The sequence below is a fragment of the Pseudomonas sp. SMV7 genome (genome assembly GCF_052041995.1).
Classification (GTDB): domain Bacteria; phylum Pseudomonadota; class Gammaproteobacteria; order Pseudomonadales; family Pseudomonadaceae; genus Aquipseudomonas.
The window spans coordinates 1-54,861 of record NZ_JBKGGT010000018.1 but is presented as its reverse complement, the minus strand read 5'-3'; the positions used below and the strand labels follow the sequence as shown (position 1 = coordinate 54,861).

Below are 54,861 nucleotides of genomic sequence, written 5' to 3'. Positions count from 1 at the left end.
GCACGGCTATTACGACCATATGGGCCTCTATCGACACGTGATCGAGTGGGCGCTCGGGCAGGGCTTCGCAGTCATCAGCTGCGACCTGCCCGGGCACGGCCTGTCCAGCGGCGAACGGGCCAGCATCAGTAATTTCGAGTTGTACCAGCAGGTGTTGCAGGCCCTGTTCGAGCAAGCGCGCATGCTGCAACTGCCACGCCCATGGCATCTGTGCGGGCAGAGCACCGGTGGCGCGATTGCCGTGGACCATCTGCTGTACCAGGGCGCGCAGAGCCCCATCGATGGCCAGGTCATCCTCTTGGCGCCGTTGGTGCGGCCCTGTGCCTGGCGCTGGTCGAAGTTGAGCTACAGCCTGCTGCGCCACTTCGTCAATGGCATCGAGCGACGCTTCAGCGAGAACACCAATGACCCGGCCTTCCTGCCGTTTCTTGAAGCCGACCCGCTGCAACCCCGTCGCCTGCCAACGGCCTGGGTCGGTGCCTTGATCGCCTGGGTCAAGCGCATCGAAGCCGCCCCGTGCAGCACGCGGCGGCCATTGATCGTGCAAGGGGAGGCGGATGGCACGGTGGACTGGCCCTACAACCTCGAAGTACTCAAGGCCAAGTTCGCCGAGCCGCAGATCTTGATGCTGCCAGGGGCTCGTCACCACCTGGCCAACGAGCTGCCGGGCATTCGCCAGCGCTACTTCGACTTCATCGACCAGCGCCTGGGCTGATCACTTCAGGTCGCTGCTGCTCTGGCCCACTGCCAGACCTGCGCGCACGGCGGCCAGGGCGGCCTGGTAATAGGCCTTGCCGTCAGGCGATTCGGCAAAGGTCGCAAACTCTTCCAGCTCGGCGTCGGACAAGTCGCGGTAGACATACAGCAGGGTATTGTTGAGGTCTTCGCCGATCTGGCTCATCAGGCGCTGGCGCTGGCCGTCGAGCAGGCCTTGGGCCTGGCCACCACCGAACAGGCCGGGAATCATCGAACTGAGGCTGTCGGCCGCCACACCAGCGATGGCCAGGCTGACTTCGGCGCCGGCCTCGCGTGCCGGCAGGGCCTGGGCCAGGTGGCCGATGATCAGCAGACGGTCGTCGCTGGCCTGGATCTTCGGCAGGCCTTTGGCATTTCTGGCCAGTTCATCCTTGCGTGTGGCCTTGAGTTCGGCCGCCACCACCTTGCGCCCCAGCGGCGACTGGAAGAACGCCAGCGCCGGTGCCGGGTTGGCCAGGGTCGCACGCAGTTTTGCCTGGGCGCGACGGTCCACGGCCTGGGCCTGGAAACGCTGGTTGCTGTTGTTGACCAGCGCCTGGTACACGGCGGGTGGCAAACTGTTGCGATAGCGTTCCTGGGCAGCGGTCAGGGCATCGTTGAAATGGGCGCGCTGGTCGGGCCAGCCAGCAGCCTTGTACAGTTGATCCAGGTTGTCTGCCCAGACAGGCACGGTGCAGATCATCAGCAGAATCAGGGAAAACAGACGGCGCATTCAGGACTCCTGTCGGCAGGCGGCTATTGTCCTTGGCCTGGCGCTGGTTTGTCGAGATATCTACGTGCTTCTCGGCCAAGTGGCGCTGTGCGGCGGCATGGCTAATGGATATGATGCGCGCCATGCACATGACCCCCGAACACCCGATGCTTGCGGCCGTCGTCGACGATCTGGCCACCCATGGCTGGTCGCAGCAGGCGCTCTTCCTGCCTGCCGACCTGGTGCGCGCGCTGGCGGCCGAATGCCGGCGTCGTGATGCCGAAGGCGAACTCAACCCTGCGGGGGTTGGGCGCGGTGTTGCCCAGGAGGTACGCGAAACCATTCGCGGCGACCAGATCCAGTGGATCGACCCCGGGCAGGCCGAGGCTTGCGACCAGTACCTGGCCGCCATGGACCAGTTGCGTCAGGCCATCAACCGGGGCCTGTTCCTCGGCCTGGAAGATTTCGAGTGCCATTTCGCCCTGTACCCGCCCGGTGCATTTTATCGCCGCCACCTGGACCGTTTCCGCGACGATGACCGGCGCATGGTGTCAGCGGTGCTGTACCTGAATGAAGGCTGGCAGCCAGAGGATGGTGGCCAGTTGCGCATGTTCCTGGCGGATGGCGTCGAGCACGATGTGCAACCGGTGGCGGGTTGCCTGGTGGTGTTCCTGTCCGGTGAGGTACCGCACGAAGTGCTGCCGGCCGGGCGCGAGCGGCTGTCGTTGACCGGCTGGTTCCGGCGCCGTGGCAATGACCCGTTCTGACCTGCCCAAAGTGCTGGTCAGCGCTTGCCTGCTGGGGCAGCCAGTGCGTTACGACGGGCGTACCAGTGGCCACCCCGACCAGCTGCAGCGTTGGCAGGCCGAAGGGCGTGTGGTGCCGTTGTGCCCAGAGGTGGCAGGCGGCCTGCCGACTCCGCGCCCGGCTGCAGAGATACCCGGCGGGCAGGGGGCAGCGGTGCTTGACGGTGATGTACAGGTGCTGACAGTGACCGGTGAGGATGTCAGCGTGCAGTTCGTTGCCGGGGCGCAGCAGGCGCTGGAACTGGTACGCCGGCATGGCATTCGCGTGGCGGTGTTGAAGGCCGGCAGCCCTTCGTGTGGCAACCGCTTGACCTATGACGGCACGTTCAGTGGCGTGAAGGTGGCCGGGGAGGGGGTAACCACGGCGCTGCTGCGGCGGGCTGGGGTGCAGGTGTTCAGCGAGCTGGAGCTGGAACTGGCGGAACAGGCGCTGGCCGGGCTTTCAGTTTAAGTCTGTACCGGCCCTTTCGCGGGCGCCTACGAAAGGGCCGGTGCAGGCGGCAAAGAAATTACTGCCCGGCGGCCGTCGCCGGTACACCTTTGAACCACTTCTGTTCAAGCTCGGCAGTCCTCCCACTGTCCTTGAGCCGCTGCAAGGCGTTGTTCACCGCACTTTCGAAAGCCGGGTTGTCCTTCTGGAACGGGATCACCAGCTGCTTCTCGCCAAATGGAAGGCTCACATCGAGCGGGCCGTCAGCCTGGGGCGACTCACTCGGCGGGGTCAGTGCGATGTCGTACTTGCCACTCTCGACACCAGGCAGGACCTCGGCCGCGGGGGCTTCGATAAATTCGGCGCGCAGGTCCAGCTCCTTGGCCAGGTCCTGGCCAAACTCCACTTCGAAGCCGGTCAGGTGGTCGTTTTCCTTGAAGGCGTATGGCGAGTTGTCTGCCTGTACGGCAATGCGCAGTTCGCCTCGGTCGGCAATTTCATCTATCAGCTCGGCCTGCGCCAATGGCGAGACCAGTACCGCCAGCAGTAGTCCAATGGTCGAACGCATGAAAGCCCCTTTTTTCTTTGGCAGGTAAATAACGCCCGCCACGGCTTTCTTCCTCGCCATGGTCGGGCGCAGCCTATGACCTTGAAGCCTCGGCGATGTTTAACCGTGACTGAAATATTTCTACCTGTCGATTTGAACATATGGCCGTTCACATCAACTAAGGTGAATCACCGCCGCCGTTGGATCGCAGGCGGGGGCCGACAAGTGAATCACAGGAGAAGTGAATGAACAGCCTATTTTCGCGTGCTGCCGTTGCAGGTCTGCTGATGGGGGCATCGGTGCTGGCCAGTGCCGCAGACGCGCTGAAGAGCCAGGAACCGCCCAAGGAGGCCAAGGTCTTCATCGTTTCCCCCGCCGACGGCGCTACGGTGGACAAGACCTTCACCGTCAAGTTCGGTATCGAGGGCATTGCCCTCAAGCCGGCCGGTGATCACACCCCGCATTCCGGCCATCACCACCTGTTGGTTGACGTGGACAAGGAGCCGGTGGCCGACATGCCGCTGCCGACCAGCCTGATGCCGGAAAACGGCGTGGCCCTGCCAGATGGGCCACAGGTGCTGCACTTCGGCAAGGCGCAGACCGAAACCACCATCACCCTGACCCCCGGCAAGCACACCCTGCAACTGATACTGGGTGACCAGTATCACGTGCCGTTCAAGCCAAGTGTCGAGTCGCAGAAGATCACTGTCGAAGTGAAATAAAAAAAGGGAGGCCAACAGGGCCTCCCTTTTTCATGCTGCCAGCAAATCAGAACAGGACGCGGGAACGGATGGTGCCCTTGACCTGTTGCAGCTTCTCCTGTGCCAGGTCCGAGTACTCGGCGTCGACGTCGATCACCACGTAGCCGACTTTCTCGTTGGTCTGCAGGAACTGGCCCGAGATGTTGATACCGTTCTCGGCGAAGACCTTGTTGATCTCGCTGAGCACGCCCGGGATGTTTTCGTGGATGTGCAGCAGGCGGTGCTTGCCCGGGTGCGCCGGCAGGGCCACTTCCGGGAAGTTGACCGAGGACACCGAGGTACCGTTATCGCTGTACTTGACCAGCTTCTCGGCGACTTCCAGGCCAATGTTGGCCTGGGCTTCGGCGGTGGAACCACCGATGTGCGGGGTCAGGATCACGTTGTCCAGGCCACGCAGCGGGCTTTCGAACTCTTCGTCGTTGGAGCGCGGCTCGACCGGGAACACGTCGATGGCGGCACCGATCAGGTGCTTGTCCTTGATCGCGGCGGCCAGGTGGTCCAGCTCGACCACGGTGCCACGGGCGGCGTTGATCAGGATCGAGCCCTTCTTCATGGCACGGATTTCCTTCTCGCCGATCATCCACTGGGTGGACGGCAGCTCAGGCACGTGCAGCGAGACGATATCGGCCAGGCCCAACAGTTCGTGCAGGCTGGTCACCTGTACCGCGTTGCCCAGCGGCAGCTTGGTCAGCGGGTCGAAGAAGTACACCTGCATGCCCAGGCTCTCGGCCAGGACCGACAGTTGGGTGCCGATCGAGCCGTAGCCGACGATGCCCAGCTTCTTGCCGCGGATCTCGAACGAGTTGGCCGCGCTCTTGATCCAGCCGCCACGGTGGCAGGAGGCGTTTTTCTCAGGGATGCCGCGCAGCAGCAGAATGGCTTCGGCCAGTACCAGCTCGGCTACCGAACGGGTGTTGGAGTACGGCGCGTTGAACACGGCGATACCGCGTTCGCGGGCAGCTTCCAGGTCGACCTGGTTGGTGCCGATGCAGAAGCAGCCAACCGCGACCAGCTTCTTGGCGCAGTCGAAGATCTCTTCGGTCAGCTGGGTACGCGAACGGATGCCGATGAAATGGGCATCGGCGATCTTTTCCTTCAGCTCGGCTTCCGGCAGCGAACCAGTGAGGTATTCGATGTTGGTGTAGCCGGCGGCCTTGAGGGTATCGACCGCGTTCTGGTGCACACCTTCAAGAAGAAGGAACCGGATCTTGCTCTTGTCGAGAGAAGTCTTGCTCATCTGCGTAAACCTGTATCCCGGAGAAAAAATGGCGAGGGGTGATGCCAGGCGCCAGGGCTGCCTTAGCATGAACAGCGGGAGGGCTATGCTAGCATACGCGACACAATCTGAGCTTATCCCGACAGGTGAAGAGTGCTCAGGGTGACTATGAATAAGTCGAGAGTTCCAGCGATGACCCATCCCGCTGTAATTGATGAACTGATGACCTTGGTCGACCCTGGCAAGGTCCTGACCGACGCGGCTTCGCTCGAAGCCTATGGCAAGGACTGGACCAAGCACTACCCGCCGGCACCCAGCGCCATCGTGTTTCCCAAGACGGTGGAGCAGGTGCAGGCGATTGTTCGCTGGGCCAATACGCACAAGGTAGCGCTGGTGCCGTCTGGCGGGCGCACCGGGCTTTCCGCGGGGGCCGTGGCGGCCAATGGCGAAGTGGTGGTCGCCTTCGACTCCATGAACCAGATTCTCGGCTTCAATGCCTTCGACCGCACCGTGGTCTGCCAGCCTGGGGTGATCACCCGGCAGTTGCAAAGCTTCGCCGAACAACAGGGCCTGTATTACCCGGTGGACTTCGCTTCCAGCGGTTCAAGCCAGATTGGCGGCAATATCGGCACCAATGCTGGCGGAATCAAGGTAATTCGCTACGGCATGACCCGCAACTGGGTCGCCGGGCTGAAGGTGGTCACCGGCAAGGGCGAATTGCTTGAGCTGAACAAGGGCCTGGTCAAGAACGCCACCGGCTACGACCTGCGCCAGCTGTTCATCGGCGCCGAAGGCACGCTGGGCTTCGTGGTCGAAGCCACCATGCGCCTCGACCGCGCACCGCGCAACCTCACTGCCATGGTTCTGGGTACCCCGGACTTCGACTCGATCATGCCGATGCTGCATGCCTTCCAGGGCAAGCTGGACCTGACCGCCTTCGAGTTCTTCTCCGACAAGGGCCTGGCCAGGATCCTGGCGCGCGGCGACGTGCCGGCACCGTTCGACACTTCTTGCCCGTTCTATGCCCTGCTGGAATTCGAGGCCAGTACCGAAGAGGTGGCCAACGAAGCCCTGGCTACCTTCGAGCACTGCGTCGAGCAAGGCTGGGTGCTGGACGGCGTGATGAGCCAGAGCGAAACCCAGCTGAAAAACCTGTGGAAGCTGCGCGAATACCTGTCGGAAACCATCTCGCACTGGACGCCATACAAGAACGACATTTCAGTAACTGTCGCGAAGGTTCCGGCTTTCCTGCGTGATATCGACGCTATCGTCACCGAACATTACCCGGATTACGAAGTGGTGTGGTACGGCCACATCGGCGACGGCAACTTGCACTTGAACATCCTCAAGCCCGAGCACATGAGCAAGGACGATTTCTTTGCCTCGTGCACCAAGGTCAACAAGTGGGTGTTCGAGATCGTCGAACGCTACAACGGCTCGATCTCCGCCGAGCATGGGGTGGGCATGACCAAGCGCGACTACCTGGGCTACAGCCGCTCAGCCGAGGAAATCGCCTGCATGAAGGCAATAAAGGCCGTGTTCGACCCTAACGGCATCATGAATCCGGGTAAGATCTTCCCACCCGAATAAAAAAGCAGTATCCAGAGGAGTCGGCCATGAGTTACCAGCACCAGTACGTAGACGGCACGCGCATTCACTTCCCGCTGGGCAAGGTGGTGTGCATCGGCCGTAACTATGCCGAGCATGCCAAGGAACTGGACAACCCCATCCCCACCGAACCGCTGTTGTTCATCAAGCCGGGCAGCTGCGTGGTACCGGCCGAAGGCGGCTTCAAGATCCCGGCCGAACGAGGTTCGGTGCACTATGAGGCTGAAATTGCAGTGTTGCTGGGCAAGCCGCTGTCGACCCATCCGACCGAAGAAGAGGTGCTGGACGCCATATCGGGCTACGCTCCCGCGCTGGACCTGACCCTGCGTGACGTGCAGGCCAGGCTAAAGGAAAAGGGCCTGCCCTGGGAGTTGGCCAAATCCTTCGACGGTGCCTGTGTGCTGCCGCCTTTCGTGTCGGCTGCCAGCTTCGAAGACCTGACCGACATTCCGTTGCGCTTGACCGTCAACGGCGAAGTACGCCAGGACGGCAACAGCAAGATGATGCTCAACCCGATCGTGCCGATGATTCAGCACATATCGGCGCACTTCTCGCTACAGGCGGGGGATGTGATCCTTACCGGTACCCCGGCGGGCGTGGGGCCGTTCAAGGTCGGTGACGAACTGGTGCTGGAGCTGCCAGGTGTGAGCCGCTTCGAAAGCCGGGTACTCTGAACCGAAACCGCATCGCTTTCTTCGCGGGTAAACCCCGCGAAGAAGCCAGCGCTGTTGACTGTTTTTTCACACCCCATCCGGATAATGCGCAGACCTACGCCCATTGCCCCAGGAACCCCGCATGCCATCACCCTCCAGCGCCTCGGCAACACCCAAGCGCCGTTTCTACCTGCGCTGGCCCTTTGGCCTGGCCGTGGCGGCCGTGATTGGCTATGGCGTGGCTGTGGCCATGCACTGGGATGACCGCGGCGCGCTGTGGGTCAAGGAAAGCTTTGAAAGCACCGCCGAGCGCAGCGAAAGCGTGTGGTTGCCGGATTACCACGTCGACATCGATGCCAAGCCGCTGCCGGGGATGGACGATGACGAAGCCTCCGATGTGGCCTTCAACCCACGTACCCGCACCCTGTTTGCGGTGATGGGCAAGAACCCGTTCCTGGTCGAGCTGAACCTGGATGGCGAGGTCCTGCGCAAGATCCCGCTCAACGGCTGGAACAACCCGGAAGGCGTCGCGGTGCTGGAGGACGGCTACCTGGCCATCACCGACGAGCGCCTGCACGACCTGACCGTGGTCAAGGTGGATGCCCAGACCACCGCCCTGAACCACGATGACTTCCAGAGCCACGACCTGGGCCAGTCGGTGAAAAGCAACAAGGGTTTCGAAGCGGTTGCCTGGGACCCGCTGCGCCAGCGCCTGGTCATCGGCGAGGAGCGCCCGCCCAAGCTGTACACCTGGAACACCGATGGCCGCAGCCCGCTCACGGGTGACAAGCAAGCGTTGCCCAGCGATGAGCTGGACCTGCGCAACCTGTCGGCGCTGAGTGTCGACCCGCGTACTGGCCACCTGTTGGTGCTATCGGCCGATTCGAACATGCTGCTGGAGCTGGACGAGCAGGGCCAGCAGGTCAGCTTCATGACCTTGCTCGGCGGTTTCAATGGCCTGCAAGGCACCATTCCGCGCGCCGAAGGGGTGGCCATGGACGACAAGGGCAACCTGTACATGGTCAGCGAGCCAGCCCTGTTCTATCGCTTCAGAAAGAACTAGCCCGAACATCCGACTTTTCGGATGCTGGCATTAAGCTTTGTTTCAGTTGTTCATGGTTAGATTCGCCACCCCTATGTCGAGTCTGTACGCATGCGCCGTTTTGTTCGCCCCTCTCTTGTCGTGGCCGTTACCGGCCTGCTTCTGCTCGGTTGGGCCGGGCAGGAGTTCCGCCTGTTCGAACGTGGCTGGTTCAACCTCAAGGCTTGGTGGCAGCCTGCGGAGCAGGGCATCGGCCTGGACCGCTACCGGGTGGTGGTCGAGGCGCAGCCGGTCGAAGGGCTGGATGATGACTTGTCGGCGCTGACCTACGACCCCGATCGCAAGACCCTGTTCACCGTCACCAACGCCCGTTCCGAACTGATCGAGCTGTCGCTGGACGGTCGTATCCTGCGCCAGGTACCGCTGACCGGTTTCGGCGACCCGGAAGCCGTCGAGTATGTCGGGCCGAACAGCTATGTCATCACCGACGAGCGCCAGCAGCGGCTGATTCGCGTGCGCCTTGACGATGACACGACGTTCCTCGATGCCGGCGATGCCGAGCAACTGACCCTGGGCATTGGCCTGAACGGCAACAAGGGCTTCGAGGGGCTGGCCTACGATTCGGCGGGCAAGCGCCTGTTCGTGGCCAAGGAGCGCGATCCGATGCTGATTTACGAAGTGCATGGTTTTCCGCATGACAACCCTGAGCAGCCTTATGCGGTACACGTGGTACAGGACAACAAGCGCGATTCACGGCTGTTCGTGCGCGACCTGTCGAGTTTGCAGTTCGATGAGCGCAGCGGGCATCTGCTGGCGCTGTCTGACGAGTCGCGGCTGGTGCTGGAGCTGGATGTGGAAGGCCGGCCGCTGAGCACCCTGTCGTTGCGCAAGGGTTTCAAGGGGTTGCAGGCGACGGTGCCGCAGGCGGAGGGGATTGCGATGGATGAAGCGGGGACCATCTACCTGGTCAGTGAGCCGAACCTGTTCTATGTGTTCAAACAGCCAGCGGAGTGAGCAGGTGGGGCTGCTTTGCAGTCCATCGAGGCACAAGGCCGCTTCTGCAGGAAATCGCGTACCCCTGCAGGAGCGGCCTTGTGTCGCGAAACGAGGGCGAAGCCCTCGCCGCAGGTTACTCGGCCTTGAGGCTTTTCACCCCTTCAGAGGTGCCCAGCAGCAGCAAATCCGCCGGCCGCGCCGCGAACAGGCCGTTGGTTACCACACCAACGATGGCGTTGATCTGTGCTTCCAGCTCCACCGGGTTGGTGATCTGCAGGTTGTGCACATCGAGGATCACGTTGCCGTTGTCGGTGACCACACCCTCGCGGTACACCGGGTCGCCGCCCAGCTTGACCAACTGGCGCGCCACGTGGCTGCGGGCCATGGGTATCACTTCGACAGGCAGCGGGAACGCGCCCAGCACGGGTACCAGCTTGCTGGCATCGGCGATGCAGATGAAGGTCTTGGCCACTGCGGCAACGATCTTCTCGCGGGTCAGGGCTGCACCACCGCCCTTGATCAGGTTCAGGTGCGCGTCGCTCTCGTCGGCACCGTCCACGTAGAACTCCAGTTCGCTGACGCTGTTGAGTTCGTAGACCGGGATACCATGGCCCTTCAGACGCTGGGCGGTGGCTTCGGAGCTGGCGACCGCACCGTCGAAGGCGGTCTTGTGCTGAGCCAGGGCGTCGATGAAGAAGTTGGCGGTCGAACCGGTACCGACGCCGACAACGCTCTTTTCATCCAGCTTGGGCAGAATGAAGTCGACAGCGGCCTGGGCGACGGCCTGTTTGAGTTGGTCCTGGGTCATGCGGGCTCCGAGAGGGGCAGGGCGGTTTTGAAAGGAGCCTAGTATAACGGCTCGCACGGCTTTGCTGTGGTCGCCCGACGTAGCGCTGGGGTAGACTCCAAGCCCTTGTCCCGCGGCCCAGTGATGCTTTCCCGATGCTCGAACAGTACGTCAAGAAGATCCTCTCCTCGCGCGTCTACGACGTTGCGGTCGAAACCCCGCTGCAGAGCGCCGGGCAGCTGAGCAAGCGCCTGGGCAACCAGATCCTGCTCAAGCGCGAAGACCTGCAGCCGGTGTTCTCGTTCAAGATCCGCGGGGCCTACAACAAGCTGGCCCAGCTGACCGCGGAAGAACTGGCCCGTGGCGTGGTCACCGCCTCGGCCGGCAACCACGCCCAGGGCCTGGCTCTGGCTGCGCGTGAAATGGGCATCAAGGCCACCATCGTGATGCCCAAGACCACCCCGGAGATCAAGATCGAAGGCGTGCGCTCGCGCGGTGGCAAGGTGGTGCTGCATGGCGACTCCTTCCCCGAGGCGCTGGCCTATTCGCTGAAGCTGGTAGATGAAAAGGGCTTCGTCTATATCCACCCCTACGATGACCCGCACACCATTGCCGGGCAGGGCACCGTGGCCATGGAGATCCTGCGCCAACACCCTGGCCAGCTGGATGCGATCTTCGTGCCCGTGGGCGGTGGCGGCCTGATCGCCGGTATTGCCGCCTACGTGAAGTACCTGCGCCCGGAAATCAAGGTGATCGGTGTCGAGCCGGACGATTCCAACTGCCTGCAGGCGGCCATGGCGGCCGGCGAGCGCGTGGTGCTGCCGCAGGTCGGGCTGTTTGCCGACGGCGTGGCGGTGGCGCAGATCGGCCAGCACACCTTCGATATCTGCCGGCACCATGTGGATGAGGTGGTGACTGTCAGCACCGACGAGATCTGTGCTGCAATCAAGGATATCTATGACGATACCCGCTCGATCACCGAACCTGCCGGTGCCCTGGGCGTGGCTGGCATCAAGAAGTACGTCGAGCTGTACGGCGTCACCGGCCAGACCCTGGTGGCCATCGATTCGGGCGCCAACGTCAACTTCGACCGCCTGCGTCATGTGGCCGAACGTGCCGAACTGGGTGAAAAGCGCGAAGCGATCATTGCCGTCACCATCCCGGAGCGCCCAGGCAGCTTCAAGGCCTTCTGCGAGGCCATCGGCAAGCGCCAGATCACTGAATTCAACTACCGCAAGCATACCTCTGACGAAGCGCACATCTTCGTTGGCGTGCAGACCCACCCGGAAAGCGACCCGCGCGCGGCCTTGGTACAGCAACTGACCGAGCAGGGTTTCCCGGTGACCGACCTGACCGACAACGAACTGGCCAAGCTGCATATTCGCCACATGGTCGGCGGGCATTCGGCGGGCGCCAGCGACGAGATGGTCCTGCGCTTCGAGTTCCCCGAACGACCGGGGGCGCTGTTCAACTTCCTCAACAAGCTGGGCGGGCGCTGGAACATCTCGATGTTCCACTACCGCAACCATGGCGCGGCTGACGGGCGCGTGGTGGCAGGGTTGCAGGTACCGGAGGACGAGCGCCACCTGGTACCGGCGGCGCTGGCCAAGATCGGCTACCCGTACTGGGACGAGACTGATAACCCGGCCTACAAGCTGTTCCTGGGCTGAGCGGCTAAGCTAAGCCAGATCTCGCCTTTTGCAGGAGCGGCCTCGTGTCGCGCTGGGCCACTCCTGCAAGAAGAAAGGCTGCTGCCAAAATGGCCTGATAAAGGACGATTCGAACATGGAACACCTGACCACCCTCAAGACCCTGCATATTGCCGCCACCGTAATCCTGTTGCTGGGTGCCCTGGGCCTGGCGATCTGGACCGTACGCGCCCGCCGCCAGGGCGATGCCGAGGCCTACGCCAAGCTGCTGCGTCGGCCGCTGGTGTTCGTCTGGCTGGTGATAGGCCTGTGCCTGGTGAGCATGCCGTTCACCGGCTGGTGGCTGGTACACCTGGTGGGCTGGCCGCTGGGGCAAGCCTGGGTGCTGGCTTCCAGCGTCGTCTATATGTTCGGCGCGTTCGCCGTGTGGTGGCTGCTGGTGCGGCTGAACCGGCTGCGCAAGGCTGAAGTGGTCGGGTTGCGTTTTACCTTGGCGCTGGCGGTGTTCAGTGGGGTTTGCTTCCTGTCCATCGCCGGGCTGATGGGCGCCAAGCCCGTCTGAAGGCCGGAGCAGGAAAACCTCAATCGCGCAACGAGATCACCGGCCACCCGCGCTTCTCGGCCTCGGCCCGCAGGTTCGGGTCCGGGTCCACCGCCACCGCATGCGTCACCCGCTGTAGCAACGGCAGGTCGTTCATCGAATCGCTATAGAAGTAGCTGTCCTCGAGATCGAAGCCGTTCTCCAGCATCCAGCGTTCCAGCCGCGTCACCTTGCCTTCACGGAAACAGGGTATATCGGTACTACGCCCGGTGTAACGGCCGTCACGCATCTCGCATTCGGTCGCCAGCAACACGCGAACCCCCAGGCGCCGGGCAATCGGCGCGGTGACGAAGCGGTTGGTGGCGGTGATGATCACCAGTTGGTCGCCCGCTTCACGGTGCTGCTCCAGCAAGGCCAGCGCCTTGGGCAGGATGATCGGCTCGATGCAAGCGTGCATGAAGTCGCGGTGCCATTCGTCGAGCTGGGCCACGGGCGTTGCCGCAAGAATCTCCATGGAGAACGCCAGGTAGGCCTGCAGGTCCAGCGTGCCGTTCAGGTAGTTCTGGTAGAAAGCATCGTTGCGTTGCTTGTAGGCAAGCGGGTCGACGATGCCGCGTTGGCACAGGTAATCACCCCAGGCATGGTCGCTGTCGCCACCGAGGAGGGTATTGTCCAGGTCGAATAAAGCCAGGCGCATTGCGGTCACTCGCATCAGCCACAAGGTAGGCCCGCAGAATACGGAGTTTTCGCACGGCTGCACATAAGCTTGGCGGGCGCGTTGCTGCGCTCGCAAGCTTTGTGGAACAATGCTGTGACATGCGTTTGCGAGGTTGCTGCCGTGATCGACCCGGATGGTTTTCGCCCCAATGTCGGGATCATTCTCACGAATGATGCCGGGCAGGTGCTATGGGCTCGACGGATCAACCAGGATGCCTGGCAATTTCCCCAGGGTGGCATCAACCCTGACGAGACGCCGGAAGACGCCCTGTACCGCGAGCTGAACGAAGAAGTTGGCCTGGAACGCGATGATGTGGAAATTCTTGCCTGCACCCGTGGCTGGTTGCGTTATCGTTTACCTCAGCGGCTGGTGCGTACGCATAGCCAGCCGTTGTGCATCGGCCAGAAGCAGAAGTGGTTCCTGCTGCGCCTGGTCAGCAACGAACAACGGGTGCGGATGGACCTGACCGGCAAGCCGGAATTCGACGGCTGGCGTTGGGTCAGCTATTGGTACCCGCTGGGCCAGGTTGTGACATTCAAGCGCGAGGTTTACCGGCGCGCCCTGAAAGAGCTAGCACCGCGTCTGCTGACGCGCGACTGACGACGGAGTTCGACCCCGAGCCATGCTCAATACGCTGCGCAAGATCGTCCAGGAAGTAAACTCCGCCAAAGATCTCAAGTCGGCGTTGGGGATCATTGTCTTGCGTGTCAAGGAGGCCATGGGCAGCCAGGTCTGCTCGGTCTACCTGCTCGACCCGGAAACCAACCGCTTCGTGCTGATGGCCACCGAAGGCTTGAACAAGCGCTCAATCGGCAAGGTCAGCATGGCCCCCAACGAAGGCCTGGTTGGCCTGGTCGGTACCCGGGAAGAGCCGCTGAACCTGGAAAACGCTGCCGATCACCCGCGTTACCGCTACTTCGCCGAAACCGGTGAAGAGAAATTCGCCTCCTTCCTCGGTGCGCCGATCATCCACCACCGCCGCGTGGTCGGGGTACTGGTCATCCAGCAAAAGGAGCGTCGCCAGTTCGACGAGGGCGAAGAAGCCTTCCTGGTCACCATGAGCGCGCAACTGGCCGGGGTTATCGCCCATGCCGAGGCGACCGGCTCGATCCGCGGCCTGGGCCGCCAGGGCAAGGGCATCCAGGAAGCGCGCTTCGTCGGTGTGCCGGGCTCGCCTGGCGCCGCCGTGGGGCGCGCGGTGGTGATGCTGCCGCCGGCCGACCTGGAAGTGGTGCCGGACAAGACCGTCGATGACATCGACGCCGAACTGAACCTGTTCCAGAACGCCCTTGAAGGCGTGCGCGACGACATGCGCAAGCTGTCCGCCAAGCTGGCCACCCAGCTGCGCCCGGAAGAACGTGCGTTGTTCGATGTGTACCTGATGATGCTCGAGGACGCGGCCCTGGGCGGTGAAGTGACCGAAGTCATCAAGACCGGCCAGTGGGCCCAGGGCGCGCTACGCCAGGTGGTGGGTGAGCACGTCAACCGCTTCGAGCTGATGGACGATGACTACCTGCGCGAGCGCGCCTCAGACGTCAAGGACCTTGGCCGACGCCTGCTGGCCTACCTGCAGGAGGCCCGCTCGCAGTCGCTGGTGTATGCCGACAACACCATCCTGGTCAGTGAAGAGCTGACCCCGGCGATGCTCGGCGAAGTGCCGGAAGGCAAGCTGGTCGGCCTGGTCTCGGTGCTGGGTTCGGGCAACTCCCACGTCGCCATCCTGGCCCGCGCCATGGGCATCCCCACGGTGATGGGCCTGGTCGATTTGCCCTATTCCAAGGTCGACGGCATCGAGATGATCGTCGACGGCTACAAGGGCGAGGTGTTCACCAACCCCAGCGAAGTGCTGCGCAAGCAGTACAGCGATGTGGTCGAAGAGGAACGCCAGCTGGCCCGCGGCCTGGATGCCTTGCGCGAACTGCCATGCGTGACCCCGGATGGCCACCGCATGCCGCTGTGGGTCAACACCGGCCTGCTCGCCGACGTGGCCCGTGCCCAGCAGCGCGGCGCCGAAGGGGTGGGCCTGTACCGCACCGAAGTGCCGTTCATGATCAACCAGCGCTTCCCCAGCGAGAAGGAGCAGCTGGCCATCTACCGCGAGCAGTTGGCGGCATTCCATCCGCTGCCGGTGACCATGCGTACCCTCGACATCGGTGGCGACAAATCGCTGTCGTACTTCCCGATCAAGGAAGAAAACCCGTTTCTCGGCTGGCGTGGCATCCGCGTCACCCTCGACCACCCGGAAATCTTCCTGGTGCAGACCCGCGCCATGCTCAAGGCCAGCGAGGGCCTGAACAACCTGCGCATCCTGCTGCCGATGATTTCCGGCATCCATGAGCTGGAAGAGGCTCTGCACCTGATCCACCGCGCCTGGGGCGAGGTGCGTGACGAAGGCACCGATGTGCCGATGCCGCCGGTGGGCGTGATGGTGGAAATTCCTGCGGCGGTGTACCAGACCAAGGAGCTGGCGCGGCAGGTCGACTTCCTCTCGGTCGGCTCCAACGACCTTACCCAGTACCTGCTGGCGGTGGACCGCAACAACCCGCGTGTGGCTGATTTGTACGATTACCTGCACCCGGCGGTGCTGCAAGCGCTCAACACGGTGGTGCGCGACGCCCACGGCGAAGGCAAGCCGGTGAGCATCTGTGGCGAAATGGCCGGTGACCCGGCGGCGGCGATCCTGTTGATGGCAATGGGCTTCGACAGCCTGTCGATGAACGCCACCAACCTGCCTAAAGTGAAATGGATGTTGCGTCAGGTGAACCTGAGCAAGGCCAAGGAGCTGTTGGTGGAGGCCTTGAGCCATGACAACCCGCAGGTTATCCACAGCTCGCTGCAGCTGGCCCTGAAGAACCTCGGGTTGGCGCGGATGATCGGGCCAGGGGCCAACAAGACCCTCTGAAGTGCTGGGGCTGCAAAGCAGCCCCATGGCCCTCAAAGCAAAAGGTCAACTTCACCAAGATGCCCGCCAAACGGGCCGAAACTGCGCTCAATCAGCCGCCTTCTGCCTTGATCATCGACCAATAGCACGGTACTCGCCCGGGTCCCATAGTTCTGGCTGGCAATGAACACGCTCGACAACAATTTCTCGGTCGCCAATCCCACTCCGGTCTCCGGCAACTCGCCCTCCGGCGCAGGTTCGGCATCGGCCAGCAAGGCCAGCAACCGCTGCGGGTCTGCGTTGGCCAGCAACCCCTCGAGCCCGCTCCGCGCTTTCACCAGCTTCGGCCACGGCGTATCCAGCCCGGCGTTGGATAACCCGTACACCCCGGCCTCAAGCAAGCGCGGTGCGGCATCCCTGGCATGCAGGTAGCCAAGCTGTCGGCCATCGCCCACCAGCAGGTTGAAACCTGAATACTGCCCGCTGCGGCTGGCTACCTGATCCAGATAGGCCTCGACCACCAGCTCACCCTGCAGGTAGGCCGCCACCAGCTCGCCGCGTGAACGTGGACCCAACGGTTGGCGTGGGTCGCGGATGTTGGTCAGCGCCGCGAAACGCCCTTGCGGACCCACCCCCAACCAGGTTCCGCCGGCTTCCAGATCACGCCCGGCATACACCCCTGGTGCGTCTTCCCAGGCTGCCAGGGCCTGGGTAGGGCGGGCATAGAACTCGTCGCGGTTGGCCGCCACCACCAGCGGCAGGGCATGCCCTGGTCGCCAGGCGAATACGATCAGGCACATCGTTCGAGCCTCTGTGTGTTTTTGCCACTGTACCCACAGCGGCGGGGCTGATCCATCCTGACACAGACTTCACTAGAGCGCCGAGCCCGGCTTCCGTTACCATGCCGGATTGTTTTTTCGGGGAAGACGAATGGAATTCGTGCTCTATCTGGTGTTGGGCGCCTGTGCCGGTGTGCTGGCCGGGTTGTTCGGTGTGGGGGGTGGCATCATCATCGTGCCGGTGCTGGTGTTCAGCTTCACCTTGCAGGGGTTTGATGCCGCGGTGCTGACTCACCTGGCGGTCGGCACATCGCTGGCGACCATCGTCTTCACCTCGATCAACGCCGTGCTCGAACACCACCGTAAAGGCGCGGTGCAATGGCCGATCTTCGCCTGGATGACACTGGGCATTCTCATCGGCGCCGGTGTCGGCGCCAAGACCGCCTCGCTGATCCAGGGGCCGCTGCTGCAAAAGATCATTGGCGTGTTCGCCCTGGTCATCGCCGCGCAGATGGCGCTCGACCTCAAGCCCAAGGCCAGCCGTGGCATCCCCGGCAAACCCGCGCTGGTCGGTGCCGGCGGGGTGATCGGCTGGGCCTCGGCGATCTTTGGCATCGGCGGTGGTTCGCTGACCGTGCCGTTCCTGACCTGGCGCAGCCTGCCCATGCAGCAGGCAGTGGCCACCTCCTCGGCCTGCGGCCTGCCGATTGCCGTAGCCAGTGCCCTGAGTTTCATGCTGCTGGGCTGGAATGAGGCGCACCTGCCGGCCCATAGCCTGGGTTACGTGTACCTGCCGGCGCTGGTCGGCATTGCCGTGACCAGCATGTTTTTCGCCCGTTTCGGCGCACGCCTGGCGCACAGGTTGTCGCCACGTTTGTTGAAGCGCCTGTTCGCAGCCTTGCTGTTCTGCGTCGGGCTCAGCTTTCTGATTTGAACCGAGAGGAAGTTCCATGCTGCCTTACCCGCAGATAGATCCCGTGGCCGTAGCCATCGGGCCGCTGAAAATCCATTGGTACGGCCTGATGTACCTGGTCGGCATAGGCGGGGCCTGGCTGCTCGCCTCGCGCCGGCTGAACCGCTTCGACCCCACCTGGACGCGCGAAAAGCTCTCCGACCTGGTGTTCTGGCTGTCGATGGGGGTGATCGTCGGTGGCCGGCTGGGCTATGTGCTGTTCTACGACCTGCACGCCTACCTGGCCAACCCGACACTGATCTTCGAGGTCTGGAAAGGTGGCATGTCGTTCCACGGCGGCTTCATTGGGGTGATGCTGGCGGCCTTGTGGTTCGGCAAGCGCAACAACAAGTCGTTCTTCGAACTGATGGACTTCGTCGCCCCGCTGGTGCCGATCGGCCTGGGCGCCGGGCGCATCGGCAATTTCATCAACGCCGAGCTGTGGGGCAAGCCGACCGATGTGCCATGGGCGATGATCTTCCCGCCGTTCAGCGACCCGGCGCAGTTGCCACGTCACCCGTCGCAGCTGTACCAGTTCGCCCTCGAGGGCGTGGCGCTGTTCGTCATCCTCTGGCTGTTCTCGCGCAAGCCGCGGCCGACGATGGCGGTATCGGGTATGTTCGCGTTGTTCTACGGCATCTTCCGCTTCATCGTCGAATTCGTCCGCGTACCGGATGCCCAGCTTGGCTATCTGGCCTGGGGCTGGCTGACCATGGGTCAGATTCTCTGCGTACCGATGATCCTGGCTGGCCTCGGCCTGATCTGGTGGGCTTATAATCGCAAGCCCACGGCGAAACCCGCCTGATTAATCCCGCGGCAGGGGCGATCCCCCTGCCGTTCTTGCTACAGGTAAGCCATGAAACAGTATCTGGACCTGGTCCGCGACGTCATCGAAAACGGCACGCTGCAGGGCAACCGCACCGGCATCCGCACCATCAGCCTGCCGGGCGCCATGCTGCGTTTCGACTTGCAGAAGGGCTTCCCGGCCATCACCACGCGCAAGTTGGCGTTCAAGTCGGCGATCGGCGAAATGGTCGGTTTCCTGCGCGGGGTGAAGAACGCCGGTGAATTCCGCGAGCTCGGCTGCAAGGTCTGGGACCAGAACGCCAACGAAAACGCCCAGTGGCTGGCCAACCCGTTCCGCCAGGGCCAGGACGACCTGGGCGAGATCTATGGCGTGCAGTGGCGCCAATGGCCGGGCTACAAGCGCATCCCGCTGAGCAACCCGGCGGCCATCGAGATGGCCGAGCAGGCAGGCTTCCGCCGCATCGCCCAGGACGAGGAGAACGGTGTCGCCTTCGTCATCCTGTACAAGGCCATCGACCAGGTGCGTCAGTGCCTGGACACCATCGCCAACGACCCGGGCAGCCGACGCATCCTGTTCCACGGCTGGAACTGCGCGCAGCTGGACGAAATGGCGCTGCCGCCATGCCACCTGCTGTACCAGTTCCACCCGAATGTTGAGACGAAGGAAATTTCCCTGACCCTGTACATCCGCTCCAACGACCTGGGCCTGGGTACGCCGTTCAACCTCACCGAAGGCGCGGCGCTGCTGTCGCTGTTCGGCCGCCTGACCGGCTACACCCCGCGTTGGTTCACCTACTTCATCGGCGATGCCCATGTGTATGAAAACCACCTGGACATGCTCAACGAGCAGCTCAAGCGCGAGCCGCTGGAAGCGCCGAAGCTGGTGATCAGCGACCGCGTGCCGGCGTTTGCCGAGACTGGCAAGTATGAGCCGGAGTGGCTGGAGAAGATCGAGCCCAGCGATTTCTGGTTGGAAGGGTATGAGCACCATGCGCCGATGACGGCGCCGATGGCGGTCTGACTGATCGCTATTGCCTGAACCGGCCTATTCGCGGGCACGCCCGCTCCCACAGGTACAGCGCAGCCTTCAGGTGCGGCGCGGTCCCTGTGGGAGCGGGCGTGCCCGCGAAGCTTTTTGGGCTCAATGGCCGTGACTACGCCCCACATGCGAATGCTCGGTATCCGGCACCGATACCGCCCCGTTCGTTTCCAGTTGCTGCAAGATCGCGCACTCAGCCCCCTGTGCATTGCAGCGCCGGCGCAATTCCACAAGCTGTTGCTGCAACGCCACCAGGCCATCGATCCGCGCCTGCACGTGCTCGATATGCTCGTCGATCAACGCATTGACGCTGCCGCAAGAACCCTCCGGGCTGTCGCGCAGGCCTAGCAGGCTGCGGATTTCGTCCAGGGTCATGTCCAGGGTGCGGCAGTTGCGGATGAAGGTCAGCCGCTCGACGTGGGCCTGGGTGTACAGCCGGTAGTTGCCCTCTGTACGCGCCGGCTCCGGCAGCAGTTGTTCGCGTTCGTAATAGCGGATGGTTTCCACGGCGCAATCGGTGGCCTTGGCCAGTTCTCCGATCTTCATCAGCAAATCTCCAGCAAGAGGCTTGACCCTATAGTGGCTACAGGGTGTTCACTTGGCAACAGGCTCATATTAAGGACGAACCCATGAACCAGCCTGTCAGCCACGAACACAAGCATCACCACCACGCCCACAGCTGCTGTGAAGCCTCCGTTGCGCCCGCCAAGGTACAGGTGAGCGGAAAAGCCAGCAGCCACGCCCAGCTCAGCCGCTTCCGCATCGAGGCCATGGACTGCCCGACCGAGCAAACGCTGATCCAGGATAAGCTGGGCAAGCTGGCGGGCATCGAGCAGCTGGAATTCAACCTCATAAACCGCGTACTCGGCGTGCGTCACACCTTGAACGGCACTGCCGAAATCGAGCAGGCGATCGACAGCCTGGGCATGAAAGCCGAGCCGCTTGGCAGTGCAGATGAAGGCAGCGCCAACGCGCCGCAATCGGCCAAGGCCCGCTGGTGGCCGCTGGCTTTGTCGGGCGTCGCCGCGCTCGCCGCGGAGATCGTGCACTTTGCCGCGCTGGCCCCGGAATGGGTCGTGGCGGCACTGGCGCTGGCGGCCATCCTTGGCTGTGGCCTGGGTACCTACAAGAAGGGCTGGATCGCGCTCAAGAACCGCAACCTCAATATCAACGCGCTGATGAGCATTGCCGTGACCGGCGCCGTGCTGATCGGCCAGTGGCCGGAAGCCGCCATGGTGATGGTGCTGTTCACCGTCGCCGAACTGATCGAAGCCCGCTCGCTGGACCGCGCGCGCAATGCGATTGGTGGCCTGATGCAGCTCGCCCCGGACCTGGCCACCGTGCGCCAGGCCGATGGCCAATGGCGTGAAGTGGAAGTGCGTGAGGTGACCATCGGTGCCTTGGTGCGGGTGCGCCCCGGCGAGCGCATTGGCCTGGACGGCGAAGTGACCAGCGGGCAATCCAGCGTCGATCAGGCGCCGATCACCGGCGAAAGCCTGCCCGTGGAGAAGGCGGTGGGTGACAAACTGTTCGCCGGCACCATCAACCAGGCGGGCGCTCTGGAGTTTCGCGTTACCGCAGCTGCCGGGCAATCGACCCTGGCGCGGATCATCAAGGCGGTCGAGGAAGCGCAAGGTGCCCGGGCGCCTACCCAGCGGTTCGTCGACCGCTTCTCGCGCATCTACACGCCGGTGGTATTTGCCATTGCATTGGCCGTGGCGGTAATACCGCCGCTGTTCATGGCCGGCGCCTGGTTCGACTGGGTCTATCGCGCCCTGGTGCTGCTGGTGGTGGCCTGCCCGTGTGCCTTGGTGATTTCGACCCCGGTAACCATCGTCAGCGGGCTGGCCGCCGCCGCGCGCAAAGGCATCCTGATCAAGGGCGGCGTGTATCTGGAGGGCGGCCGGCAGCTGGACTTCCTGGCGCTGGACAAGACCGGCACCATCACCCATGGCAAGCCCGTGCAGACCGACGCCAAGGTGCTGGAGCCGCTGTTCGAAGGCCGCGCCCAGGCCCTGGCCGCCAGCCTGGGCGAGCGTTCCGACCACCCGGTATCCCGTGCGATTGCCCAGTTCGGCAAGCAACAAGGGCTGGCCCTGGCCGAGGTCGAGGATTTCGCCGCCCTGGCCGGCCGAGGTGTGCGAGGCCGCATTGCGGGTGAACTCTACCACTTGGGCAACCACCGGATGGTCGAGGAGCTGGGCCTGTGTTCGCCGCAGCTGGAGGCCCAGCTGGATGCGCTGGAACGTCAGGGCAAGACCGTGGTGCTGCTGCTCGACCGCTCCGGCCCCTTGGCCTTGTTCGCCGTGGCGGATACGGTCAAGGACAGCAGCCGCCAGGCCATCGTCGAGCTGCATGAGTTGGGCATCAAGACCGTGATGTTGACCGGTGACAACCCGCATACCGCCCAGGCCATCGCTGCCGTGGTCGGGATCGACCGCGCCGAAGGCAACCTGCTGCCTGCCGACAAGCTGACGAGCATCGAAGCGCTGTATGCCCAGGGCCATCGGGTGGGCATGGTCGGCGACGGCATCAACGATGCCCCGGCGCTGGCCCGCGCCGAGATCGGTTTCGCCATGGCGGCGGCCGGTACCGACACCGCCATCGAAACCGCCGACGTTGCGCTGATGGACGACGACTTGCGGAAAATCCCGGCCTTCGTCAGGCTGTCGCGGCAAAGTGCGGCGATCCTCATGCAGAACATCGTTCTGGCGTTGGGTATCAAGGCGATATTCCTGGCGATCACCTTTGCCGGCATGGCCACCATGTGGATGGCGGTGTTTGCCGACATGGGCGTCAGCCTGCTGGTGGTATTCAACGGCTTGCGTCTGTTGCGCAAATAGAGGACATGCATGCTGAGTTCGGAGCTCAAAGCCTTCTACATGGTGGCCCGCCTGGGCAGCATCACCCTCGCGGCGAAGAAGCTCGGGCTCAGCCAGCCCACGGTGACCACGCAGATTCGTAACCTGGAAAGCCAGTACGCGGTAGAACTGTTCTACCGCGGCGGACGGCGCCTGGTGCTGAGCGAGGAGGGCGGGCGCCTGCTGCCGATGGTCAAGGCGCTGCTGCAGCAGGAGGCCGACATCGAGTTCGAGTTGCGCAACAGCGGCCAGGCTCAGGGCAGCTTGCGCATTGCCGCCACGGCGCCTTACTACATTCTCGACCTGGTGAAGATCTACCGTGAACGCCTGCCGCAGGTGGACGTGGCGGTGGAAATCGGCAACTCGCAGCAGGTACTGGAAATGCTCGAGGAGTACCGGGTGGATATCGCTGCCTCGTCGCAGCTGGTGGAGGACGCGCGACTGGTGCGGCGGGTGCTGGGGACCGACCCGCTGGTGGTGGCGGTGCACCGCAATCATCCGTTGGCCCACCGCCAGGCGGTGTCGATCGAGGCGGTGGCCGGGCATTGCCTGCTGCTGCGCGAACAGGGCTCGACCACGCGCAAGCTGACCGAGCAGATGATGCGGGAGGCCGGGGTGACAGCCGGAGCGTTGCTGGAAATCGGCAGCCGTGAATCGATCCGAGAGGCGGTTTTGCGCAATATCGGCATAAGCGTGATTGCCCGGCACGAGGTGCCGCACAACCCTGAGCTGCGAGTGCTGGCGCTGGACAACGCGCCAGTCATGCATGAGTACCTGTATTGCCTGAAGGAGCGGCGTCAGGCCAGGTTGCCGGCGGCGTTCCTCGGGGTGGCGCAAGAAGTGGCGGGTTCGCATTTCTGATTCGAGACCAGCACAGCCTGTAGGGGCAGCCTTGTGTCGCGGAAGGGCTGCTCCTACAAAATCTGCCTATACCACTATCAGCGGCTTTTGCCTTAAAGCCACAGAACCTTCGCACAGCCTTCCTAGCATGGCCCCCATCTCTTCGATGAGGCCCTGCCATGAACCCCACCACCCCTGGCGCACAGATGAAAGTGCGCAACATCCACAAGCGCTTCGGTGCCTTCACCGCGCTCAATGATGTCTCGCTGGACATCGCCGCCGGCGAGCTGGTGTGCCTGCTGGGCCCATCCGGCTGCGGCAAGACCACCCTGTTGCGCTGCATCGCCGGGTTGGAGCGCCAGGACAGCGGCACGCTGTACATTGGCGAGCGCGATGTCTCCAGGCTGCCACCGCAGGCCCGCGACTACGGCATCCTGTTCCAGTCCTACGCGTTGTTCCCCAACCTGACCGTCGAAGCCAACATTGCCTACGGGCTGACCGGCAGGCGCCGCGACCAGGCACGTCAACGGGTGGCTGAAATGCTGGAGCTGGTCGGCCTGGGCGGTAGCGAGAAAAAGTACCCCGGTCAGCTCTCGGGTGGCCAGCAGCAGCGTGTGGCCCTGGCCCGCGCGCTGGCGCCGTCGCCCTCCCTGCTGCTGCTCGACGAGCCGATGTCAGCGCTGGATGCCCGGGTGCGCGAGCACCTGTGCAGCGAACTGCGCCAGCTGCAGCGCCAGCTGGGCATCACCACGTTGATGGTGACCCACAACCAGGACGAAGCCATGCTGATGGCCGACCGCATTGCGGTGATGAACAACGGCCAGGTCGAGCAGTACGCCACCCCGCAGGCAATCTACGATAAGCCCGCCACGCCGTTCGTCGCCGAATTCGTCGGCCAGGGCAACTGGTTGCCGTTCCAGCGCAGCGGCGACAGCCATGCCCAGGTCGGTAGCATGAACATGCGCCTGGTGCCGGGTTCGGCCCAGGCCAGCAGTGGCCGGCTGTTCTGCCGCCCGGAGGCGATCACGGTCAACCCGACGGTGCACGAAGACAACCTGTTCCCGGCGTTGGTCCGCGAGATCACCTTTCTCGGCAACCGCTGCCGCATGAGCTTCGAGCTCAAGGCCCTGCCAGGCCATGCGCTGCTGGCCGAACTGGCCCCCGAGGCCATGCCACGACTGGGCTCGCAGGATATCTGGGTGGCCCTGCCGCCGCAGCGCCTGCAGGTGTTTGCCTGAGATGGCCGCGCCCATGTCCCTGCCATTGAACCAGGCCCAAGCCAATGACAACGCTGGCATCGCCCAGGGTGACCGGTTGTTCGTCGTCGGCGGCAAATGCCTGCTGCTGACCCTGCTGCTGGTGGCGGTGCTGATGCCGCTGCTGGCGATCTTCTGGCGCGGCTTCAGCGCCGAAGCGGGCCAGGGTGGCGGCCTAGTGGCGGCGCACGAGCTGTTTACCAGCGCCAACTTCCACTGGTTGCTGGGCAACAGCCTGGCAGTCGCCTTCACCGTCGCGGCCATCGTAGTGCCACTGGCCTATGTGTTCGCCTATGCCCTGCAACGCACATTGATCCCGGGCAAGGGCCTGTGGCGGGGAATTTCCCTGCTGCCGCTGCTGGCGCCATCGATGCTGCCAGCGATTGCCCTGGTCTACCTGTTCGGCAACCAGGGGCTGCTGCGCGGCTTGCTCGACGACAACATCTACGGCTTCTGGGGGATCGTGCTGGGCGAGGCAATCTACACCTTTCCGCATGCGCTGATGATCCTGCTGTCAGCCTTGTCGCTGGCCGATGCGCGTCTGTTCGACGCTGCCTCCAGCATGGGCGCCGGGCCGGGGCGGGCGTTCACCAGCGTTACCTGGCCGGCCACGCGCCAGGCGGTGTTCGCGGCGTTCTGCCTGGTGTTCACCCTGACCATCACCGACTTCGGTGTACCGGTCGTGGTCGGCGGCGATTATCAGGTGCTGGCGCTGGAAGCCTACAAGGCAGTGGTCGGCCAGCAACAGTTTGGCCGTGGTGCGCTGATTGGCATGGTGCTGCTGGTGCCGGCGCTGTTGAGCTTCTCTGTCGACGCCTGGCTGCGCCGACGCCAGGGCGAGGCCCTGAGTGGCCGCGCCCAGGTGTTCGTGCCGAAGCCGTCGCGCAGCCGCGATGCCTGCTTCCTGGCCATCGTGCTGCTGGTGTGCGCGGCGTTGCTGCTGGTGATCGGCATGGCGGTGTATTCGTCGCTGGTGACCTTCTGGCCTTACAACCTGTCGTTGTCGCTGCGTCACTACCTGTTCGAGGACACCGCCGGGGGCGGCTGGCTGGCCTACCGCAACAGCGTGACCATGGCCAGCGGTACTGCGCTGATCGGCAGTATCGTGATCTTCACCGGTGCCTACCTGATGGAGAAGACCCAGGGACAACGCCCGCTCAACCAGGCGCTGCGCTTGCTCAGCTTTATCCCCATGGCTGTGCCGGGCCTGGTCCTGGGCCTGGGCTACGTGTTCTTCTTCAACCTGAACGGCAACCCCCTGCACGTGTTCTATGGCGGCATGGGGCTGTTGGTGGTGTGCACCATTGCCCATTACCTGACTACCGCGCAAATGACCGCGGCCACCGCCCTGCGCCAGCTCGACGGCGAGTTCGAGGCCGCCGCGCTGTCGCTGAAGGCCCCGCTGTACCGGCACTTCCTGCGGGTGACCGTGCCGATCTGCCTGCCGGCGCTGCTGGACATCATCCGCTACCTGTTCGTCTCGGCGATGACCACGGTATCGGCGGCGATCTTCCTGTACAGCCCCGACACCATCCTGGCTGCCGTCGCCGTGCTGAACATGGACGACGCTGGCAACGTCGGCGGTGCCGCCGCCATGTCCACCCTGATCCTGCTGACCAGTGCCGGCGCTTCACTGTTGCTGGCTGCAGCCTCACGCGGCCTGCTGCGCCGCTCCCAAGCCTGGCGCCAATGCGCCGCGACCGTCTGACCTGTAAGGAACCTACCCATGCACAAGCACCTTGCACTTGCCGCTGCTGTCTCCGCCGTGTTCAGCCTGCAGGCTTCGGCCGCGGCGACCCAGCTGACGGTCTACACCGCGCTGGAAGCCGAACAGCTGAAGAGCTACAAGCAGGCCTTCGAGAAGGCCAACCCGGACATCGAGATCAAGTGGGTCCGTGACTCCACCGGCATCATCACCGCCAAGCTGCTGGCCGAGAAAGATCGCCCGCAAGCTGACGCCGTATGGGGACTGGCGGCATCGAGCCTGGCCATCCTCGACCACAACGGCATGCTCGAAGCCTATGCACCCAAGGGCCTGGACAAGATCGCCAACAACTATCGCGATGCTGCCAACCCGCCAGCCTGGGTCGGCATGGACGTGTGGGCCGCCACCCTTTGCTTCAATACCATCGAGGCCGAGAAACAGGGCCTGAGCAAGCCGGTCAGCTGGCAGGACCTGACCAAGCCCGAGTACAAGGGCAAGATCGTCATGCCCAACCCGGCCTCGTCCGGCACCGGCTTCCTCGATGTCAGTGCCTGGTTGCAGACCTTTGGCGAGCCGCAGGGCTGGGCCTACATGGATGCCTTGCACCAGAACATCGGTCAATATGTTCATTCCGGGTCCAAACCCTGCAAGCTGGCGGCGGCGGGCGAGTTCCCGATCGGTATCTCGTTCGAGTACCCGGCCGTGCAGCTGAAGCGCCAGGGCGCGCCGCTGGACATTGTGCTGCCGAAGGAAGGCCTGGGCTGGGAGATCGAGGCGACCGCAGTGATCAAGGGTTCGCCCAAGGCGGATGCGGCCAGGCGCCTGGCGGATTTCTCGGCCAGCCCGGCGGCCATGGAGCTGTACAAGGAGAACTTTGCCGTGCTGGCCGCGCCGGGTATCGCCAAGCCACAGACCGAACTGCCGGCGGACTATGAGCAGCGCCTGATCAACAACGACTTTGCCTGGGCTTCGCAGAACCGTGACCAGATCCTGGCCGAGTGGCGCAAGCGCTATGACGGCAAGTCGGAGAAGGTGGCCCAGCAGTAACCTGCACCGGCCCCTTCGCGGGCACGCCCGCTCCCATAGGAATAGCGCACATGTCAAGGAATGTGAGATGCCTGTGGGAGCGGGCATGCCCGCGAAGGGGCCAGATCTGCCCACTCAAAATTGTGAAACCAGCGCCTCCAACTGCTCCTGCCGCTCGGCCTGATTCAGCTTCGCCCCAGGGTTCAACGTGGACCACTGCGGATGCGCTCGCGCCTTGCCCAGCGCCTCCGGCATCTTGCCCTCCCGCCAGGCCTTCTCATCCAGTTCCCCCAGCCGAATGCTGTCCTGCGCTGCATGCCCTCGGTTTTCCAGCGCCACCATCAACTGCTGCTGACGCAAGGCCAACAAGCGCAACACCGTATCGTCCACCGTCAGTTCGCGCTTGCCCTTGAGCTTGCCCATCAATCGTGAACCATAGTTGCGCGCCGTCTGCAGCGCGCCGCCGGCAATCGCCCCGGCCAGGGCGGCAGCCCCCAGTGTCAGGCCGCCGACCAGCAGGTCTACCCCGGCACCCGCCGCAGCACCGGCGGCCACACCGCTGCCCAGGCGCACGCCGAGCAGTTTCAAGGTCTCCGGATTGAACAGGTCGTCGCCCCAGCGGCCATCCAGCAACGGCAGGTCGCTGGCATGGGCATCCTCGCGGCGGAAGGCATACAGCTTGAGCAACGCTTCGACACAGCGCTGTTCGCGCTGGCGCACCTCTTGACGTAGCGCCTCGATGGCCCGGGCTTCGGCAGCCGGCTCGGCCTCGACACTGCGTCGGCAGGCGGCGCAGTCCAGCAGCAGTTCGGCGATCAGGCGCTTGCCGCTGTGCCGGCGAGCCAGGCGCTGCGCCTGCTGGTCGTCGATCAGCCGCTGCAGGGCCGGGCGGGCGTTTTCCAGCAGCAGCGCCAGGCTTTCGTACAACCGCCGCTCGCCATCCTCTGGCGGGGCCACGCTGTCGAACCGCACCAATGCGTGCAGGCCAAGCCGGGCAAGGGCTTCACGCCATTGCGTTTCGCGATGCGAGTGGCTGGCGACGAAGTTGAGTACGGGTAGCAGCGGCTTGCCGCAGCTGGCCAACACCTCCAGCTCGTCGCGGTACTTGGCCAGTACCGGCTCGCGGGCGTCGATCACGTACAAGCCAGCATTGCTGGCCAACAGCTGGCGCAGCACCTTGGCCTCCTGCTCGAAACGCTGGCGCGCTTCGCTGCCCTGCAGAAAACGCTGCAGACGGGCCGGGCCGTCGAGGCGCTCGCCCGGACGGTCCAGGCGTTCAAGGTAGTCGAGCAGGGCGATGGCGTCTTCCAGCCCCGGGGTATCGTACAGTTCCAGCAGGGGCTCACCGTCCACCGACAGCCGCGCCCCTTCCACATGGCGGGTGGTGCTGGGGCGGTGGGATACCTCGCCGAAGCCGACGTCACGGGTCAGGGTGCGCAGCAGCGAGGTCTTGCCGACGTTGGTGTGGCCGACCACGGCCAGTTTCAGTGGCTCAGTCATGGCCATGCTCCAGCCAGTTCAGTGGCGAGGTATCGGCATGTGCCAAGCCAAGCCGGTCGAGGGCTTCGTGCCAGTCACCCAGGCGCTGGGCGTCGAGGGCCTGGCTCGGTGCGGCCTGTAACAGCCAGATGCGGGTTGCGCCGGCATTGCGCGCCAGTTCGGCGAGCAACGCCAGGCTGCCACGGTCGGGCGAGCGGCGTGGGTCGCAGGCAATCGCCAGGCGTGCCGGGGGGAAGCGGCTGAGCTGCTCCAGCAGCCGGTTACGCGATTCACGGCTGTCGAGCACACCGGCATCGGTTACGCCATTCGGCAAGGGCGGTGGCCAGGGGCGCTGATCATCCAGCTCCAGGCCGACCAGCAGCGCGCCGCTGCTGCCGCTTTCCAGTTGGCCGGCGGTGAACGTCGGCAAGGCATCGGGCGCGGCGTCCTGTACCCCGATGCGTTCGCTGCGTGGCATCAGCGCATCACGCAGCTGCGCGTAGCCGGGCAGGCTGAGGTCCAGCGCCAGGCGTGCACGGCCTTGGCGCCAGCGCCACAGGCACAACCCGGCCAGCAGCAGACGCGGCAGCAGGCCATAAATTAGCACCACGCCAAGCAGCCAGCTGGCCCAGGCCTGGCGGGCCGGGTCCAGGGCCGGGAGGCTGCCGCCGCTGGCGCGGATCATGGCCTCGTCGGGCACGGCGAAACCCAGCAGCGCGGGCACAGCGCCCAAGGCCTGGGTCAGGTGGATGAACGGGTCGGCGGCGAGCAGGGTGGTTTCCCAGACAAAGCCATAACGTCGGGTCGCCAGCAAGGCCAACAACATGCCCAGCGCGCTGGTCATTGCCAGCAGCCACAGGCCGTGCACCAGCAGGCCGAGCAACCAGCGGCTGAGGCGCTGGCGCTGCAACAGCACCAGCAGTGCCGGGGCCAGGTGCGCGGCCCTGGCGTCACGGGCGAAGCGTTCGCTCAGCCACAGCCACAGGCGACCCAGCCCGGCGCCATACTCGCCGCTGGCGGCAAAGCCGATGGCCCAGCCCAGCAGCATCAGCAGGTCAAGCCCGAGCAGGCTAGCCAATGCCCAGAATACATTCACCGGGCGTTGCCCATCACCGAGGGCCGCCAGGGCCAGCCCCGCGCCGCTGAGCAGCGCCATTATCAGCAAGGCCAGCAGTGCCAGGCGCGCACCTTGTTTCCAGTGGCGCAGGGCGGTGCTCATGCCGTCGCGTTCAGCCAGGAACAACGCTCGGGTTTCAAGGCGGGTCGCCAGGTCACCGCCTGCCTGGCGGGCGCGGCGGTTGGCTTCCTGGTCCTCCAGGGGGCCGGCATGTTCCTCGCGCAGGCGTACCGCTTCGGTGAGCCAGCGCTTGTCCAGGGAGGTCGGAGCAGTCACAAGGTCGTCCATTGCACAGGTCAGGGCAGAAGCATAACCCACACGCCCGGTGCTATCCTCGCTGGCATGAATACATCACTCCCCCTCAGCCTGATCGCGGCGCACGCCGAAAACCGCGTGATCGGCATCGATAATTCCATGCCCTGGCATTTGCCGGGGGATTTCAAGTACTTCAAGGCCACCACCCTGGGCAAGCCGATCATCATGGGGCGCAAGACCTGGGATTCGCTGGGCAGGCCGCTGCCTGGGCGGTTGAATATCGTAGTCAGCCGGCAGGCAGGCCTGGAGCTGGCGGGAGCCGAGGTGTTTGGCTCGCTGGAAGAGGCGCTGGTGCGGGCCGAGCAGTGGGCACGTGAGCACGGCGTCGATGAGCTGATGCTGATCGGCGGGGCGCAGCTGTATGGGCAGGCGCTGGAGAAAGGGCTGGCCAGTCGCATGTACCTGACGCGGGTCGAGTTGTCGCCGGAAGGGGACGCGTGGTTCCCGGAGTTCGATCCGGGGCAGTGGAAGCTGGTGTCGAGCGAGGCGCAGGCTGAGGAAGGTAAGCCTGCGTACCACTTTGAGGTTTGGGACAGGGTTTGAGATTCTGGGGCTGCAAAGCAGCCCCGGCAATCCGTCAGGTATGGCTCAGCTCGGCATGTTCATCGCCAGCCAGCACCAGCTTGTCGGTCTCTTTCAACAGCTGGCTGGTCACCACCCCCGCGGTCATCGAACCATTCACGTTCAACGCCGTCCGGCCCATGTCGATCAGCGGCTCTACCGAAATCAGCAACGCCACCAGCTCCACCGGCAAGCCCATGGCCGGAAGCACGATCAATGCGGCGAACGTCGCACCACCCCCTACACCGGCAACGCCTGCCGAACTCAGGGTAACGATAGCCACCAGGGTGGCGATCCACAGCGGGTCGAAGGTATCGATGCCCACCGCCGGTGCCACCATCACCGCCAACATGGCGGGGTAGAGGCCGGCACAGCCGTTCTGCCCGATGGTGGTGCCGAACGAGGCGCTGAAGCTGGCAATCGACTGCGGCACACCCAGGCGGCGGGTTTGCGCTTCGATGTTCAGCGGAATGCTGGCGGCGCTGGAGCGGCTGGTGAAGGCGAAGGTCAACACCGGCCACACCTTGCGCAGGAAGCGCAGCGGGTTCACCCCGGTGACGGCGAGGATAATGCCGTGCACCACGAACATCAGCCCCAGGCCGAGGTACGACACCACCACGAAGCTGCCCAGCTTGAGGATGTCCTGCATGTTCGAGCTGGCCACCACCTTGGCCATCAGCGCCAGCACGCCATACGGGGTCAGCTTCATCACCACCCGCACCAGGCGCATCACCCAGGCCTGCAGGGTGTCGACGGCCAACAGCACGCGCTGGCCTTTCTCGGCATCGTCCTTGATCAGTTGCAACGCGGCCAGGCCGAGGAACACGGCAAAGATCACCACGCTGATGATCGAGGTCGGTTTCGCCCGCGCCAGGTCAGCCACCGGGTTGCTGGGGATGAACGACAGCAGCAGCTGCGGGATGTTGAGGTCGGCGACCTTGCCGGCATAGTCGCTGTGGATGACCTGCATGCGTGCGCTTTCCTGGGCGCCAGCCACCAGGCCCTCGGCGCTGAGGCCGAACAGGTTGGTCAGGACGATGCCGATCAATGCTGCGATGGCAGTGGTCAGCAGCAGGGTGCCAATGCTGAGCACGCTGATGCGGCCCAGCGACGAGGCATTGTGCAGGCGTGCCACGGCGCTGAGGATCGAGGCGAAGATCAGCGGCATGACGATCATCTGCAACAGGCCGACATAGCCGTTGCCGACCAGGTCGAGCCAGCCGATGGTGGCCTTGAGCACCGGGTGGCCTGCGCCATACAGCGTGTGCAGGGCCAGCCCGAAGACCACACCCAGCACCAGGCCCAGCAGTACCTTCCGGGCCAGGCTCCAGTCGGTGCGGCGGGTTTGTGCCAGGCCCAGCAACAGGGCGAGGAATGCCAGCAGATTAAGGGACAGCGGCAGGTTCATTGAAGCTCCAGCGGTAAAAGGCAAAAGAGGCATCGCCTCTGTGAGCGATTGCGAACGGAAATGCTAACAGCCTGAAAACAAACGAATTTATACACATATGGAATGTGCATAGTCGTTTATGGAATAACGCTGTGTCGCGCATTGCAATGAACGCGGCGTTTGCAGCTGCATGAGGGTCGTTATGAAAGGCCGTCGGCAACGCTCGTTGCACTAGCGTTTCGGGGTCATTTCAGGAGATTCGTACATGAAATCTGCTTCGAAAGCTGTCGCTGCCGCCTTGTCCCTGCTGTTCAGTATCGAAACCTTCGCCACCGAGCTCAAACACTGGCCGGCCGAGGCTGCCAAGCAACTCGATACCCTGATCGCCGCCAACGCCAACAAGGGCAACTACGCGGTGTTCGACATGGATAACACCAGCTACCGCTACGACCTTGAAGAGGCCTTGCTGCCATTCATGGAAAACAAGGGCCTGCTGAGCCGCGACAAGCTCGACCCTTCGTTGAAGCTGATGCCCTTCAAGGACACCGCCGACCACAAGGAAAGCCTGTTCAGTTATTACTACCGGTTGTGTGAAGTCGACGACATGGTCTGCTACCCGTGGGTAGCCCAGGTGTTCTCGGGCTTCACCCTGCAGGAGCTGAAGGTGCAGGTGGATGAAATGATGGCCTCCGGCAAGCCGATCCCCAGCACTTACTACGAAGGCGACCAGGTCAAGACCATCGAGGTGCAGCCGCCCAAGGTCTTCAAGGGCCAGACTGAGCTGTACAACAAGCTGATGGAGAACGGTATCGAGGTCTACGTGATCTCTGCCGCCTCGGAGGAGCTGGTGCGTATGGTCGCGTCCGATCCCAAATATGGCTACAACGTGAAGCCTGAGAACGTGATTGGTGTGAGCCTGCTGCTGAAGGACCGCGCCAATGGCCAGCTGACCACCGCGCGCAAGCAGATCACTGCCGGACACTACGATGCCAAGGCCAACGTCGGGCTGGAGCTGACCCCGTACCTGTGGACCCCGGCCACCTGGATGGCCGGCAAGCACGCAGCCATCCTGACCTATATCGACGAGTGGAAGAAACCGGTACTGGTGGGCGGCGACACCCCAACCAGCGACGGCTACATGCAGTTCCATGGCGTGGACGTGGACAAGGGCGGCATCCACCTGTGGATCAACCGCAAGGCCAAGTACATGGACCAGATCAACGGCATGATTGCCAGGAATGCGGCGGCGCAGGCCAAGGAAGGCTTGCCGGTGACGGCGGACAAGAACTGGGTGGTCGTGACGCCGGAGCAAATTCAGTAAGCCTTGGGGGGCTTGCCCCGGGCCTCTTCGCGGGTGAACCGCGAAAGGGCCTTGCAGCCAGAAAAAACCGGCGCTCAGGGCGCCGGTTCTTTTTCTCTTCTGTCAGGCCTCAAAGCCCTTCCAGCATCGCCTTGTTACGCACAGCACCCTTGTCGGCACTGGTCGCCAGCAGGGCATAGGCCTTCAGCGCAGTGGTCACCTTGCGTGGGCGCACTTCGGCTGGCTTCCAGCCCTTCTTGTCCTGCTCGACGCGACGCTGGGCCAGTTCTTCGTCGCTGACTTGCAGGTTGATCGAACGGTTGGGGATGTCGATCAGCACCTTGTCGCCGTCGCGCACCAGGCCGATGGCACCGCCAGCCGCGGCTTCCGGCGAGGCGTGGCCGATCGACAGGCCCGAGGTACCGCCCGAGAAGCGGCCGTCGGTGAGCAGGGCGCAGGCCTTGCCCAGGCCTTTGGACTTCAGGTACGAGGTCGGGTACAGCATTTCTTGCATGCCCGGGCCGCCTTTCGGGCCTTCGTAGCGGATGATCACGATGTCGCCGGCCTTCACCTCGTCGGCGAGGATGCCGCGCACGGCGCTGTCCTGGCTCTCGAAGATCTTCGCGGTGCCTTCGAACACCAGGATCGATTCGTCGACACCGGCGGTTTTCACCACGCAGCCATCCAGCGCGATGTTGCCGTACAGCACGGCCAGGCCGCCTTCCTGCGAGTAGGCGTGCTCGACGCTGCGGATGCAGCCTTCGGCGCGGTCCAGGTCCAGGCTCGGCCAACGGGTCGACTGGCTGAATGCGGTCTGGGTCGGGATGCCGGCAGGGCCTGCCTTGAAGAAGGTGTGCACGGCTTCGTCATCGGTCTGGGTAATGTCCCACTTGGCGATGGCTTCTTCCATGCTGCGGCTGTGCACGGTCGGCAGGTCGGTGTGCAGCAGGCCGCCACGGGCCAGCGAGCCGAGGATGCTGAAGATGCCCCCGGCGCGGTGCACATCTTCCATGTGGTACTTCTGGATGTTCGGCGCCACCTTGCACAGCTGCGGCACTTTGCGCGACAGGCGGTCGATGTCGCGCAGGTCGAACGCCACCTCGGCTTCCTGGGCTGCGGCCAGCAGGTGCAGGATGGTGTTGGTCGAGCCGCCCATGGCGATGTCGAGCATCATGGCGTTCTCGAACGCCTTGAAGTTGGCAATGTTGCGCGGCAGCACCGACGCGTCGTTGTCGCCATAGTAACGCTTGCACAGCTCGACGATGGTGCGGCCGGCAGTGAGGAACAGTTGCTCGCGGTCGGCGTGGGTGGCCAGGGTCGAGCCGTTGCCCGGCAGGGCCAGGCCCAAGGCTTCGGTCAGGCAGTTCATCGAGTTGGCGGTGAACATGCCGGAGCACGAGCCGCAGGTCGGGCAGGCGCTACGCTCGTATTCGGCGACTTTTTCATCGGAGGCCGAAGAGTCGGCAGCGATGACCATGGCGTCGACCAGGTCCAGGCCATGGCTGGCCAGCTTGGTCTTGCCGGCTTCCATCGGGCCGCCGGAAACGAAGATCACCGGGATGTTCAGGCGCAGTGCGGCCATCAGCATGCCGGGGGTAATCTTGTCGCAGTTGGAGATACACACGATGGCGTCGGCGCAGTGGGCGTTGACCATGTATTCCACGGCGTCGGCGATGATCTCGCGGCTTGGCAGCGAGTACAGCATGCCGTCGTGGCCCATGGCGATGCCGTCATCGACCGCGATGGTGTTGAATTCCTTGGCCACGCCACCGGCGCGTTCGATTTCGCGGGCGACCAGCTGACCCAGGTCCTTCAGGTGCACGTGGCCTGGGACGAACTGGGTGAACGAGTTGGCGATGGCGATGATCGGTTTCTTGAAGTCTTCGTCCTTCATCCCGGTGGCGCGCCACAGGGCACGGGCGCCGGCCATGTTGCGGCCTTGGGTGGAAGTCTTTGAACGGTAATCAGGCATGAAACACTCCTGGCGGCTTAATCAGGTCACAGAAAGGGGAGTGAGCTTCTCTTGTCCTTTGTACCGCAGGCCGGTTGCCACTGGCACGGATGGGGCCGAGGACTGCGCGGGATCGCCGCGTGCCTGGCCAGAGCTCATAAACCCGCCGGGGATGACTGGCGATGAATAGGCCGATTCTACACCGCTGGGGCGGTGAGGGAATGGCGATGTGGATAGTTGGCCGTTTTGCGAGCAGCGAGGGTGATTGCCCTACCCTGTGGAAGCGGGTGAACCCGCTCCCGCAGGGGCGCATCGGCGTTGCGGTCAGCTGTTGGGCAGCAACCGGCAGGTGATGCTCTTGATGTAGCGGGTTTCAGCGATGGCCGGGTGCACCGGGTGGTCCGGGCCCTGGCCGCCGCGCTCGAGCAACTGCAGGTTGCGGTCGAGGTGGCGGGCGCTGGTGAGCAGGATGTTGTGCAGGTCGTCTTCAGGCAGGTGCATCGAGCACGAGGCGCTGACCAGGATGCCGTCCTTGGTCAGCATGCGCATGGCCTGCTCGTTCAGGCGGCGATAGGCCGCTTCACCGTTTTTCAGGTCTTTCTTGCGCTTGATGAACGCAGGTGGGTCGGCAATGATCACGTCGAAGCGTTCTTCGGCGGCCTTGAGCTCGCGCAGGGCCTCGAACACGTCGCCTTCGATGCAGGTCAGCTTCTCGCTGATGCCGTTCAGCGCGGCGTTGCGTTCCACGCCATCCAGGGCAAAGCCCGAGGCATCGACGCAGAACACTTCGCTGGCGCCGAAGGCACCGGCCTGCACACCCCAGCCACCGATATAGCTGAACAGGTCGAGCACCCGCTTGCCTTTCACGTACGGTGCCAGGCGGGCGCGGTTCATGCGGTGGTCGTAGAACCAGCCGGTCTTCTGGCCGTCACGCACCGGGGCTTCGAACCTGACGCCGTTCTCTTCCAGCGGCACCCAGTCCGGCACTTCACCATAGACCGTCTCGACATAGCGCTGCAGGCCCTCGGCGTCGCGCGCCGAGGAGTCGTTCTTGAACAGGATGCCGCTGGGCTTGAGCACCTGGACCAGCGCCGCAATCACGTCGTCCTTGTGCGCTTCCATGGTGGCCGAGGCCAGTTGCACCACGAGAATGTCGAAGAAGCGGTCTACCACCAGGCCTGGCAGCAGGTCGGAATCGCCGTAGACCAGGCGGTAGCACGGTTGCTCGAACAGGCGCTGGCGCAGCGACAGGGCCACGTTCAGGCGGTGTACCAGCAGCGACTTGTCCAGCGGCAGCTTGACATCGCGCGACAGCAGGCGGGCGCAGATCAGGTTGTTCGGGCTCAGTGCAACGATGCCCAGCGGCTTGCCGTTGGCCGCCTCGAGAACGGCCTGCTGGCCGGCCTGAAAGCCCTGCAACGGAGTCGCGGTGACATCGACTTCGTTGCTGTAGACCCACAGGTGGCCGGCGCGCAGGCGGCGGTCGGCATTGGCTTTGAGGCGAAGGCTGGGCAGGGACATGACGTCGCTCCGGAAAAAAGAGCGGGATTATAACGCGTTGCCCGGCCATGCGTCCGTTGTAGGAACGGCCTTGTGTCGTGTCATCCGTGACATGGCATCAGGCCGCCAATGCCTTGATCAACTGCTGGTTGAACGCCGGAATGTCATCGGGCTGGCGGCTGCTGATCAGCTTGCCATCGACCACGACCTCCTCATCCACCCACTCGCCGCCGGCGTTGCGAATGTCGTCATGCAGGGTCTTGTAGCTGGTCATCCGTTTGCCCTTGACCAGCCCGCATGACACCAGCAACCAGCCTCCGTGGCAGATCACCGCCAGCGGTTTGCCGGCCGACTCGTGGCTTTTCACCAGTTTCTGCGCCGCGGGGATGAGCCGAATCGTGTCAGAGTTTTGCACGCCGCCAGGGAGCACCAAGGCATCGTAGAGGTCCAGGTGGGCACCTTCGAAAGTGGCATCCACGGCGAATTCATCCGCCGGCTGGTCATGGTTCCAACCGCGTACCGTGCCCTCCTTGTCGCTGAGGATATCCACCACCGCGCCGCTCTGTTCAAGGGCTTCGCGGGGGCCGGTCAGCTCCACCTGCTCGAAGCCGTCGGTGACCAGAAAGGCTACGCGCTTGCCGTTCAGTTCCGCACTCATGGTGCTTGCTCCTTTTCCGATGAATGTGAAAAAGAGGCCCGTGGCGGCCAAGGAAAGTTCCGGCGTTACGATTCAGTGGTTGGTCCCTTGCCGGTGCGGGGGGTTAGAATCGCTCGTCCCGAACGAGTGTGCACGTATGTCCCAGGAACTCAGCGCCGAACAGATTCAGCAAGCCTTGCAAGGCATCACCATCCCGCCGCAACCGCAAATCATGGTCGATCTGCAGTTCGAGCAGTACATGCCAGACCCTGACCTGGAAACCATCGCCAAGCTGATTGCCCAGGACCCCGGGCTTTCGGGCGCCTTGCTCAAGCTGGTCAACTCCCCGCACTTCGGCCTTTCCAACAAGATCGGTTCGATCCAGCGCGCGGTGAACCTGCTGGGTAGCCGTTCGATCATCAACCTGATCAACGCCCAGTCGATCAAGAGCGAAATGAGCGACGAGACCATCGTCACCCTAAACCGCTTCTGGGATACCGCCCAGGATGTGGCGATGACCTGCCTGACCCTGGCCAAGCGCACCGGCATCCAGCCGGCGGACGAGGCCTACACCCTCGGTCTGTTCCATGACTGCGGCGTGCCGCTGATGCTCAAGCGCTTCCCCGACTACATGGAGGTGCTGGAGCAGGCCTATGCCACAGCCGACGGGGAAACCCGGATCGTCGACAGCGAAAACCGGGCCTTCAACACCAACCATGCGGTGGTCGGCTATTTCACCGCCAAGTCCTGGCGCCTGCCCGAGCACCTCAGCGCGGCCATCGCCAACCACCACAATGCCCTGGCGGTATTCCGCGACGAAAGCTCGCGCAATACCCAGAGCCAGCTGAAGAACCTCCTGGCGGTATTGAAAATGGCCGAGCACATCTGTGCCTCCTACCGGGTACTGGGCAACCAGCCGCTGGACCATGAATGGCAGGTGGTCGGCCCGCTGGTGCTCGATTACATAGGCTTGTCGGAATACGATTTCGAAAACCTCAAGCAGAACATTCGCGAGTTGGGCGGGCACTGACACATGCCGGAATTACCCGAAGTAGAAACCACCCGGCGCGGTATCGCGCCGCACCTGGTAGGCCAGCGCGTCAGCCGGGTGGTGGTGCGTGACCGGCGCCTGCGCTGGCCGGTTCCCGAAGACCTGGACGTGCGCCTGTCAGGGCAGCGCATCGTCAGTGTCGAGCGGCGCGCCAAGTACCTGCTGATCAATGCCGAGGTCGGTACGCTGATCAGCCACCTGGGCATGTCGGGCAACCTGCGCCTGGTCGAGCTGGGTTTGCCGGCGGCCAAGCACGAGCACGTCGACATCGAACTGGAGTCGGGGCTGATGCTGCGCTACACCGACCCGCGCCGCTTTGGCGCGATGCTGTGGAGCCAGGACCCGTTCAACCACGAACTGCTGCTGCGCCTGGGGCCGGAGCCACTGACCGACCTGTTCGACGGCGAGCGGTTGTTCCAGTTGTCCCGCGGGCGTTCGATGGCGGTCAAGCCGTTCATCATGGACAACGCAGTGGTGGTGGGGGTGGGCAACATCTACGCCACCGAGGCGCTGTTCGCCGCCGGGATCGACCCACGACGCGCGGCCGGCGGGATTTCACGGGCGCGTTACCTGAAGCTGACGATAGAGATCAAGCGGGTGCTCGCGGCGGCAATCGAGCAGGGCGGCACCACCTTGCGCGACTTCATCGGCGGCGATGGCCAGCCGGGGTACTTCCAGCAGGAATTGTTCGTGTATGGGCGAGGCGGGCAGCCGTGCAAGCTGTGCGGCACGCCATTGCGCGAGGTCAAGCTGGGGCAGCGGGCCAGCGTGTACTGCCCGCGTTGCCAGCGCTGAGGGGGTGCGCTGTAAGTCGTAAGGGCGGAAATCTTGGGGGCGCTGCGCGCCCCATCGCGACACAAGGCCGCTCCTACAGGTGCCGCGCAGGCCTGTAGGTTCAGGCCTTGCCGGTAATACGACGATACTTGGCCATCAGCTCTTCTTCGGTTTCCGGGTGCGCTTCATCCAGCGGGATGCAGTCGACCGGGCAAACCTGCTGGCATTGCGGCTCGTCGTAATGGCCCACGCACTGGGTGCACAGGTTAGGGTCGATCACGTAGATCTCTTCGCCTTGGGAGATGGCCTCGTTCGGGCACTCGGGTTCGCAGACGTCGCAGTTGATGCAATCGTCGGTGATGATCAGGGACATGGGGACTCCGGCCGGGGCTCTGCGCCCGGGCATATTCAACGCAGTGGGCACAATTGTGCCGCATTCGCGCCCGCAGTGCACGCGGGCGCGATAATCAGCTGTCCGGCTTACTTCCTGAAGCGTTCGGTCAACGCGTCGGCCACCGCCGGGTGGACGAACTTGCTGATATCCCCCCCCAATGCGGCGATTTCCCGGACCAAAGTCGAGGAAATGAAGGAATAACGCTCCGAAGGCGTGAGGAACAGGCTCTCGACATCGGGGGCCAGTTGCCGGTTCATGTTCGCCAGCTGGAACTCGTACTCGAAGTCGGATACCGCCCGCAGGCCACGCAGGAACACGTTCGCGCCCTGTTCCTTGGCGAAGTGTGCCAGCAGCGAGGAGAAGCCGATGACTTCGACATTGGGCAGGTGCTTGGTGACCTCACGGGCGAGCTCCACCCGTTGTTCCAGCGGGAACAGCGGGTTTTTCTTGGGGCTGGCCGCCACGGCGATGATCACATGGTCGAACAGCCGCGAGGCGCGTTCGACCAGATCGCCATGGCCTTTGGTAATGGGGTCGAAAGTACCCGGGTACAACACTCGGTTCATCGCGTCATCCTGGCTGGAGTGCGTTGGGGAGTCGGATGGTAGCGCAGCGACTGCGCCCGGCCAAGTCATGCGGCCGGCTGATGGCACTATAGACAGGGGCCGCGTTCGTTGTCATGCGCTGTGTGCCAGGCGGGCAATCAGGGCCTCGCTGAGCCTGGCGCTGATGGCATACACCGACAATTGCGGGTTGGCGCCGATGCTGGTGGGGAACAGCGAACCGTCGTGTATCGACAGGTTCTCCAACTGGTGATGGCGGCCCAGGCTGTCGCATACCGCCTGGCGCGGGTCTTCCCCCAGGGCACAACCGCCCATCACGTGGGCGCTGCCCAGGCGCGTGCGAAACGGCTCCAGGCGCAAGCTATCGATCATGGCCAAGGCCTGTTGCAGGCTGGACGCAGCACGGGCATCGCTGTGCACGGGGGTTACCTGGGTGGCGCCGGCGGCGAACTGGATTTGCGCCATGCTGCGATAGGCGCGGCGCAAACCGTCATACAGGTAGCCGGTGAGCGGGTAGTCGAGCACGGGAGAGCCATCGCCGCGCAGCTCCACCGTCCCACCCTGGCTTTGCGGGTGAAAGCCGTCGCGCAGCAGTGCCAGCATCACATGGGTATGGGGTAGCTCGGCCATGCGCCGGGCATTGTCCTCGCCATACCCACCCAGCAGGGTGCTGGCCAGGGCCGGGTGCAACGGCGGTACCTCCAGCTTGTAGCCAATCGGGCCGTCGACGCCGCCTTGCCATTGGAAGTGGTCACTGTAGATGGACTGCGGGGCGCCGTAGTAGGGATCGATACGTTCGTTGAAGCGTGCTGCGCTGAAGTTCACCAGGTGCAGGAAGGTGCGCTTGCCCAGGCAGCCGTGCGGGTCGGGCGCAGCGGACCGCAGCAGTAGCGCCGGGCTGTTGATACCGCCCCCGGCCAGAACGTAATGGCGCGCACGTATGCGGACCTGGCAGCCCGAAGGGTGTATGCCCTGGCTGTCCAGCGCCTGGCAGGTCAGGCCATGGATGCGTTCGCCGTTGTGCTCGAAGCGCTCGGCCCGGGCCAGATAGAGTAACTCGCCGCCTTGCTCGAGCGTCGCGGGAATGCGGGTTACGAGCATCGATTGCTTGGCATTCACCGGGCAACCCATGCCGCAATAGCCCAGGTTCCAACAGCCGCGCACGTTGCGCGGAATCACCGCCCAGCGGTAGCCCAGCTGCTCGCAGCCACGGCGCAGCACGTCGTTGTTGGCGTTCGGCGGCAGTGCCCAGGGGCTGATGCCCAGTTCCTGTTCGATACGTTCGAACCAGGGGCGCATCTGCGTTTCGTCCAGGCCGCTCACGTTATGGGCCGAGGCCCAGTACGCCAGGGTCTCGGGCGGGGTGCGAAAACTCGAAGTCCAATTGACCAGCGTGGTGCCACCCACGGCGCGGCCCTGCAGAATGGTGATGGCGCCATCCTTGCTCATGCGCCCCAGGCCTTCCTGGTACAGGCTGGCGTAGGCTTCGTTTTCCAGCAGGTGGAAATCGCTGCTGGTCTTCAACGGGCCTTCTTCGACCAGCAGCACCTTGAAGCCGGCGGCGCTGAGCATTTGTGCACTGGTTGCGCCACCGGCACCGCTGCCAATCACGGCAACGTCGGCTTCCAGGATGAGGTCCTGCTCCAGGCGCGAAGCGTCATGGGTGATCCAGCCATGCTCCAGGCCTTGGCGAAACGGGTCGGGTACAGGCATCTGCGCTGCTCTTGTTGTTTTCAGATCTTCGGTGGCCCTGGGTAGCCGCAGGCGGCCCAGGATTCAGGGCGTTCGTACCAGGCCATCTGCAGCAACTGCAAGAGCGAGGCGTGGCCCATGCGCAGCAGGTTCAGCGAGCTGTCCTGCCAACGCTGCAGGAAGGCCCTGGCTTGCGCGGGGCTGGCTTGTTCCCAGGCGCCCCAGACACCTGTCAGGGGGCCGCGGGTGAGCGGCAGGCTGAGCACGTCGAACAGTTGCCGGGTGAGCTTGAGCATCTCAGGTGACAGCGCCGCCAGCTTGTGGTCGAGGCTGTGCAGCACCAATGTTTCGGTGGCCTGTGTGTCGGCCAGGACCACCGGGATCAGCGCACTCAGTAGCGGCAGGTCATCGTCGCGCAATGCGTGGTAACCGGTCGCGGCTGTTTGTGCGCGGCAGCCGACCAGGCTGGTACCGGCCAGGATCAGGCTGGCGCCAAGGCTGAAACGCAGCAGATCGCGACGGTGCATGGGCCGGCCCTCAGCGGATGAATAGCTTGAAAACCAGGCGCTGCAGGGCTTTGCCATAAGGCGGGTAGACCAGCCGCGCGGCATTGAAGCGTTGCTTGGCCAATACCGCCTTGGCCTTGCTGAAGGTGAGGAACCCGTCATGGCCGTGGTAGTGGCCCATACCCGAAGGGCCGATGCCGCCGAACGGCAGGTCGTCCTGGGCTACGTGAAGCAGGGTGTCGTTCAGGCACACGCCGCCGGAATGGGTGTGACGCAGCACCTGCTCCTGGCCGGCGCGGTCATAGCCGAAGTAGTACAGCGCCAGCGGGCGTGGTCGTTGGTTGATGTAGGCCAGCGCCTGTTCGAGACCGTCGTAGGGCACCAACGGCAGCAGCGGGCCGAAGATCTCGTCCTGCATCACTTGCATGTCGTCGTGCACGTCGAGCAACAGGTGCGGCGGCAGGCGCCGACCCTGGCGGGTTTCGTTGGGGTAGATGTCCAGCACCTGCGCGCCCTTGGCGCTGGCATCGTCCAGCAGGCCCTGCAAGCGCTGCAGCTGGTACGGGTTGATGATGGCGGTATAGTCGGGGTTATCGGCGATGCGCGGGTACAGCCGGCGTACCGCACGCTGATAGGCGTCGGCGAAGGCCTGTAGCCGCTCGCGCGGCACCAGCACGTAGTCGGGGGCGACGCAGGTCTGGCCAGCATTCAGGGTCTTGCCGAAGGCGATGCGTTCGGCGGCGCTGTCCAGCGGTATGTCGGCCGAGACAATCGCCGGCGACTTGCCACCGAGTTCCAGCGTGACCGGAGTCAGGTTGTGTGCCGCAGCCAGCATCACCTGACGCCCGACGCTGGTGGCACCGGTGAACAACAGGTGGTCGAAAGGCAGGCGGGCGAAGGCCTTGCCCACCTCGACTTCGCCAAGCACCACGCTGACCAGGTCGCTGGGGAATACGCGCTCCAGCAGCTGTTTCAGCGCGCGGCCACAAGCCGGTGTGGCTTCGCTGAGCTTGAGCATGACCCGGTTGCCAGCGGCCAGGGCGCAGGTCAGCGGGCCGATGGCCAGGAACAGCGGGTAGTTCCACGGCACGATGATGCCGACCACGCCCAAGGGTTGATAGCGCACCTGCGCGCTGGCGGGCTGGAAGGCCAGGCCGACCCGGCGCCGGCTGGCGCGCATCCAGCGTTGCAGGTGTTTTTCGGCGTGGCGCAGGCCCTGCACCGAAGGCAGCAGTTCGGCCAGCAGGGTCTCGTTGGCGCTGCGCCCTTCAAAGTCCTGGCCGATGGCTTCGATCAGCTCCGCCTGGCCGGCCAGCAAGGCCTCGCGCAGGCTTTTCAGCCATTGCCGCCGCTGCGCCGCGGGTGGCAGCGGGTTGCCGGAAAAGGCCCGGCGCTGAACAGCGAACATCGTCGCCAGGTCGGTGTCGGATTGCACAGGAGGCAGGGCACTAGGCGAGTTCATGGCAGTGGCGAGTCCGGGCGGGAAATCCTTAGAGCCTATACTCTAAACCGGGCGATGGTGCGACTTTTTCCGCGCATTCATGCGGTGCATTCCACCGCCAATACGCCGTAATATGACCTTTTGATGAAGCCCGCAGACTGGGAGCCGAGCATGGCGCCGCGCATGAAGACCCGAGAGCGCATCGTGCAGAACAGCCTTGAGCTGTTCAACCAGCAGGGTGAACGTAGCGTCAGTACCAACCACATTGCCGCGCACATGGAAATCTCACCCGGCAACCTGTATTACCACTTCCCCAACAAACAGGCGATCATCGCCCTGTTGTTCAGCCAGTACGAAGAACTGGTGGACAGCTTCCTGCGCCCGCCGCAAGGTCGCCCAGCGACCGTGGAAGACAAGCGCTTCTACCTCAAGGCCCTGCTGGCCGCAATGTGGAACTACCGCTTCCTGCACCGTGACCTCGAGCATCTGCTCGACAGTGACCCGGAGCTGGCCGCCCGTTACCGGCGCTTTTCCGAGCGCTGCCTGCGCCAGGGCCAGGCCATCTACCGCGGCTTCGTCGAGGCGGGGATCCTGGCCATGGTACCGGCGCAGATCGAATCGCTGACGATCAACGCCTGGATCGTGCTGACGTCCTGGGTGCGTTTTCTCAGTACCACGCGGGAGCACTCCGCGCATTTGGGCGAAGAAGCCTTCAAGCGCGGCGTCTATCAGGTGCTGGTGCTGGAGCTTGGCTTCGTCACCGAGAATGCCCGCAGCGCCGTGGACGCCCTGTGTCAGGAATTCCATGTACCGTTCAACCAGGCCCTGGCGCAGTAGCCCGGGGCCCTAGTGCCCTCGATCAGGAGATTGTCATGCCCCTTGCGCAATTGATCACCCCGCAGCAGTTGGCCGAGCGTCTGGGTTCGGCCAAGTTGGTGATACTCGACTGCCGCTTTGCTCTGGAGGATGTGGACTATGGCCAACGCAGCTACGCCCAGGGGCATATTGCCGGGGCGCATTTTGCCGACCTGGAGCGTGACCTGAGTGGGCCGGTGAGCAAAGGCCGCACCGGGCGCCACCCGTTGCCGGATGCGCAGCGGCTTGTTGAACGCCTGCGCGAGTGGGGCCTGGACAATGACAGCGAGGTGGTACTGTACGACGACGGCCCTGGCGCCTTTGCCGCCCGGGCGTGGTGGTTGCTGGCCTGGCTGGGCAAGCGCAGCGGTGTGGCAATCCTCGACGGCGGGCTGAAGGCCTGGCATGCGGCGCACCTGCCGCTGAGCCTCGACCCGCCAGCCAAGCGGGAAGGCACCTTCACAGGTGAGCCGGACGCCAAGCTGCTGATCGATGCCGGGCATCTGGCCAAGCGCCTGGGGGCAGACGACCTGACGTTGCTCGACGCGCGTGCCTTGCCGCGGTTTCGTGGGGAAGTGGAGCCGATCGACCCGGTGGCGGGGCATATCCCGGGCGCCCAGTGCGCAGCGTTCACCGACAACCTGGGGGCTGACGGGTGCTTCCTGCCGGCGGAGCAGCTCAGGCAGCGCTTTGCCGAGAAGCTGGCCGGGCGCGCGCCTGAGCAGTTGGTTGCGTATTGCGGATCAGGGGTGACTGCTTGCCATAACCTGTTTGCGCTGGCGCTGGCGGGGTATCCGCTGGGCAAACTGTATGCCGGGTCCTGGAGTGAATGGATCAACGACCCGGCGCATGGCGTAGCGACCGGCGAATGAGCAGGCCTGGCCTCAGCGCCGGTTTGCCGGCGCTGAGGCCGTTACTGCTTTACTGGCCTTGCAACAGCCACTGCGGAATCCGCCGCTCCAGGTAATACCCTGGGTTGCGCAGGCTGCCATCGACGAACCCCACGTGGCCACCCCGTTTGTGCAGCTCGAAACGGGTCTGCGGCGCCAGCTCACGTGCCGTGGGCAGGCTGTGGTCTGAAACGAATGGGTCATCGCTTGAATGGATGATGAGGGTCGGCGTGCGGTTGCTGCCCAGGAAAAAGTGGCTCGATGAACGGCGATAGTAGTCGTGCACATCGCGAAAGCCGTTCAGTGGGGCAGTGACCTTGCCATCGAAGTCCCAGAAAGTGCGCAACTTGCCCAGCGGCCCCAGCCGTTGCAGTGTCGCCAGCCGTTCATGCTGGCCATTGTCGTGAAAGTGGCGCTGCTTGAGCTGCACGTACGCCAGCATCTCGCGCATGAAATGCGCCTGGTACACCTTCGAGAATCCCTGGCCGATACGGTCGGCGCAATGGTCCAGACGAAACGGCACCGACACCGCCACTGCCGCTTCCAGCTGGCTGGCGACGCCGCTTTCACCCAGGTACTTGAGCAGCACGTTACCGCCCAGCGAGTAGCCCACCGCATACAACGGTGCCAAGGGGCGCTGGGCACGCAGGTGGCTGACGATTTCTGCGAGGTCTTCGCTGGCACCGGAATGGTAACTGCGCGGCAGCAGGTTGGGTTCGCCCGAACAACCACGCCAGTTGACTGCCACGCTGGCCCAGCCGCAGCCTTGCAACGCCTGCTGCAAGCCTTTGACGTAGGGCGAATGCGATGAGCCGGTCAACCCGTGCAGCACCAGTACCAGGGGCGCATGGGGCTGGTGCGGGCCGTGCCAGTCCAGGTCGATGAAGTCGCCATCGGCCAGCCACAGTCGCTCGCGGTTGCGCGGCAGGTCGGGCAGCTTGCGCCACAGTGGCCCCCACAGGGTTTGCAGGTGAGGGTTGGACAGGCCGATGGCCGGGCGGAATGTGGCACTGGAACTAGGCATGCTGGGCGACTCGTGATGTGCCTGCCTAGAGTGCCATGAAACAGCGCCACTGTACGTGCGCTATTGGTCGGTAGGGGGCAGTTGCAGCGAGGGCAGGCGGGTCGGCCATCCTGGCCAACCCGCGGTTACCCGGTCAGCCGCGCTGCCAGAGTGCGTAGTATACCTGGCCGGTTTTCTTCTCGCGGTGCAGGCGCCAGTTGCCAGGCAGCTGCAAGGTCGACGGCGCGCTTTCGCTTTCGGTGTAGACCCAGGCCTGTTCCTGCAGCCACTGGTTCTGCTCCAGCAGGTTACAGGTGTTGGCCAGCAGGTCCTGATGGAACGGCGGATCGAGGAACACTACGTCGAATTGCTGCTTGGCCGGACCCTGCAGATAGCGCAGGGCATCGGTCTGCAGGATCTGCCCGCGTGGGCAACGCAGGATTTCGAGGTTGTTCTTCAGGTTGGCGATGGCGGCCGGGTTGCTGTCCAGCGCTACGGCGTCCTCGGCCCCGCGGGACAAGGCTTCGAGCACCAGGGCACCGCTGCCGGTAAACGCGTCCAGCACACGGGCGCCCTCGATATGAGGGGCCAGCCAGTTGAACAGGGTTTCGCGCACGCGGTCAGGCGTTGGCCGCAGGCCTTCGCCATCCGGAACCGCCAGGCGGCGGCTGCGCCACTCGCCGGCGATGATACGCAGGTGACCCTGGCCCTTGCTCTGGCCCGGTTGCGGGCGGGCGGGAGGGGTGGTTCTTGGCATTAGTGCTCCGGTACCCCGAGCGCTTGCCCGGAGGGTTTGTCGGTAGGTGCTGGCAGCGGTTTCTGTGGCACTTTCGGGCCCACGGTGACGATCACCAGTTTATCGGCTGACAGGTGTTTGTTCATGGCCGCCTTGACCTGTTCGACGGTGAGCGCCTGGGACTGCTGCATGAAGTCCTCCAGCCAGGTCAACGGCAGGTTGTAGAAGCCAATTGCGCCCAACTGGCCGACGATGCTGGCGTTGCTGGCATTGGACAGCGGGAAGCTGCCGGCCAGCTCGCGCTTGGCATCGTCCAGCTCTTGCTGGGTGGGACCGGCCTTGAGGTAGTCGGCAAGAATGTCCTGCACCAGCTTGAGTGTGCCTTCGCTCAGCTCGGCACGGGTCTGCAGGTTGATCATGAACGGGCCGCGTACCTGCATCGGGCTGAATGCCGAGTATACGCCGTAGGTCAGGCCGCGTTTCTCCCGTACCTCGGCCATCAGCCGGGTGCCGAACGCGCCACCGCCGAGGATCTGGTTGCCCAGTGACAGGGCTGGCCAGTCCGGGTCCTGGCGATCGATACCGAGCTCGGCCAGCATCAGGTGGGTCTGCTTGGACGGGAAGTCGATGTGGGTGAGGCCTGCCTTGGCTTCAGTGGGCTGGGCGGGGGCAGCCAGTGCCGGGCCCTTGGGCAGGCCGGCGGACACTTGGGCGGCGATGGCTTCGGCCTCGGCGCGGCTGAGGTCGCCGACCAGGGCGATGACTGCGTTGCCACCGGTGTAGGCTTTGGCGTGGAAGGCGCGCAGCTGGGCCAGTGTGATGCCGTTGATGCTTTCCGCAGTACCGTCGCTGGGGTGGGCATAGGGGTGGTCGCCATAGAGCCTGGCGAACAGGGCCTTGCCAGCGATCTTGCCGGGATTCTGCTTGTCGTATTCGAAGCCGGCCAGCATCTGGTTCTTGATGCGCTTGAGGGCGTCTGCCGGGAAGGTCGGTTTGCCGGCCACCTCGGTAAACAGCTTCAACGCCGCGTCACGCTTGTCCTTGGCGCTGAGGCTGCGCAGCGAGGCCACGGCCATGTCGCGGTAGGAGCCGTTGCCAAAGTCTGCGCCCAGGCCTTCGAAGCCTTCGGCAATGGCGGTCACGTCCTTGCCGGCCACACCTTCGTTGAGCATGGCGTTGGTCAGGGCCGCCAGGCCTGGCACGCCGCCATCCTGGCTGCTACCGGCGGCGAAGGTTACGCGCAGGTCGAACATGGGCAGCTCGCGGGCTTCGACGAACAGCACCCGGGCGCCTTCAGCGGTATTCCAGTGCTGGATGTTCAGCTGGCGCCGGCTGGGCGCCTTGCCATCCAGCTCGGCCAGCGACTGCAGGGTCTTGGCCGGGCGTGCGGCGTTGCTTTCAGCCTTGGCGATGTTGTCGGCCATGGCCGGGCTGGCCAGCACGGCCGCCAGGGCCAAGGCACGGATACCGGTGGCTAGCAGGGTTGTGCGTGGTGCGCGGCGGTCACTCATGAGCGGACTCCTCGGGCAGTACATGGGCAACGCTCAGGCGTTCGCGGGTGAAGTAGGTGCGCGCGGCGTTCTGGATGTCCTGCGGGGTAATGCGCTCGAGCTCCTCCAGTTCGGTGTCGATCAGCTTCCACGACAGGCCGACGGTTTCCAGCTGACCGATGGTGGTGGCCTGGCTGCTGATGGAATCTCGGTCGTAGACCAGGCCGGCGATGACCTGGGCGCGCACGCGCTCGAGTTCCTCGGTGCTGGGCGGGGTGGTCTTGAGCTCATCCAGCAGCTGCCAGATGCCCTTTTCCACGTCCGCCAGGGACTTGTGCTTCTGCACGTTCGGTGTGGCCGAGATCAGGAACAGGCTGTCGCCGCGGGTGTAGGCGTTGTAGCTGGACGAAGCGCCGGCCACCAGTTCCTGGCCACGCTCCAGGCGCGCCGGCATGCGCGCGCTGTAGCCGCCGTCAAGCAGCGCCGAGATCAGGCGCAGGGCATGTACCGTGCGTGGGTCCTTGGCAGTGGCCAGGCCGGGGACGTTGAAGCCGTAGATCAGGCTGGGCAGTTGGGTGCGTACGTGCAGGGTCAGCTGGCGCTGGCCGGGCTCGGCCAGTTCCAGGGGCAACTTGGCTGGCGGCACGGCACGCCTGGGGATGCTGCCGAAGTACTTCTGCGCCAGGGCCTTGACCTCGTCGACGCTGACGTCGCCCACGACGACCAGGGTGGCATTGTTGGGGGCGTACCAGGATTCATACCAGCGGCGCAGCTCTTCGACCTTCATGCGTTCGAGGTCGGCCATCCAGCCGATGGTCGGCGTGTGGTAGCCGCTGGCCGGGTAGGCCATGGCGCGGAACAGCTCGAATGCCTTGGCGTTGGGCTGGTCGTCGGTGCGCAGGCGGCGTTCTTCCTTGATCACCTCGATTTCGCGGCTGAACTCGTCGGCTGGCAGGCGCAGGCTGGCCAGGCGGTCGGCCTCCAGCTCCAGGGCCACTGGCAGGCGGTCGCGCGCCAGCACCTGGTAATAGGCGGTGTAGTCATCGCTGGTAAAGGCGTTTTCCTCGGCACCGATGTCCCGCAGGATGCGCGATGCCTCGCCAGGGCCGACCTTGGCACTGCCTTTGAACATCATGTGTTCCAGCGCGTGGGACAGGCCGGTCTGGCCCGGGGTTTCGTAGCTGGAGCCAACCTTGTACCAGATCTGCGAGACCGCCACCGGGGCGCGATGGTCCTCGCGCACGACCACTTTCAGGCCGTTGTCGAGGATGAATTCGTGGGTGGGTTGCACATCGGCGGCGAAGGCTGCCAGCGGCAGGCACAGCGTGCCGAGCAACAGGCCTGCGGCGCGGCGGGCTAGAGCATTCATACGGTGTTTAACCTGTTCGGCGGCCCGCCGGGTTTAGCGTCGGTGGGCCAGGAGGTGCTAGGATACTGATCCGGTTGCCTGGCGACCATGCCTGTCGCCGTTCTGGCCCACAGGACATCAAGACAAAACGTTGCGCATGAACCAGCCGGCTTCAAGATAGTCTGTTCTGCGTAGAGAGAATTCCCGATGCGCCGTAGCTGGCCCATCGCTACCCTGAGATAGCCGTCTTCCATGTTTGGTTCCAACGACGACAAAAAAGCACCGGCCGAGGCTGGTGAGAAGAAAGGCCTGTTCAGCTGGTTTCGCAAGAAGCCGCAGCAACCTGCGGAGGCGGGCTCGCCCGCGCACGAGAGCCACGCCGTCGAGCAGCCTGCAGCCGCTCCGGTAGAGGCCCCTCTCGGCGAAGCGCCGCAGGCCGCTGAGCCCGTCCAGGCCCCCGCGACCCCGGTACAGGTCGAGCCGCAGCCGCTCGCCGAAGCCGCCCAGCCCCCGGTAGCCCAGGCGCCGACACCCGAACCGGTGGCTTCCCAGCCGTTGCAGGCCCCCGAGCCTGAAGCGGTCGCCTCCCAGCCACTGCTGGCGCCAACGCCGCAGCCGATTGCATCCGTACCCTTGCAGACGGCTCCGGTCGAGCCTGCTGCCGTGGTCGAACCTGCTGCGCCGGTCAGCAACCTGGTACTGCCGGTCGCTGAGGAACCTGTGGCGCTGGTGCCGGACCTGGAGCCGAAGGCCCCGCCGGCCATCCCGGAACGCCCGGCACCAGAACCCGTCGTCCCTGTGGCAGTCGCCGCAGCGGCCGTCGAACCGGCACCGGCACCTGCACCGGCCGAGCAGGCCAAGCCCGGCTTCTTCGCACGCCTCAAGCAGGGCCTGTCGAAGACCAGCGCCAGCATCGGCGAGGGCATGGCCAGCCTGTTCCTGGGCAAGAAAGTCATCGATGACGACCTGCTCGACGAAATCGAGACCCGCCTGCTGACCGCCGATGTCGGCGTGGAAGCGACCTCGACCATCGTCCAGAACCTGACCCAGAAGGTCGCCCGCAAGCAGCTGGCCGACGCCGACGCCCTGTACAAATCGCTGCAGGAAGAACTGGCTGCGTTGCTGCGTCCCGTCGAACAGCCGCTGGTGGTGCAGGCGCAGAACAAGCCTTACGTGATTCTGGTGGTTGGCGTGAACGGCGCCGGCAAGACCACCACCATCGGCAAACTGGCCAAGAAGCTGCAACTTGAAGGCAAGAAAGTGATGCTGGCCGCCGGTGACACCTTCCGTGCCGCGGCGGTCGAGCAGTTGCAGGTGTGGGGCGAGCGCAACCAGATCCCGGTGATCGCCCAGCACACCGGGGCCGACTCCGCCTCGGTGATCTTCGACGCCGTGCAGGCTGCCAAGGCCCGTGGCGTCGACGTGCTGATCGCCGATACCGCCGGCCGCCTGCATACCAAAGACAACCTGATGGAAGAACTGAAGAAGGTCCGCCGGGTTATCGGCAAGCTCGACGCCGAAGCACCGCACGAGGTGCTGCTGGTGCTGGATGCCGGTACCGGCCAGAACGCCATCAGCCAGGCCAAGTACTTCAACCAGAGCGTCGAACTGACCGGCCTGGCCCTGACCAAGCTGGACGGCACCGCCAAGGGTGGGGTGATCTTTGCCCTGGCCAAGCAGTTCAAGCTGCCGATCCGCTTTATCGGTGTTGGTGAAGGCATCGACGACCTGCGCACCTTCGAAGCCGAGCCGTTCGTGAAGGCTCTGTTCGCCGAGCGAGACTGACCATGATCCGATTCGAACAGGTTGCCAAGCGTTATCCCAATGGTCATGTGGGTTTGCATGAGCTGAGTTTCCGGGCGCGCCGGGGCGAATTCCTGTTCGTCACCGGCCACTCGGGTGCTGGCAAAAGTACCTTGCTGCGTCTGCTGCTGGCCATGGAACGTCCGACCAGCGGCAAGCTGATGCTGGCCGGGCAGGATCTGGGGCAGATCAGCAATGCACAGATCCCGTTCCTGCGTCGGCAGATTGGCGTGGTGTTCCAGAACCATCAGCTGTTGTTCGACCGCACGGTGTTCAACAACATCGCCTTGCCGCTGCAGATACTCGGTTTGTCCAAGGCCGAGGTCGCCAAGCGCGTGGACTCGGCCCTGGAGCGCGTGTCGCTGGCCGACAAAGGCGAGCTGTTCCCGGCCGACCTGTCCACCGGCCAGCAACAGCGGGTGGGTATTGCGCGCGCCATCGTGCATCAGCCGGCCCTGCTGCTGGCCGACGAACCGACCGGTAACCTCGACCCACGCCTGGCTGCGGAGATCATGGGCGTGTTCGAGGACATCAACCGCCTGGGCACCACGGTATTGATCGCCAGCCACGACCTGGCACTGATTGCGCGCATGCGCCACCGCATGCTGACCTTGCAGCGCGGCCGCTTGATCGGCGATGGGGAGGCCGGGCAATGACCACTACACGCACACCAAAAGTTTCCGAGCGGGTCGCGCCGAAGCCGGCCGATCCGCAACCGGCAAAGAAAAAACACGGTGATGACGATGACGGCCCGGATTTCCGTACGCTGCTGCACGCCTGGCTGGAAAGCCACCGTGCCAGCCTGGCCGACAGTCTGCGCCGTCTGGGCAAGCAGCCGATCGGCAGCTTCTTCACCTGCCTGGTGATGGCGGTAGCGCTGAGCATGCCCATGGGGCTGTCGCTACTACTGAAGAACGTCGAAAAGCTTGGCGGCTCGTGGCAGCGTGCCGCGCAGATTTCGTTGTACCTCAAGCTCGACGCCGGAAGCCGCGAAGGCGAGGCGCTGCGCGACGAGATCAAGGGCATGCCCGGTGTGGCTGACGCGCTGTATGTCAGCCGCGAGCAGGCGCTGGAGGAGTTCCAGCAGCAGTCCGGCCTGGGCGAAGCCCTGCGTGAACTGCCCGACAACCCGCTGCCAGGCGTGGTCGTGGTGACCCCTACCGAGGTCGACAAACCGGCGCTGGAAGCCTTGCGTCAGCGCTTGTCCGAGCTGCCACGGGTCGAGGTGGCGCAGCTCGACCTGCTGTGGGTCGAGCGCCTGGCGGCGATCCTCAAGCTGGGTGACCGTTTTGTCTTCGGCCTGGCTGTGATGCTCATTTCTGCCTTGCTGTTAGTAATCGGTAACACAATTCGGCTACACATTGAAAACCGCCGCACCGAGATCGAAGTGATCAAGCTGGTCGGCGGCACCGACGCCTACGTGCGCCGGCCTTTCCTGTACATGGGCGCCCTGTATGGCCTGGGCGCGGGCCTGTTGGCCTGGGGTATCCTGGCGTTTGGCCTGAACTGGCTGAACGAGGCGGTGGTAGGGCTTTCCGGGCTGTACGGCAGTGACTTCGCCCTGGGCGGAGTGCCGGCGTCCGATGGTCTGTCGCTCTTGATCGGAGCGGTGCTGTTGGGGTATATCGGTGCATGGATTGCAGTCGCCCGCCACCTGAACGAGCTGGCGCCGCGATAGTTTTTAAGTGCCAGCATTGACAGATTCTTCACTATGGAACTTGTACCGTCGTTCCAGGTCAATGTTGGCAGCGCCCACAAGGCGCGAGTCTGGTAAGTCGGAGGTTCTTGAATGACCACATCGTTGCAACCTGCCTATGCCCTGGTACCCGGTGCAAACCTGGAAGCCTACGTGCACACGGTCAACAGCATTCCGCTGCTGACGGTCGAGCAGGAGCGTGATCTGGGCGAGCGTCTCTATTATGAGCAGGATGTCGAGGCCGCTCGCCAGATGGTGATGGCCCACCTGCGTTTCGTCGTGCATATCGCCCGTAGCTACGCCGGCTACGGGCTGGCCCAGGCCGACCTGATCCAGGAAGGCAACGTCGGCCTGATGAAAGCCGTCAAGCGCTTCAACCCGGAAATGGGCGTGCGCCTGGTGTCCTTCGCCGTGCACTGGATCAAGGCAGAGATCCACGAATTCATCCTGCGCAACTGGCGCATCGTCAAGGTGGCCACCACCAAGGCCCAGCGCAAGCTGTTCTTCAACCTGCGCAGCCAGAAGAAGCGTCTGGCCTGGCTGAGCAATGACGAAGTGCACCGTGTGGCGGAAAGCCTGGGTGTCGAGCCGCGTGAAGTGCGCGAGATGGAAAGCCGCCTGAGCGGCCAGGACATGGCCTTTGACCCGGCAGCGGAAGCTGACGACGACAGCGCCTTCCAGTCGCCTGCGCACTACCTGGAAGACCACCGTTACGACCCGGCGATGCAGCTGGAGGATGCCGACTGGAGCGACAACTCCACCAGCAACCTGCACGAAGCGCTGCAAGGGTTGGACGAGCGTAGCCGCGACATTCTGTACCAGCGCTGGCTGGCGGAAGAGAAGGCCACGCTGCATGAGCTGGCGGACAAGTACAGCGTTTCGGCTGAGCGGATTCGCCAGCTGGAGAAGAATGCGATGAACAAGGTCAAGGCATTGATCGCTGCCTGATCGAGCTATGGTTGAAAGAAAGCCGCTGGCCCTGATCGGGTAAGCGGCTTTTTTTTGCGCAAGCCTTGAGGGCCTCT

Annotated in this window: 52 protein-coding genes (1 of these 52 only partly in view); 30 read left to right on the top strand and 22 right to left on the bottom strand. The window is 64.1% G+C overall.

Annotated elements, in window-relative coordinates:
• Positions 1-715 carry the 3' portion of an alpha/beta hydrolase gene (locus tag ACLEJP_RS20095; protein WP_440809177.1) on the top strand. Its footprint begins 212 nt before the window's first position, so the window shows 715 of its 927 coding nt (coding positions 213-927); its start codon lies beyond the left edge, outside the window; the stop codon is at positions 713-715.
• On the opposite strand, the gene ACLEJP_RS20090 is transcribed toward ACLEJP_RS20095, so the two are convergent.
• The gene (locus tag ACLEJP_RS20090; RefSeq protein ID WP_440809175.1) at positions 716-1,468 is read right to left on the bottom strand and encodes a DUF2059 domain-containing protein; all 753 of its coding nucleotides are present in this window, start codon (positions 1,466-1,468) and stop codon (positions 716-718) included.
• A 113-nt stretch (positions 1,469-1,581) separates the two neighbouring features.
• On the opposite strand from ACLEJP_RS20090, the gene ACLEJP_RS20085 reads away from it, so the two are divergent.
• Complete coding sequence (locus ACLEJP_RS20085) at positions 1,582-2,214, top strand: 2OG-Fe(II) oxygenase (protein WP_440809269.1); 633 nt, start codon at positions 1,582-1,584, stop codon at positions 2,212-2,214.
• On the top strand, positions 2,201-2,704 hold the full coding sequence (locus ACLEJP_RS20080; RefSeq protein ID WP_440809172.1) for a DUF523 domain-containing protein: 504 nt from the start codon (positions 2,201-2,203) through the stop codon (positions 2,702-2,704). Before ACLEJP_RS20085 ends, ACLEJP_RS20080 begins: the two co-directional genes overlap by 14 nt.
• A gap of 58 nt (positions 2,705-2,762) precedes the next feature.
• Here ACLEJP_RS20080 and ACLEJP_RS20075 read toward each other — a convergent pair whose 3' ends face one another.
• Positions 2,763-3,251 carry a transporter substrate-binding domain-containing protein gene (locus tag ACLEJP_RS20075; RefSeq protein ID WP_440809170.1) on the bottom strand — a complete coding sequence of 163 codons (489 nt, stop codon included), beginning with the start codon at positions 3,249-3,251 and terminating at the stop codon, positions 2,763-2,765.
• Between the two features lie 224 nt (positions 3,252-3,475).
• Between ACLEJP_RS20075 and ACLEJP_RS20070 the strand changes: the two genes are divergently transcribed.
• Positions 3,476-3,952 carry a DUF4399 domain-containing protein gene (locus ACLEJP_RS20070; RefSeq protein WP_225779652.1) on the top strand — a complete coding sequence of 159 codons (477 nt, stop codon included), beginning with the start codon at positions 3,476-3,478 and terminating at the stop codon, positions 3,950-3,952.
• Positions 3,953-3,998: 46 nt separating this feature from the next.
• On the opposite strand, the gene serA is transcribed toward ACLEJP_RS20070, so the two are convergent.
• Positions 3,999-5,228 (bottom strand): phosphoglycerate dehydrogenase, encoded by a 1,230-nt coding sequence (gene serA / locus ACLEJP_RS20065; RefSeq protein WP_207838165.1) that lies wholly within the window; start codon positions 5,226-5,228, stop codon positions 3,999-4,001.
• A 171-nt stretch (positions 5,229-5,399) separates the two neighbouring features.
• Between serA and ACLEJP_RS20060 the strand changes: the two genes are divergently transcribed.
• From ACLEJP_RS20060 to ACLEJP_RS20045, 4 genes are all read left to right on the top strand, one after another.
• Positions 5,400-6,797: an FAD-binding oxidoreductase gene (locus ACLEJP_RS20060; protein ID WP_440809167.1), complete on the top strand. Its 1,398-nt coding sequence runs from the start codon at positions 5,400-5,402 to the stop codon at positions 6,795-6,797.
• 26 nt (positions 6,798-6,823) lie between these two features.
• Entirely contained in the window at positions 6,824-7,489 is a 666-nt protein-coding gene (locus tag ACLEJP_RS20055; protein ID WP_440809164.1) for a fumarylacetoacetate hydrolase family protein, read from the top strand.
• Positions 7,490-7,610: 121 nt separating this feature from the next.
• A complete protein-coding gene (locus ACLEJP_RS20050) occupies positions 7,611-8,531 on the top strand; it encodes an SdiA-regulated domain-containing protein (RefSeq protein WP_440809162.1) in 921 nt (306 codons plus the stop codon).
• Between the two features lie 90 nt (positions 8,532-8,621).
• Positions 8,622-9,524 (top strand): SdiA-regulated domain-containing protein, encoded by a 903-nt coding sequence (locus ACLEJP_RS20045; protein ID WP_440809159.1) that lies wholly within the window; start codon positions 8,622-8,624, stop codon positions 9,522-9,524.
• Between the two features lie 115 nt (positions 9,525-9,639).
• Here the strand turns inward: ACLEJP_RS20045 and rpiA are convergent, their stop codons facing one another.
• Positions 9,640-10,314 (bottom strand): ribose-5-phosphate isomerase RpiA, encoded by a 675-nt coding sequence (rpiA, locus tag ACLEJP_RS20040; protein ID WP_013974672.1) that lies wholly within the window; start codon positions 10,312-10,314, stop codon positions 9,640-9,642.
• Positions 10,315-10,448: 134 nt separating this feature from the next.
• Here rpiA and ilvA point away from each other — a divergent pair, with 134 nt between their 5' ends.
• A complete protein-coding gene (gene ilvA / locus ACLEJP_RS20035; RefSeq protein ID WP_440809157.1) occupies positions 10,449-11,963 on the top strand; it encodes a threonine ammonia-lyase, biosynthetic in 1,515 nt (504 codons plus the stop codon).
• Between the two features lie 115 nt (positions 11,964-12,078).
• Positions 12,079-12,504, top strand: a complete 426-nt coding sequence (locus tag ACLEJP_RS20030; protein ID WP_440809154.1) for a DUF2269 domain-containing protein — start codon at positions 12,079-12,081, stop codon at positions 12,502-12,504.
• 19 nt (positions 12,505-12,523) lie between these two features.
• On the opposite strand, the gene ACLEJP_RS20025 is transcribed toward ACLEJP_RS20030, so the two are convergent.
• Positions 12,524-13,180 carry an HAD family hydrolase gene (locus ACLEJP_RS20025; protein ID WP_440809152.1) on the bottom strand — a complete coding sequence of 219 codons (657 nt, stop codon included), beginning with the start codon at positions 13,178-13,180 and terminating at the stop codon, positions 12,524-12,526.
• A gap of 141 nt (positions 13,181-13,321) precedes the next feature.
• Between ACLEJP_RS20025 and ACLEJP_RS20020 the strand changes: the two genes are divergently transcribed.
• Positions 13,322-13,801: an RNA pyrophosphohydrolase gene (locus ACLEJP_RS20020; protein WP_003249017.1), complete on the top strand. Its 480-nt coding sequence runs from the start codon at positions 13,322-13,324 to the stop codon at positions 13,799-13,801.
• A gap of 22 nt (positions 13,802-13,823) precedes the next feature.
• A complete protein-coding gene (gene ptsP / locus ACLEJP_RS20015; RefSeq protein WP_225779643.1) occupies positions 13,824-16,103 on the top strand; it encodes a phosphoenolpyruvate--protein phosphotransferase in 2,280 nt (759 codons plus the stop codon).
• 32 nt (positions 16,104-16,135) lie between these two features.
• Here ptsP and ACLEJP_RS20010 read toward each other — a convergent pair whose 3' ends face one another.
• On the bottom strand, positions 16,136-16,882 hold the full coding sequence (locus tag ACLEJP_RS20010) for an NRDE family protein (protein WP_440809150.1): 747 nt from the start codon (positions 16,880-16,882) through the stop codon (positions 16,136-16,138).
• Between the two features lie 130 nt (positions 16,883-17,012).
• Between ACLEJP_RS20010 and ACLEJP_RS20005 the strand changes: the two genes are divergently transcribed.
• Genes ACLEJP_RS20005 through ACLEJP_RS19995 form a run of 3 tightly spaced genes read left to right on the top strand, consistent with a single transcriptional unit; the run spans position 17,013 to position 19,641 of the window.
• Entirely contained in the window at positions 17,013-17,795 is a 783-nt protein-coding gene (locus ACLEJP_RS20005) for a sulfite exporter TauE/SafE family protein (RefSeq protein ID WP_440809147.1), read from the top strand.
• 16 nt (positions 17,796-17,811) lie between these two features.
• Positions 17,812-18,618, top strand: coding sequence for a prolipoprotein diacylglyceryl transferase (gene lgt, locus ACLEJP_RS20000; RefSeq protein ID WP_170033507.1), 807 nt, complete (start codon positions 17,812-17,814; stop codon positions 18,616-18,618).
• A gap of 51 nt (positions 18,619-18,669) precedes the next feature.
• Positions 18,670-19,641 carry a thymidylate synthase gene (locus ACLEJP_RS19995; RefSeq protein WP_440809144.1) on the top strand — a complete coding sequence of 324 codons (972 nt, stop codon included), beginning with the start codon at positions 18,670-18,672 and terminating at the stop codon, positions 19,639-19,641.
• A gap of 120 nt (positions 19,642-19,761) precedes the next feature.
• Here ACLEJP_RS19995 and cadR read toward each other — a convergent pair whose 3' ends face one another.
• A complete protein-coding gene (gene cadR, locus ACLEJP_RS19990) occupies positions 19,762-20,205 on the bottom strand; it encodes a cadmium resistance transcriptional regulator CadR (protein WP_440809141.1) in 444 nt (147 codons plus the stop codon).
• A gap of 83 nt (positions 20,206-20,288) precedes the next feature.
• Between cadR and ACLEJP_RS19985 the strand changes: the two genes are divergently transcribed.
• From ACLEJP_RS19985 to ACLEJP_RS19965, 5 genes are all read left to right on the top strand, one after another.
• Positions 20,289-22,502, top strand: coding sequence for a heavy metal translocating P-type ATPase (locus tag ACLEJP_RS19985; protein ID WP_440809139.1), 2,214 nt, complete (start codon positions 20,289-20,291; stop codon positions 22,500-22,502).
• Between the two features lie 9 nt (positions 22,503-22,511).
• Entirely contained in the window at positions 22,512-23,381 is an 870-nt protein-coding gene (locus tag ACLEJP_RS19980) for a LysR family transcriptional regulator (RefSeq protein WP_440809137.1), read from the top strand.
• Positions 23,382-23,539: 158 nt separating this feature from the next.
• Positions 23,540-24,598, top strand: coding sequence for a putative 2-aminoethylphosphonate ABC transporter ATP-binding protein (locus ACLEJP_RS19975; protein WP_440809135.1), 1,059 nt, complete (start codon positions 23,540-23,542; stop codon positions 24,596-24,598).
• 1 nt (position 24,599) lies between these two features.
• A complete protein-coding gene (locus ACLEJP_RS19970) occupies positions 24,600-26,324 on the top strand; it encodes a putative 2-aminoethylphosphonate ABC transporter permease subunit (RefSeq protein WP_440809133.1) in 1,725 nt (574 codons plus the stop codon).
• A gap of 18 nt (positions 26,325-26,342) precedes the next feature.
• A complete protein-coding gene (locus tag ACLEJP_RS19965) occupies positions 26,343-27,368 on the top strand; it encodes a putative 2-aminoethylphosphonate ABC transporter substrate-binding protein (protein WP_440809131.1) in 1,026 nt (341 codons plus the stop codon).
• A 114-nt stretch (positions 27,369-27,482) separates the two neighbouring features.
• Here ACLEJP_RS19965 and ACLEJP_RS19960 read toward each other — a convergent pair whose 3' ends face one another.
• Together ACLEJP_RS19960 and ACLEJP_RS19955 are read right to left on the bottom strand one after the other, a co-directional pair.
• Positions 27,483-28,847 (bottom strand): GTPase/DUF3482 domain-containing protein, encoded by a 1,365-nt coding sequence (locus ACLEJP_RS19960; protein WP_440809129.1) that lies wholly within the window; start codon positions 28,845-28,847, stop codon positions 27,483-27,485.
• Positions 28,840-30,231 (bottom strand): DUF2868 domain-containing protein, encoded by a 1,392-nt coding sequence (locus tag ACLEJP_RS19955; protein WP_440809126.1) that lies wholly within the window; start codon positions 30,229-30,231, stop codon positions 28,840-28,842. The genes ACLEJP_RS19960 and ACLEJP_RS19955 overlap by 8 nt, the downstream gene beginning before the upstream one ends.
• 54 nt (positions 30,232-30,285) lie before the next feature.
• Here ACLEJP_RS19955 and ACLEJP_RS19950 point away from each other — a divergent pair, with 54 nt between their 5' ends.
• Entirely contained in the window at positions 30,286-30,801 is a 516-nt protein-coding gene (locus ACLEJP_RS19950) for a dihydrofolate reductase (RefSeq protein ID WP_440809124.1), read from the top strand.
• Positions 30,802-30,835: 34 nt separating this feature from the next.
• Here the strand turns inward: ACLEJP_RS19950 and ACLEJP_RS19945 are convergent, their stop codons facing one another.
• A complete protein-coding gene (locus ACLEJP_RS19945; protein WP_440809122.1) occupies positions 30,836-32,227 on the bottom strand; it encodes an L-cystine transporter in 1,392 nt (463 codons plus the stop codon).
• Positions 32,228-32,471: 244 nt separating this feature from the next.
• On the opposite strand from ACLEJP_RS19945, the gene ACLEJP_RS19940 reads away from it, so the two are divergent.
• Entirely contained in the window at positions 32,472-33,527 is a 1,056-nt protein-coding gene (locus ACLEJP_RS19940; protein WP_440809120.1) for a haloacid dehalogenase-like hydrolase, read from the top strand.
• Positions 33,528-33,636: 109 nt separating this feature from the next.
• Here ACLEJP_RS19940 and ilvD read toward each other — a convergent pair whose 3' ends face one another.
• The 3 genes from ilvD to ACLEJP_RS19925 all read right to left on the bottom strand — a co-directional run bounded on the left by ilvD (position 33,637) and on the right by ACLEJP_RS19925 (position 37,615).
• Entirely contained in the window at positions 33,637-35,478 is a 1,842-nt protein-coding gene (ilvD, locus tag ACLEJP_RS19935; RefSeq protein WP_440809118.1) for a dihydroxy-acid dehydratase, read from the bottom strand.
• Between the two features lie 303 nt (positions 35,479-35,781).
• Complete coding sequence (locus tag ACLEJP_RS19930; RefSeq protein ID WP_440809116.1) at positions 35,782-36,978, bottom strand: class I SAM-dependent rRNA methyltransferase; 1,197 nt, start codon at positions 36,976-36,978, stop codon at positions 35,782-35,784.
• A gap of 97 nt (positions 36,979-37,075) precedes the next feature.
• The gene (locus tag ACLEJP_RS19925; protein ID WP_440809113.1) at positions 37,076-37,615 is read right to left on the bottom strand and encodes a type 1 glutamine amidotransferase domain-containing protein; all 540 of its coding nucleotides are present in this window, start codon (positions 37,613-37,615) and stop codon (positions 37,076-37,078) included.
• Between the two features lie 190 nt (positions 37,616-37,805).
• Between ACLEJP_RS19925 and ACLEJP_RS19920 the strand changes: the two genes are divergently transcribed.
• Both ACLEJP_RS19920 and mutM read left to right on the top strand, forming a co-directional pair.
• Positions 37,806-38,624, top strand: coding sequence for an HDOD domain-containing protein (locus ACLEJP_RS19920; RefSeq protein ID WP_440809266.1), 819 nt, complete (start codon positions 37,806-37,808; stop codon positions 38,622-38,624).
• Between the two features lie 3 nt (positions 38,625-38,627).
• Positions 38,628-39,440, top strand: coding sequence for a bifunctional DNA-formamidopyrimidine glycosylase/DNA-(apurinic or apyrimidinic site) lyase (mutM, locus tag ACLEJP_RS19915; protein ID WP_440809110.1), 813 nt, complete (start codon positions 38,628-38,630; stop codon positions 39,438-39,440).
• 100 nt (positions 39,441-39,540) lie between these two features.
• Here mutM and ACLEJP_RS19910 read toward each other — a convergent pair whose 3' ends face one another.
• The 5 genes from ACLEJP_RS19910 to ACLEJP_RS19890 form a co-directional block, all read right to left on the bottom strand.
• Positions 39,541-39,792: a YfhL family 4Fe-4S dicluster ferredoxin gene (locus ACLEJP_RS19910; RefSeq protein ID WP_013974644.1), complete on the bottom strand. Its 252-nt coding sequence runs from the start codon at positions 39,790-39,792 to the stop codon at positions 39,541-39,543.
• Between the two features lie 107 nt (positions 39,793-39,899).
• A complete protein-coding gene (gene coaD / locus ACLEJP_RS19905) occupies positions 39,900-40,379 on the bottom strand; it encodes a pantetheine-phosphate adenylyltransferase (RefSeq protein WP_225779623.1) in 480 nt (159 codons plus the stop codon).
• Positions 40,380-40,490: 111 nt separating this feature from the next.
• The gene (locus ACLEJP_RS19900; RefSeq protein ID WP_440809107.1) at positions 40,491-42,089 is read right to left on the bottom strand and encodes a GMC family oxidoreductase N-terminal domain-containing protein; all 1,599 of its coding nucleotides are present in this window, start codon (positions 42,087-42,089) and stop codon (positions 40,491-40,493) included.
• A gap of 20 nt (positions 42,090-42,109) precedes the next feature.
• A complete protein-coding gene (locus ACLEJP_RS19895) occupies positions 42,110-42,595 on the bottom strand; it encodes a twin-arginine translocation pathway signal protein (RefSeq protein ID WP_440809104.1) in 486 nt (161 codons plus the stop codon).
• Between the two features lie 10 nt (positions 42,596-42,605).
• A complete protein-coding gene (locus ACLEJP_RS19890) occupies positions 42,606-44,036 on the bottom strand; it encodes a coniferyl aldehyde dehydrogenase (protein ID WP_440809102.1) in 1,431 nt (476 codons plus the stop codon).
• A gap of 150 nt (positions 44,037-44,186) precedes the next feature.
• Here ACLEJP_RS19890 and ACLEJP_RS19885 point away from each other — a divergent pair, with 150 nt between their 5' ends.
• The gene (locus ACLEJP_RS19885) at positions 44,187-44,852 is read left to right on the top strand and encodes a TetR/AcrR family transcriptional regulator (RefSeq protein WP_225780764.1); all 666 of its coding nucleotides are present in this window, start codon (positions 44,187-44,189) and stop codon (positions 44,850-44,852) included.
• A 35-nt stretch (positions 44,853-44,887) separates the two neighbouring features.
• A complete protein-coding gene (locus ACLEJP_RS19880; RefSeq protein WP_440809099.1) occupies positions 44,888-45,742 on the top strand; it encodes a sulfurtransferase in 855 nt (284 codons plus the stop codon).
• Between the two features lie 49 nt (positions 45,743-45,791).
• Here the strand turns inward: ACLEJP_RS19880 and ACLEJP_RS19875 are convergent, their stop codons facing one another.
• The 4 genes from ACLEJP_RS19875 to ACLEJP_RS19860 form a co-directional block, all read right to left on the bottom strand.
• On the bottom strand, positions 45,792-46,784 hold the full coding sequence (locus ACLEJP_RS19875; protein WP_289133538.1) for a hydrolase: 993 nt from the start codon (positions 46,782-46,784) through the stop codon (positions 45,792-45,794).
• Positions 46,785-46,917: 133 nt separating this feature from the next.
• Positions 46,918-47,520 (bottom strand): 16S rRNA (guanine(966)-N(2))-methyltransferase RsmD, encoded by a 603-nt coding sequence (gene rsmD, locus ACLEJP_RS19870; protein ID WP_440809097.1) that lies wholly within the window; start codon positions 47,518-47,520, stop codon positions 46,918-46,920.
• A complete protein-coding gene (locus ACLEJP_RS19865) occupies positions 47,520-49,010 on the bottom strand; it encodes a M16 family metallopeptidase (protein WP_440809095.1) in 1,491 nt (496 codons plus the stop codon). Before ACLEJP_RS19865 ends, rsmD begins: the two co-directional genes overlap by 1 nt.
• Positions 49,003-50,358 carry a M16 family metallopeptidase gene (locus tag ACLEJP_RS19860; protein ID WP_440809093.1) on the bottom strand — a complete coding sequence of 452 codons (1,356 nt, stop codon included), beginning with the start codon at positions 50,356-50,358 and terminating at the stop codon, positions 49,003-49,005. The genes ACLEJP_RS19865 and ACLEJP_RS19860 overlap by 8 nt, the downstream gene beginning before the upstream one ends.
• A gap of 231 nt (positions 50,359-50,589) precedes the next feature.
• On the opposite strand from ACLEJP_RS19860, the gene ftsY reads away from it, so the two are divergent.
• From ftsY to rpoH, 4 genes are all read left to right on the top strand, one after another.
• Positions 50,590-52,122, top strand: a complete 1,533-nt coding sequence (ftsY, locus tag ACLEJP_RS19855; protein ID WP_440809090.1) for a signal recognition particle-docking protein FtsY — start codon at positions 50,590-50,592, stop codon at positions 52,120-52,122.
• A gap of 2 nt (positions 52,123-52,124) precedes the next feature.
• On the top strand, positions 52,125-52,796 hold the full coding sequence (gene ftsE / locus ACLEJP_RS19850) for a cell division ATP-binding protein FtsE (RefSeq protein ID WP_056794328.1): 672 nt from the start codon (positions 52,125-52,127) through the stop codon (positions 52,794-52,796).
• Positions 52,793-53,818: a permease-like cell division protein FtsX gene (gene ftsX / locus ACLEJP_RS19845; RefSeq protein WP_200626478.1), complete on the top strand. Its 1,026-nt coding sequence runs from the start codon at positions 52,793-52,795 to the stop codon at positions 53,816-53,818. The genes ftsE and ftsX overlap by 4 nt, the downstream gene beginning before the upstream one ends.
• Before the next feature lie 111 nt (positions 53,819-53,929).
• Positions 53,930-54,784, top strand: coding sequence for an RNA polymerase sigma factor RpoH (gene rpoH / locus ACLEJP_RS19840; protein WP_170033417.1), 855 nt, complete (start codon positions 53,930-53,932; stop codon positions 54,782-54,784).
• Positions 54,785-54,861: the final 77 nt, after the last annotated feature.

Excerpts from the sequence above, each read along its gene's own strand:
- ACLEJP_RS20090 (WP_440809175.1), bottom strand. The coding sequence starts at position 1,468 with ATGCGCCGTCTGTTTTCCCTGATTCTGCTGATGATCTGCACCGTGCCT.
- ACLEJP_RS20085 (WP_440809269.1), top strand. The coding sequence starts at position 1,582 with ATGCGCGCCATGCACATGACCCCCGAACACCCGATGCTTGCGGCCGTC.
- ACLEJP_RS20080 (WP_440809172.1), top strand. The coding sequence starts at position 2,201 with ATGACCCGTTCTGACCTGCCCAAAGTGCTGGTCAGCGCTTGCCTGCTG.
- ACLEJP_RS20075 (WP_440809170.1), bottom strand. The coding sequence starts at position 3,251 with ATGCGTTCGACCATTGGACTACTGCTGGCGGTACTGGTCTCGCCATTG.
- ACLEJP_RS20070 (WP_225779652.1), top strand. The coding sequence starts at position 3,476 with ATGAACAGCCTATTTTCGCGTGCTGCCGTTGCAGGTCTGCTGATGGGG.
- serA (WP_207838165.1), bottom strand. The coding sequence starts at position 5,228 with ATGAGCAAGACTTCTCTCGACAAGAGCAAGATCCGGTTCCTTCTTCTT.
- ACLEJP_RS20060 (WP_440809167.1), top strand. The coding sequence starts at position 5,400 with ATGACCCATCCCGCTGTAATTGATGAACTGATGACCTTGGTCGACCCT.
- ACLEJP_RS20055 (WP_440809164.1), top strand. The coding sequence starts at position 6,824 with ATGAGTTACCAGCACCAGTACGTAGACGGCACGCGCATTCACTTCCCG.
- ACLEJP_RS20050 (WP_440809162.1), top strand. The coding sequence starts at position 7,611 with ATGCCATCACCCTCCAGCGCCTCGGCAACACCCAAGCGCCGTTTCTAC.
- ACLEJP_RS20045 (WP_440809159.1), top strand. The coding sequence starts at position 8,622 with ATGCGCCGTTTTGTTCGCCCCTCTCTTGTCGTGGCCGTTACCGGCCTG.
- rpiA (WP_013974672.1), bottom strand. The coding sequence starts at position 10,314 with ATGACCCAGGACCAACTCAAACAGGCCGTCGCCCAGGCCGCTGTCGAC.
- ilvA (WP_440809157.1), top strand. The coding sequence starts at position 10,449 with ATGCTCGAACAGTACGTCAAGAAGATCCTCTCCTCGCGCGTCTACGAC.
- ACLEJP_RS20030 (WP_440809154.1), top strand. The coding sequence starts at position 12,079 with ATGGAACACCTGACCACCCTCAAGACCCTGCATATTGCCGCCACCGTA.
- ACLEJP_RS20025 (WP_440809152.1), bottom strand. The coding sequence starts at position 13,180 with ATGCGCCTGGCTTTATTCGACCTGGACAATACCCTCCTCGGTGGCGAC.
- ptsP (WP_225779643.1), top strand. The coding sequence starts at position 13,824 with ATGCTCAATACGCTGCGCAAGATCGTCCAGGAAGTAAACTCCGCCAAA.
- ACLEJP_RS20010 (WP_440809150.1), bottom strand. The coding sequence starts at position 16,882 with ATGTGCCTGATCGTATTCGCCTGGCGACCAGGGCATGCCCTGCCGCTG.
- ACLEJP_RS20005 (WP_440809147.1), top strand. The coding sequence starts at position 17,013 with ATGGAATTCGTGCTCTATCTGGTGTTGGGCGCCTGTGCCGGTGTGCTG.
- lgt (WP_170033507.1), top strand. The coding sequence starts at position 17,812 with ATGCTGCCTTACCCGCAGATAGATCCCGTGGCCGTAGCCATCGGGCCG.
- ACLEJP_RS19995 (WP_440809144.1), top strand. The coding sequence starts at position 18,670 with ATGAAACAGTATCTGGACCTGGTCCGCGACGTCATCGAAAACGGCACG.
- cadR (WP_440809141.1), bottom strand. The coding sequence starts at position 20,205 with ATGAAGATCGGAGAACTGGCCAAGGCCACCGATTGCGCCGTGGAAACC.
- ACLEJP_RS19985 (WP_440809139.1), top strand. The coding sequence starts at position 20,289 with ATGAACCAGCCTGTCAGCCACGAACACAAGCATCACCACCACGCCCAC.
- ACLEJP_RS19980 (WP_440809137.1), top strand. The coding sequence starts at position 22,512 with ATGCTGAGTTCGGAGCTCAAAGCCTTCTACATGGTGGCCCGCCTGGGC.
- ACLEJP_RS19975 (WP_440809135.1), top strand. The coding sequence starts at position 23,540 with ATGAACCCCACCACCCCTGGCGCACAGATGAAAGTGCGCAACATCCAC.
- ACLEJP_RS19970 (WP_440809133.1), top strand. The coding sequence starts at position 24,600 with ATGGCCGCGCCCATGTCCCTGCCATTGAACCAGGCCCAAGCCAATGAC.
- ACLEJP_RS19965 (WP_440809131.1), top strand. The coding sequence starts at position 26,343 with ATGCACAAGCACCTTGCACTTGCCGCTGCTGTCTCCGCCGTGTTCAGC.
- ACLEJP_RS19960 (WP_440809129.1), bottom strand. The coding sequence starts at position 28,847 with ATGACTGAGCCACTGAAACTGGCCGTGGTCGGCCACACCAACGTCGGC.
- ACLEJP_RS19955 (WP_440809126.1), bottom strand. The coding sequence starts at position 30,231 with ATGGACGACCTTGTGACTGCTCCGACCTCCCTGGACAAGCGCTGGCTC.
- ACLEJP_RS19950 (WP_440809124.1), top strand. The coding sequence starts at position 30,286 with ATGAATACATCACTCCCCCTCAGCCTGATCGCGGCGCACGCCGAAAAC.
- ACLEJP_RS19945 (WP_440809122.1), bottom strand. The coding sequence starts at position 32,227 with ATGAACCTGCCGCTGTCCCTTAATCTGCTGGCATTCCTCGCCCTGTTG.
- ACLEJP_RS19940 (WP_440809120.1), top strand. The coding sequence starts at position 32,472 with ATGAAATCTGCTTCGAAAGCTGTCGCTGCCGCCTTGTCCCTGCTGTTC.
- ilvD (WP_440809118.1), bottom strand. The coding sequence starts at position 35,478 with ATGCCTGATTACCGTTCAAAGACTTCCACCCAAGGCCGCAACATGGCC.
- ACLEJP_RS19930 (WP_440809116.1), bottom strand. The coding sequence starts at position 36,978 with ATGTCCCTGCCCAGCCTTCGCCTCAAAGCCAATGCCGACCGCCGCCTG.
- ACLEJP_RS19925 (WP_440809113.1), bottom strand. The coding sequence starts at position 37,615 with ATGAGTGCGGAACTGAACGGCAAGCGCGTAGCCTTTCTGGTCACCGAC.
- mutM (WP_440809110.1), top strand. The coding sequence starts at position 38,628 with ATGCCGGAATTACCCGAAGTAGAAACCACCCGGCGCGGTATCGCGCCG.
- ACLEJP_RS19910 (WP_013974644.1), bottom strand. The coding sequence starts at position 39,792 with ATGTCCCTGATCATCACCGACGATTGCATCAACTGCGACGTCTGCGAA.
- coaD (WP_225779623.1), bottom strand. The coding sequence starts at position 40,379 with ATGAACCGAGTGTTGTACCCGGGTACTTTCGACCCCATTACCAAAGGC.
- ACLEJP_RS19900 (WP_440809107.1), bottom strand. The coding sequence starts at position 42,089 with ATGCCTGTACCCGACCCGTTTCGCCAAGGCCTGGAGCATGGCTGGATC.
- ACLEJP_RS19895 (WP_440809104.1), bottom strand. The coding sequence starts at position 42,595 with ATGCACCGTCGCGATCTGCTGCGTTTCAGCCTTGGCGCCAGCCTGATC.
- ACLEJP_RS19890 (WP_440809102.1), bottom strand. The coding sequence starts at position 44,036 with ATGAACTCGCCTAGTGCCCTGCCTCCTGTGCAATCCGACACCGACCTG.
- ACLEJP_RS19885 (WP_225780764.1), top strand. The coding sequence starts at position 44,187 with ATGGCGCCGCGCATGAAGACCCGAGAGCGCATCGTGCAGAACAGCCTT.
- ACLEJP_RS19880 (WP_440809099.1), top strand. The coding sequence starts at position 44,888 with ATGCCCCTTGCGCAATTGATCACCCCGCAGCAGTTGGCCGAGCGTCTG.
- ACLEJP_RS19875 (WP_289133538.1), bottom strand. The coding sequence starts at position 46,784 with ATGCCTAGTTCCAGTGCCACATTCCGCCCGGCCATCGGCCTGTCCAAC.
- rsmD (WP_440809097.1), bottom strand. The coding sequence starts at position 47,520 with ATGCCAAGAACCACCCCTCCCGCCCGCCCGCAACCGGGCCAGAGCAAG.
- ACLEJP_RS19865 (WP_440809095.1), bottom strand. The coding sequence starts at position 49,010 with ATGAGTGACCGCCGCGCACCACGCACAACCCTGCTAGCCACCGGTATC.
- ACLEJP_RS19860 (WP_440809093.1), bottom strand. The coding sequence starts at position 50,358 with ATGAATGCTCTAGCCCGCCGCGCCGCAGGCCTGTTGCTCGGCACGCTG.
- ftsY (WP_440809090.1), top strand. The coding sequence starts at position 50,590 with ATGTTTGGTTCCAACGACGACAAAAAAGCACCGGCCGAGGCTGGTGAG.
- ftsE (WP_056794328.1), top strand. The coding sequence starts at position 52,125 with ATGATCCGATTCGAACAGGTTGCCAAGCGTTATCCCAATGGTCATGTG.
- ftsX (WP_200626478.1), top strand. The coding sequence starts at position 52,793 with ATGACCACTACACGCACACCAAAAGTTTCCGAGCGGGTCGCGCCGAAG.
- rpoH (WP_170033417.1), top strand. The coding sequence starts at position 53,930 with ATGACCACATCGTTGCAACCTGCCTATGCCCTGGTACCCGGTGCAAAC.